The sequence below is a fragment of the Thauera sp. DNT-1 genome (assembly GCF_055393985.1).
Map to the genome: position 1 here is coordinate 447,630 of NZ_AP043752.1, position 55,094 is coordinate 502,723.

Here is a 55,094-nt window from a genome sequence, read left to right on the forward strand (position 1 = left end):
CCGGCAGCGGCATGCGGACTTTCCAGAGGTTGCCGCCCTCGATCAGCGCGAAGCATTGCCCCTTGGGTAGCGCCACCACATGCGCCGGCTCGATCAACGGCACGCTGTTGCTGCTGATGCGGTCCTGGGTGTTGGACGTGAACGCCGTGTTGCCCTGCGGATCGGAGCTGTCGGTGGCGCCGCTCATCAGTGCCGTGGCGTACACCTCGACCTTGGGAAGTTGTCGCGTCAGCAGTTCGGCGGTGGCGGTCTCGCGCACGCGCAGCATGAACAGGTTGTTGAAGTTGCCGACCACCTGGCCGGCCTTGGCACGGTTGCCGATGCGGGCCTCGATGTCGCTCAAGGTCTGCGTGTAGGCCGTCACCTGCACGCCGGCACCGCCGCCCTTGTTGACCATCGGAATGAACTCGTCGCCCATGAGTTCATTGAATTCGTCGGCGTGGACGTTGATCGGAATCTTGGCGCCCACCGCGGCGCCGGGTAGCCCGTCGTCGATGCCGAACTTGTAGATGTGGCCGGCGACCGAGACCAGATCGCTGAACATCGAGTTGCCCACCGCCGCCGCGACTTCGGCGTCGGACAGCGCATCCAGCCCCACGTAGACCACCGCGCGTTTGCGGATGACCTGCATCCAGTCGAAGATCGGCCGCGGGTCGGACAGGTCGGAATAGTTCGGTGCGAGCAGTTGCGCGATCTTGCCGGTGGTGAGCTTCTCCAGCAGCGGCAGCAGCGAAGCGACGATCTTGTCGAAGTACGTCCGGTCGTAGCGCACGGCGCTGCGCAGGCCGTCGAGCACCGGGTCATAGATGCGCACCTGCGACAGGTACTGTTCGAGGGCTACCACGCGCTTCTCGCGCCCGATCATGTTGCGCGGGATGTTCTTGTCGTTCAGCTTCGCTTCGAGCTGGACGATGACCTCCCAGGCCTTCGGCTCGTTTTTGGCGAAGTAGTGCTGGGCGTACTCGATGAACAGCGCGTCGATGTTGATGACGTGGCGCTGGATCAGCAGGTAGTCCGGCCGCTGCCCCAGCTCGACCAGGGCGCGCGCGATGATGTTGACGAAGCGCCAGGCGAATTCGCGGAACGCGGCGCTGTTGCCTTCGCCCGAGAGCTGTCCGGCGATGCGCGTGGCCACCTCGGAGATCCGCCCGAACCGGCCCACCGCGTTGTAGCGCGCCGAGATGTCCGGCCAGCCCAGATGGAAGACGTAGAACTCGCCTTCGCGCCCGGCGCGCTTGGCCTCGACGTACATGCGCTTCAACAGGTCCGCATCGCCCTTGGGGTCGAAGACGATCACCACCTCGTGCTCGCCGCGGACCTTGCGGCGGATGTCCTGGGTGATGAACAGCTCGGCCAGCCGCGTCTTGCCCACGCGCGTGGTGCCCAGCACCAGGGTGTGGCCGACACGCTCGCCCAGCGGCAGAGTGACGTCGACCTCGTGCGGCTCGATGCCATGCAGGCGCGGCAGTCCGCCGACCGGCGGCAGCGGCCGCGCCGGGTTGAGCGGGCTGTCCCAGGCCAGCGCGCGCGCCAGCGTCGAGACGGGAAACGGCGCGAACTCAAGCCGCTCCTCCAGCCGCCGGGCGGCCCGGTAGATCGCCGTCGGCTCGACGTAACGGCGGAACTCCGGCCGGTAGGTCTGCATCAGCCGGTGCGTGTGCCGCTGCTCCCAGCGAAAGCCCCGGCCGACGAACAGCCGTTGCTGACTCACCGGCACGTCGCGGCTGGTCATCACGTAACGCGGCAGGCGGCGGATGTTGCGGCGATAGCGCAGGATCGCCCAGGCATCGCGCAGGCGAATCGCGCCGAAGGTCAGGAAAGCCAGCGCCGAGCCCAGGCCGAGCAGCGGGTTCAGCGCGAGCGACCACGGTGCCACCAGGCACAGAATCGCGGCGCCGGTGCAGACCGCCACGGTGTAAAGCTCCACCGCTGGCCGCAGCAGAACCTCGACCGCGTGCGGTTGGGCCATTTGCGCACCTACTGCTCGACGCCGGTGGACGTGATGAGCACCGGGTAGTGGCGCAGGCCCAGGCGCTGGGCCAGGTCGTCGCCGGAGGCCGGCGAGAGGGTCAGACCGGGAGCCAGCCTGCGCAGCGCCGTCAGCGCGGCCATCGACTCCACGTTGACCACCAGGCCCACGGCCTGCAGCTCGCGCAGCGCGGCCTGCCGCTGCCGCAGCCAGGCGCGCGAACGCTCGTCGTCGCCGATCAGGAACAGCGCCGTCAGGCCCGGCGCCCGGATGACGCGGCGCTGCACCTCGCCCGGCGACAGTTGCGCCGAGCGCACCGGCAGCATGGCGGCTTCGGCGTCGGCCGTGTTGCCCGCGCGAGGGGCTGGCATTGGGGCCGGCGGCGCGGCCTGATCCGGCTGGGGATTCAGCGACCGGTAGTACGGCAGCGCGGAGTCGCCGCCACGGTCTTCGACGACGATCAACGGCGCGGAGGCGATCTGGGCGAAGACGGTGGTCGTGGACAGCAGCCCGATGGCGGCGATGAGGACGATGTGGTTCATGGCGTGGTGGCCTGGAGGGTTGGAACGGGAACGTCGGGGTCGAGCACGCGGGTCAGGTGCCGATGCACACTGCGCCGGTAGCGCGCCGCGGGTGCCCCGCCGGCGGGCCGGTGGTAGCGGCCGATGGCAAGCAGCCAGTCCTCACCCGGCGTGTGCTGTTCGCGCAGGATTTCCGCAGCGATGGCGAGGTTGCGGTACGGGTCCAGCAGCTCGCAGGGCTGCGTGTAGCGATGCGTGTGGTAGCCGAGATTGACCTGGCCGAGGCCGGCGTCGATGCGATTGGCCGGCGTGTGGGCGAGCGCACGGTGCAGCCCGGCGCAGGCGTCGGCGCGGGTGGCGTAGCGCTGTGGCGCGCCGGCGACGTTGAGCGTCCACGGCCAGGGGATCAGGCGCCCGCGCAGCCGGGTGCCGCTCTCCTGCAAGGCCACTGCGTACAGCACGGCCGCCGGCACTTCTGCGCGATGCGCCGCCAGTTGATAGGCCGGCGGTGGCACCTCACGCGCCAAGGCACCCAACGACCAGCCCCCGGTCGCGAGCAGCAACACGGCGCTGACGAAGCGGAGAGCGACGCCGGATAGCCGGAGCTCCCGGCCGAAGAGCCCTATTGCCGCAGCCATTCGCCGTTCGCCTCACGCACCACGGCCGGCAGATCACCGGGCAGGCCGAGCGACAGCCAGCGCCCCGCGTCATGGTTGAGCGTGATCGTGCGGGCGCGCACCCTGGCCGGATCGATGCCCGCCTGGGTGGCCCACTGCCGGATACGCGCATCGTCCTGACGGCTGCCGACCATGTAGAGATCGAAGGCCGTGCCGGCTGCCTGCAACTGCTGTACGCGCTGCGCGCACGGTGCGCAGTCGGCCTTGACGAAGACCGCCAGGCGCCCGGAGCCGGTGTTCCCGGCCCCCTGCTCCTTTGCTCCGGGCAAGCCCACGCGCGGTTGGCCGGGAAACAGGCGCTGCCACGCCTCGTCGTAGGCCCGCTGGTAGGCCAGCGTCTTGCCGACGCGCCGGGCCTCGGCCTGCACCTGCAGCTCCGCGTAGCGCCTGCGTTCCTCCTCGCTGCGGGCCTCGATGCCCAGCGCCGTGAGCGGATCGAGCTGTGGCGAATAGACGCCGAGCGGCCCCTGCATCAGTTGCCGGTAACGCGTCCATTCCTCCGAGCGAAGCCCCCACTCCCTCGCCTGCCTCTCGTCGAGCGCGGTATCAGCGCCCGGCTGCACGAGGGTGGGCGCCATGCGGGAGTTCGTCACCGGGGCCGGCTGGGCGGATGCGCCGAAAGTGACGGGCAGGACGACGGCGACGAGCAACGACCGCAGGATCATGGCCAGCAGCTACGGCACCGCAACGCGCTGCGTCTGGCCGCTCACCTGGAACACGCCGGCCTGCGCCTCGATGGACTGCAGTTGCCAGCCGCCCTCGACATCGCCCTCGCGCAGCAGCCGGGCGCCCGCGAGCGAGGCCGCGGCGGTGGAGGTGATCGATAGAAGGCGCTCGCCTCCCCGCAGTTCCACGCCGAGCACCCGGAACGGCGGCTCCGGCACCTTGGGCCTCATCACAACCGGAGCGCGCGGACGAGCGGCGGGTGCCACCTGCCGGATCTTTTCCAGGCGGGCTTCGATTCGATTCACGCGCCCCTGCAGCGTCTGCAGGTCGACGGCCAGGGCCCTCGCCTCCTCCGCTTTTTCGAGGCGCGTCATCCGTTCGTCCAGTGCCTGCCGCGCGGTGGCGAATTCGGTATGGCTGATCGGCACCGGCCGGCGCTTGTCCGCCTCGGCCTGTTGTTCGAGATCGGCGACGCGCAGTCCCAGCGCATTGGCCTGCGCATCCTGTGCGCTGCCCTGGATCTGCTCGGCGAGCCGCGACAGGCCGATGCTGTTGATGAGTGCCGCGGCACTGATGAGCAGCAGCCAGAAGGCGGCGGCGGTCCTGAACCAGCGCGTGCGTGGGGTGCGCTCGTATGGCGCTTCGGGAAAGGTCATGGCTGCAGCTCCTCGGGCCGGTCGGCGTCCGGCACGAGCGTGGCAATGCCGGGCGGGTTGGCGGAAAGGAGGGAGGGAGCACCGTGTCGGCTGAAGCAGACCTGGCGGCTCAAGTCATCGACGGACAGCTCCCAGGCGGGGCCGGCAAGGGTCATCAAGGCATCGCGTAGTGTCATCGGGCCCAGGTGCAGGTGTGCGGCGGGCAGCGGCAGCGCGTAGAGCGTGGCGACCTCGGCCGCATCGCAGAGCCGGTAGCCGGAGCGCAGGAGCACATGGCGCATGGCATCGCCCACGCTGGCATCGAGCATGGGCGGAATGGAGGCCTCCACCGCCTGCTGCAAGAGATCACGCTGCGCGGGTTCCGGCACCAGCTCGACCAGCGTGTAACGGCCGTAGCGCGCCACCGGAACGAAGCCCGGCGCCGGCGCCGAGGCGATGGGCGTGGGTGCTGCAGCCGGCGCGGGCAAGGCGGTGGTCGTGGCGCAGCCGGCGGCCAAGACTAAGCTCGCTATCGCACCGTAGATGGCAAGATGGCTACGGAAACGAGCGGACAGGCGCATGGTTCGGCTCCCCGGAACGTGGAGCCGTCACCATCGCCGCCATGACGAGCACTGGCAGCAAACAAAGGGCACTGGACGCCAACCGATTAGTGGTGGTGGGTGAAGGAAGCGCTGCGCTGGACCATGGGTGCTTGCCGCCACTCAATGTGAATGTCGGTGGTGGATGTCCGGGAAGTGCGGGTGTTTGTGGGCCAGCACGTCGTGCCGATGCCAGTGCTCATGCTGCTCGTCGCTCGTCCACGGGATCACGTGCTCGTGCTGGTGGTGCGCGTCATGAATATGGCGGTGACGGTGCTCCATCGGCTCGTGCACATGCTCGTGCTCGTGGCGCTCGGTGAGATGCAGCCAAACGCCCCAACCCATCAGGGCCGCAGCGATCCAGAACGCCATCGAGGCCGACTCGCCGAGCACCGCAAGGGAAACGACCGCGCCGATGAAGGGGGCGGTCGAGAAGTAGGCACCCGTGCGGGCCGCGCCCAGGCCGCGCAGCGCCAGTACGAAGAGCACCAGGCTGATCCCGTAGCCGAGCAGGCCGACGGCCATGGTCCCAACCAGGATCGTGCCACCCGGCAGGCTCGCGCCGAGCATAAAGGCCAGCCCGACGTTGACGGTCCCCGCCACCGCGCCCTTCGCGCCCGCGATGAACAGCGGATCCGAGGCCGACACCTGCCGCGTCAGGTTGTTGTCGATCGCCCAGCACAGGCAGCCAGCGACGATCGCAAGCGGCCCAAGCCAGTCGCTCGTCCCCGCATGACCGCCCGACCAGGAGAGCACCGCCCCGCCCGCCACGATGGCGAGCATGCCGAGCACGATGCGTCGGTCTGCGTTCTCCTTGAAGACGACCCAGGCGATCAAGGCAGTCAGCACCGCCTCGAGGTTGAGCAGCAATGAAGCCGTCGAGCCGCTGGTACGTGTCAGGCCGAACATCAATGCGAGGGGCCCAAGCACCCCGCCGAAGAAGATTGCGCCAAGCAGCCAGAGCCATTCGCCCCTGACGAGACCCGAAGGTCGCCATGCCCGGTCGCGGATCAGCCGCACCATCGCCAGCCCAACGCCACTCCCGACGTACAGCAGCCCCGCCAGCAACCAGGGCGACATCTCGCCAACGAGCAGTTTGGCAAACGGGGTGCTCGCACCGAACAAGGCGGCCGCGAGCAGCGCGTGCAGGACGTAGATGTTGTTCATGACCCCGCCTGAGCGGTGGCGACGCCTCCGCGAGATGCGATCTCAAACCAGAGCATGGCTCTGTCCGTCCAGAACTGGCCGCCGCGTGCGGCGGACTGAAGCGCAGTACGGGCGGGGCTAGCGCCACCTCGCCAGACCAGGCAGCCCCTCAAGAACAGGTCACGCTGAACGCGGTCGCTCCCGTCGCCCCCTCCACCGTGCCAGCAGCCGGTTACGGGCGTGATGTGCCAACCTCCTCCGCCACCAGGCGTGCCAGTTGTTCGGGACCAAAGCTCGGCAGACTGCGTCCATTGACGAAGAAGGTGGGTGTCTTGCTCACCTGCAGCGCAGTCAGGTCCTCGACGTCCTGCGCGAGCACCGCCTGGATCTCGGGCGTCTCCATGTCCTGGCGAGCACGACCCATATCCAGGCCGGCGCGCGCGGCTGCTTCGAAGGCGAGATCGAGATTGGGCGCCGCATGGTCGGCCCACTCCGGCTGCGCGGCCAGCAGCGCTTCGAGCACCGGGGAGTAGAGCCCCTGCTTGCGCGCAGCCTCCATCAGTTTCACCACCTGATCCGAGCCGTGGTGGAACGGGGCATAGCGCAGCGCAAGCCGAACCTTGCCCGGATGCTGGGCCATGATCTGCTTGACGATCGGATAGAAGGCGCGGCAGGTCTCGCACGCCGGGTCGAAGAACTCGACGATGGTGACCGGCGCGTTCTGCGGCCCGATGATCGGGGCGTGCATCCGCACGAGGCGGTTTCGTTCCACATCGACGCGAGCATCCTGACCGGCCTGTGTGCGGTCGCGATAGGCGTCCATGCCGAAGTAGAACGCCAGGCCGAGGACCAGGAGCACGGCGAGGGCTAGCAGTTTTCTTTTGTTCATGCACGGGTCCTTTGGAGATAGATCGTCAGAGCGGCGGCGATGGCAAGGAACGCCGCCAGCGACAGCCAGGGAATCTGGATGTCGCCGAGGATGACCAGCGCCTGCTGGCTGCACGACGGGCCGGTGCCGCAGGGCACCCACCACTGCGGCACCCAGCCGGCGATCAGCGCGCTGTGATAGGCCGCGAGGGCGAGGCCAGCGAGCGCGAACGGCATCGCATACACGGCGCCGCGCCGATCGTCGGCGAACACGGCCATGCCGAGGATGAGGGCGAGCGGAAACATGGCAATGCGTTGGTACCAGCACAGTACGCAGGGCATCATGCCCATCACTTCGCCGATGAAGAGCGCGCCCAAGGTGGATATCAGGGCCACGGCCCAGGCGGCCATCAGCCACCACCATTGTGTTCGTTTTTCGTGCATCGAGTCGGTCTTCAGCGCCTGCAGTCTAGATGGCGGGAAGCGCGACGGTCCGGGATGAACTGCCAGTCAGAATCGGACCGTCGGGCGAATTCGTGGGAAGCCGTGAATCAGGAACTGCGTGCTGGAATCGGTGCAGTGCAATCCTTGATGTTGACGTAGACCTTGTCTCCCACCCGCAGCTTCGATTCGGTAGGTAGCTTCGCGGTCCGCGCGTACGGATGGCCATTTCGTAGGAATGCGATCGTTACGTAGCTGACGTCATTTTCCTTCTCGGATACTTGGTCTCGGCAGTCATAGAACGCGGGTCGCTGCAGGTCCTTTGCGGGACCGATTTCGACGACCGTTCCCTCGCGCCAACCGTCGCTCTGTGCGTATTTGCCCTCGTGCACGATCGATGTCGCACACCCCGTCAAAACACCCATTGCCATAAGGACCAAGCCTACTGCTATCGATCTTTTCATTTGATCTGCTTCGTTCAATTGAGAAGGCCACCTGCTGCGTAATTGCCACAGGCGGTCGTATCGCGTCATTTCAAGTTGAAGCGCGCGGTGGTCGAGGGTTTGCCCGAAAGGGCGACAACCGCAATCAGCTTGGTTCCCGCGCCAACACGGAAACTGCCCCTGGCTTCGAGCCGATCCCCCGCTGGTTTGAGCTCAACCTCCTGCTTTTCTGCACCGGAGAGTAGCGTGAGCTTTGCGCTGCCATTGGTCACATCGACCGGGTTGCCGTGATCGCGAACATGCAACTGGATCACCTCTGGCTTGGCGACGAGCTCGAGGTCGAGATCCTTGACCTCGACTACTACCCCTCCATGCAACGATTCATGTGCATGCGTATCGTCATGTTTTTCCGCTGCAAAGGTGGGGCCCACTGCCACAAGGGCAGCAATGGCGACAAATGGTACGAACTTCATGGTTTCTCCTTTCAGGTTTGTGCAGGGGGAGGTGAGCAGCGTCAGAATGCCTCGGCGTTCCGATCGTCGAGCAGACGTTCAGCGTCACGGCGACCGAAGAGCCAGAACATTGCCGGGGTCAGGAAGGTATCCAACAGAGTCGAACTGATAAGGCCCGAGAAGATCACCACGGCAACCGGATGCAGAATCTCGGTACCCGGGCGCTCAGCCTCGAACAGCAGCGGTGCAAGCGCAAACGCAGTGACCAGCGCGGTCATCAGCACCGGCGACAGACGCTCGATCGAGCCGCGCAAGATCATCGAGTGGTCGAAACCCTCGCCCTCGATTCGCATCAGGTTAAGGTAATGGCTGACCTTGAGGATGCCGTTGCGCACCGAAATACCCGCGAGCGTGATGAAGCCGACGAGTGCCGCGACCGACAACGGCTGACCTGAGATCCACAGACCAATCACTGCCCCGACCAGCGCGAGCGGGATGTTCGCCATGATGAGGGCCGAGAGTCGAACCGACTTGTATCGGCTGTAGAGCACGACGAACATCAGCACAAGCGAGACGATCGACAGCAACCCGACGAGCCGGGAAGCCTCTTCCTGGGCCTGGAACTGCCCGCCGAGGGTAATGAAGTAACCCTCGGGCAACTTCAGGTCGGCCACGACGGCGCGGATGTCCTCGACGACCTCCGAGAGCGGACGTTGCTGCGCGTTGGCCGAGAGCACGATGCGGCGCTTGCCGTCATCTCGGCTCACCTGGTTCGGGCCGTCTCCATCCTCGATTGACGCGAGCTTCGACAAGGGCACATGTCCGGTCGGCGTTTCGATCAGTATCTGTGCCAGCCCGTCGACCGATCGCGCCGTTTCGGGCAGACGCACGACCAATGCGAACCGCCGGCCACCCTCGACGATCTGGGTGACCTTCTCGCCCTCGACGAGGTTCTGCAGCGCGGCCAGAATCTGCGGCGCTGGTACGCCGTAACGGGCTGCCGCTGCATAGTCGATCCGCACCTTGATCTGCGGGGCGAGCACTTGCTTCTCGATCTCCAGGTCGGCGAGCCCCGGGATGGCTGCAAGCCGCGTTCGCAAAACGTCAGCCTGTCCGCGCAGGCTATCGAGATCCTCGCCGAAAATCTTGATTGCGATCTGAGAGCGCACGCCCGACAGCATGTGGTCGATGCGATGCGAGATCGGTTGCCCGATCGCGATTGCCGCCGGCAGATTGACCAACCGCGACCGAATATCGGCGGTGATCTCACCCATCGAGCGGGTCAACTCACCGGCAGGCCTTAGTCCCACATCGAGCTCGCTGACGTGGACGCCTTCCGCATGCTCGTCAAGCTCGGCCCGTCCGCTTCGACGTCCGACGTGTGTCACTTCGGGAACCTGTTTCACGAGCACTTCCGCTTGTTGCGCGAGCGCTGTCGACTCTGCCAGGGTGACGCCCGGGTTGAGTCGCATGCCGATCAGCAAGGTCCCTTCGTTGAACGGCGGCAGAAAAGTCGTCGGGAAAAACGGTACCGCAGCGGCAGCGATCACCACTGCAACCCCACCCGCTGCGAGGGCCGCCTTGGGATGCTCGAGCACCCCCTGCAACGTCCCGCGATAGCGCGCCTTGAGCCAGGCGAGCAGGCGCGTGTCACCGTGATCGAGAGATTTCATCCGGGGAAGCAGGTAGAAGGACAGCACCGGCGTCACGGTGACCGAGACGATCAACGATGCGAGCGTGGAGACGATGAACGCCACGCCGAGCGGCACAAATAGCCGCCCCTCCATGCCGGGCAGCGCAAAGAGTGGCAGGAACACCAGCACGATGATGATCGTCGCGTAAAGGATCGCCGAGCGCACCTCCATCGTCGCGCGGGCCACGAGTTCGATCGGATGCAGCCGATGATCATGATGCTTCGAACGATCCTCCTTCAAGCGTCGCAGCACATTCTCGACGCCCACAACCGCATCATCGACCAGCCCGCCAATCGCAATCGCAAGACCGCCTAGCGTCATCGTGTTGATCGACTGCCCGAAATACTTGAAGACAAGGGCCGTCATGAAGATGGATACGGGGATCGCGGTGAGCGCGATGATCGTTGGACGCAGGGTGCCCAGAAAGAAGAAGAGGATCGCCGCAACGAATACCGATGCGCCAATCAGCTTGCCCTGTAGCGTGGTGATCGACGCTTCGATGAAGGTCGCCTGACGGAACGTCACCTCCGGCGCTTCCATCCCCGCCGGAAGCGATTTCTTCATCTCTTCGAGCGCAGTTTCGATCGAGCGCGTCAGGTGAATGGTGTCTGCCGTAGGCTGTTTCTGGATGCCAAGGATCACGGCCGGTTTGCCCTCGAAGCCGGCGTCCCCCCGTTTGGGTGCCGCCGCGAAGGTAACGGATGCAATCTGACGCAGCAGGATCGGCTGGCCATCACGTGCCGTGATCGCGAGGTTCTTAAGATCGTCCAGGCTCGAGGTCCGCCCGAGGTGGCGGATGAGGTATTCGCGACCGTTCAGTTCGAGAAAGCCCCCCGAAGTGTTCGACGAGAACCCTCTGATCGCACCTTCCAACTGCTCCAGCGAAACGCCGAGCTCGGCCATTCGGCGGGTGTCAGGCTGGACCTGGAACTGCCGCACTTCCCCGCCGATCGGGATGACTTGCGCGATGCCGGGAATTGCCATGAGGCGAGGGCGCAGGATCCAGTCGGCGTACTCGCGGACCTGCATCGGCGTGATCTTCGCAATGTCGATCGGAATCGCGATCTGCATGATCTCGCCCATGATCGAACTGATCGGCCCCATGCGCGGGATCACGTCTTCAGGCAATCCTTCCTCCATGGCCGAGAGACGTTCCGACACCATCTGCCGTGCGCGGAAGATCTCTGTGCTCCAGTCGAAGGTCACGTAGATGAAAGACAGCCCCGAACTCGAGGTCGAGCGCACGGACTCCACGCCGGGCAAACCATTCATGGTCGTCTCAAGCGGGAAGGTGATGAGTTGCTCGACCTCCTCTGCTGCCATGCCACCGGCCTCGGTCATGATCGTGACCGTTGGCTTGTTGAGATCCGGGAATACGTCCACGGGTGTTCGCGAAAGCGTGAACGCACCGTAGGCCATCAGGACCAGGCTGGCGATGATCACCAGCAGCCGGTTCCCGAGGCTGTTGTCGAGTAGCCACTTGAACATCTGATGTGCTCCCCGTCAGCGGATCTGGTTGATCAGCGTGGCGGCACGCGTGGCGACCCGCTCACCGGCTTCGAGGCCAGACGTCACCGCGACATTCACGCCGTCCAGTGGCGCGATGGTGACGGTTCGCGACTCGAAACGCTCGGGCGCCGTCTTGACCCAGACGATGGTCTGGTTTGCCGGATTTTTCAGCACCGATGCTGCGGGAACGCTTACACCCTGCTGCGTGCTGCGCGTCTGCACGTAAACCTCGACAGGTTGTCCCACGGCAAGCCGGGTCAGCGCATCACCGTCGGCCGTAAAGGCAAGGGGTAAGGCCTGCTCGCGCAGGCTGCGGGCGGCACCGATGAAAGTGAGCGGAATCCGCTGTTCGCCAACGGCGAGGGTTGCCGAGGCAACATCTGCCGCGACCTCGGGATCGTAGGCGAGCGCCTCGATGCGCAGCCGCTTCGGGTCGACGATCTCGAACACGAGCTCGCGCGCATCGACGACCTGGCCTGACACGGCGTTGCTAGAGGCAATCACACCGCTGACAGGTGCAGTAAGGACATCGCGCGCATTCAGGCCACCACCGATCGCTCTCGATCGGGCAGCCAGACTGGCAACTTCGCTTTCAGCAGACTCGATCTCCTTGCGCGGGACGGTGTCGGCGAGCTCCTTCAGGCGCGCAAGGCGCTTCTCCGCAAGCGCCCTCGCCGCCTGCAGTTCGGCGAGTTGCGCGAGCTGGTTAGACCGTTCGATCTGATCGATCGAAGGAATGACGTGAGCCAGTACGTCACCCTTCTTCACGGTCTGTCCGACGCTCGGCAAGCCATGCGGGCCCGCCTCCAGGCGCCCAGCCATCATGGCCTGCACCTTCCCGCCTGCGTTCGGGTCCATGACCACCTTGCCAGCCAGCGCGGTGGTACGCGGCAATTCACCGGTTTCCGTGATCAACGTGCGAACGCCGATCTGGCGTTGAGCCGGCTTGGGCAGGAAGACGCTGCCATCGGCTTGCCGTTGTGGCCCATTGCCTCCCGCAACAGCCGGACCTTGATCGCCATGATCATGGCCTTCGCCGGCAAAGGCGTTCCACGAGGCACTGGCCGATACCAGCGCCAGAGCAGCAATCAGGACGCTAAGCTTCATGCGGCACCTCCAGTCGATCGATTGCGGGAGCTTCCCCTGCGAAGCGCTGCCCAGCCGATGAGGCCCAGCACGAGCACCCCTGCGCCGGCCCAGGTTGCGTACGGTTTCATGCCGGTTTCGGTTGTTTCCTCGTGCGTCACGGCCGCAAGCTCCTCGTGCACATCAAGTTCTGTGGCGAGCAGATCGGCGTCCTCGCCGGCCACGACGGTCGCTGTGACGGACACGACGCCAGGCTTGAGCGAGTCCTGCAGCGTGGCTTCGAACTCGCCGTCGGCATGGGGCTCGAGTGCAATCGCAGTGTCATCGAGGGCCAGATCCACCTTAGCGTCCTTGACCGGACTGTTATCGGCGAAACGGTCGAGATAGACGGTGAGGTTCTTGCCATTGACCACGCCGACCATTTCGAAGAGTTCAGAGACGGCAGTGAATCGCGGCAGTGCCGGACCGGCCGTGGGTGCGGGCGACTCACCGTGGTCGTGTCCGTCACCGGCCAGGATCTGCGGGGCAAACCCGGCAAGCACTGCAGCAAGGCTCCATGCCGCCAAGTTGTGAGCGTTTCTCATGTGGGGGTTCCTATCGTTTATTCGGGAAGCAGACCCAGCGCTTGGCGCTGAGCCGAGATGGCGGCTGCCAGGTCGATGTGAGCACGGGCAAGCTGGCGTTCGGCCTCGGCCGCCTCGAACTCGATGCGCAGGCGGGTCGGCAAATCGGCCTCGCCGAGGCGAAACGCCTTCTGGAAGAAGCCGCGTGACGCCTGAGCAAGTTCGGCGCGCCGCTCGGTGGCAGTGAGTTGCTGCCTTGCCGACTCGACGCGTACGCGAGCCACATCCGTTTCAGCCAGCAAACGCTCACGCTCGATCTGAAGCTGCGCCTCGGCCTCGATCGCTTCCGCACTGGCGCTGGCGACGCGCGAACGACTGCGTGAATCGGAGCCGAACGGAATGCGCAAACCCACTGTGACCGTCTGCTCCCAGGGCTCACTCGAGGCGCCTCGCTCACGCGTGGTCGCGAGAGTCAGTTCAGGATTCGCGCGGCCCTGAACACTGGCAAGCGTCATCGCGCGCCGCGCAACGCTGACCTTGTCTCGTAGCTCAGCCATCGCCGGATGAGCCGTTTCGAGCGTGTCGATCGGGATCGCGGCGGAGGATATGGGCTCGGGCGTGGGAAGCCCACTGGCGATCCGCTCCGGCGCGACGCCAGTGAGCGCGCGCAACTCCTGTCCGGTCTCTGCGAGCGCGCTTTCAGCGGCGGCGACGACCGTCTCCGCCGTGGCTAGCGCACCGTCGGCCTGATGCTGGTCTGCGCGCGCAAGATCGCCAGCCTTCACACGCCGACTCACGTCATCGACTAGTTCGCGGGCATTCGCGAGACCTTCCCTGGCCAGCGTGAGGTCGATGTAGGCTCGCCGCCAATCCCAGTAGGCCGTGCGTACCGCTGCGGCAGTGCGCAACTGCGCGGCGCGGGCGCGGCTCGTGGTTGCATTCAGTTCGGCCGCAGCGAGCGCTGCGGTAGTGGAACGTTCGCCCGGCAGCCAGATCGGCATCGCCACACCGATCTCGTATTCGCGGCTTCCGCGATTGCGGTCGAATTGATCCGTCTTGCCTGCCACCTCGAGGGCGGGCGGCTCGACGAGCCAACTGTCGGCACTGTCGCGGCGGGCCTGCGCCGCCTCCTGCTGGGTCGTGAGCGACCGGGCTTCAGGCTGACGCGCCCAGGCTGCCTCGAAAGCCTGCCTCAGCGACAGCGTGTCACTCGAAACCGGCACCGTGGGCTGCTGCGCCCAGGCGCCGCTGACCGCGAGACCGAGAAAAATGCCAGCCAGCCACTTGATACGAAATATCTGAAACATCCAATTCTCCGTTGATGGAAAGACACGGGGAATCGGCAGAGGGGGATCAATTCGATCGCAACAGACGCGCGAACCGGCCGCTCAAAGCGGCAGGAACTCGGGAAAGGGGAGTAAGGCGACCGCCCTGCCGATCAGGCTGGGCGGTCCCATTTTGGACGGTCGGGCTCTGCGGCGTGTTCCGCAAGCTGCCACGCTGAAAGCGTATCGATTGGCTGGGAGTTCAAACCACCGGGGCAAATCGCGCCCGACGCGCTCGCTAGCGTTGCGGAGCCAATCCCGTGGCAGGACGCGCAATCCACGTGCGCCCCCTTGGCCGGACTGCCTTTCTCGTCAACGCTGTCGCCCGCAGTGTGGCGGTGTTCGTGGTGTCCGAAATGGTTCGCAGCGGCACCTGATTCATGTGCGCAGTAGACGCCCAGCGCCGCCCATCCCAGTTGGACGGGCAGCAGGACGAGCAGGAAGATTGCAAACCAACGACGCATGGACTGAATTCTAGCGATAAGGGCGGTTCATGGTCGAGAACGAGTCTTGCGAACTGCAACGCAGCGGGCACCTTGCTGAGACGCCCAGTGCGACGCATCGGAACCATCCGGCGGATCGCACTGGCCGAGCACATCATGAACCACGGTACAGATCATTCATGTACCTGCGCTCCTGAGGCGTCATATTGGTGAGCTCCTTGATGACCTCTTCACGGGTTTTGCCGGGTCCGCTCACACGCGACGGCACCGGGAGGCCCCGCTGGAGATAAAAATAGCTCCCATCGGCCTTCGCCTGCTCAAGTTCGCGCAATACCTCGGCCCGGGTCTTCGTGCTCGTAGAGTGATCGGGGTGGAATGTGAAGCCCTGCTCTCCGGGAGCAGGATGCCACAGCGAATTCGCCTGTACGACTGCAGGTACGCTGAGCATGGCAGCGAGGAGCGAAAGGGTGGCTGTGGTGCGGATCTTCGACATGGTGAGACTCCTTCGTTCAACGTGAGATGAAGCGCACGGCTGCGGCGGCCCGGGGGGCTCCTGCACCGAACACGGCGCTGACTTTAGCCGCCCAACCTCGTCAGATCGCGAACTGCCGGATTACGATTTCGTAATGTCATGGCGCCAAGGTCTCCGCGATAATCCGTGCATGAAAATTCTGGTCGTTGAAGACGAGCCCAAGCTCGCCGAATACCTTCGCAGGGCGCTCACGGAAAGCAGTTACATCGTGGATGTCGCCCACAGCGGGACCGAGGGCCGCCGCCTCGCAAACGACGGGCATTACGATCTCGTCCTCCTCGACGTCATGCTGCCGGGCCTGGATGGCTATGCCGTGTTGCGCGAGCTGCGCCGGGACAAACATGTACCGGTCTTGATGTTGACCGCGCGAGACAAGGTCGAGGACCGGGTCAGAGGACTGCAGGCGGGCGCCGACGACTACCTTGTGAAGCCGTTTGCCCTCTCCGAACTGCTTGCACGCGTGCAGGCTTTGTTGCGGCGCGGTACCTTGACGCCGACTAGCCAGCAAACCATGGTGCTTCGCATGGCGGATCTCGAAATCGATCTGGTGCGGCGCAAGGCTTCGCGAGCGGGGCAGCGGCTCGACCTGACGGCCAAGGAGTTCGCGTTGCTCACCTTGCTGCTGCGCCGACATGGGCAGGTTCTCTCTCGCGCCGCGCTGGCGGAGCAGGTATGGGACATGAATTTCGATAGCAACACGAACGTAGTCGAAGTCGCTGTCCGGCGATTGCGCGGCAAGATCGACGACGCCTTCCAGAAGAAACTGCTGCACACCGTGCGCGGCATGGGGTACGTCCTTGAGGACAGGGAGACCTGAGGATGCCCAATCCCCGTTCCCTGGGGCGCTGGTTATCGTCGTGGCTCGCCGTGCTGACCTTCCTGGGGCTCGGCGTAGTCTGTTCGATCGTCTATGTGACGAGTCATCGGAATTTCGCCAGCAAACAGGCGGAGGAGCTTCGGCACAAGCAGAACGTGGTTCGCCATCTCGTCAGCGAGATCGCGACGCAGGACGACTTGCCAGGCCTGCGTCACAAGTTGGACGACTTTTTCGTTGGCCATTCCGATCTCGAGTTGCGCTTGATACAGGGTGACGACACCCTCGTGTACGCGACGTCGGCGCGATCACGCGCTCAGGCCGACCTTCGGCGTCTTGAGTTCGACATCCCTTTGCCTTGGTCGCGTACAGCCGTGCTCCGTGCCGAATTGGCGCTCGACAGCAGCGCCGACCGGCGCTTGTTGATGCACTTGGCGTGGACACTGCTTCTTAGTGCCCTGTCCGGGGCCGTCCTTGTCTCGGCTGTCGGTACCTGGCTGATACGGCGAGCACTCTTGCCGGTACACGATCTCGCACGGCAAGCGGCGAGCCTCAGTCCTGAGAGCGTCGGAAAACCCCTGGACGGGTCCGCACAGGCGCAGGAGCTTCAGCCCTTGGTTGCACAATTCAACGCGCTCCTCATTCGATTGGACGACGCCTATCAACAGTTGGAGGGATTCAATGCCGATGTCGCTCATGAGTTGCGCACCCCCCTTGCTACCTTGATCGGCGAGACCGAGCTCGCGCTGAACCGAGAACGCAGTCTCTCCGATCTGCGCGATGTGCTTGGATCGAACCTCGAGGATCTTCATCGTCTGGCAGGCATGGTTAATGACATGTTGTTCTTGTCGCGGGCCGATCGCGGTGAACACCCGCGTCGGCGTCCTGTCTCCAGCCTTGCGGAGTTGGTGACCGAGGTCGTCGAGTTTCACGAGGCTTCATTGCAGGAAGCCGGAGTGAGTGCGCATGTATCCGGTGACGGCTCCGGCGCCTTCGATGCGGGATTGATTCGTCGCGCACTCTCAAACCTGTTGGCCAACGCGACACGGTTCGCTGAGCGCGGGACGGTGCTCGAGGTCGTCATCAAGCCGGATGGAAATGATCGCATTTGCCTGTCCGTGCACAACAAGGGCCCGGTGATTCCCCCGGAGCATTTGCCTCGCCTCTTTGACCGGTTCTATCGAGTTGATCGGGCGCGCGAGCACGGCGACCACCATCATGGGCTCGGATTGGCGATCGTGGCGGCAATTGCGCGAATGCACGGGGGAGCCCCGTTTGCCCGCTCGGCCGCCGGCAGTACGTGCGTCGGCTTTACCGTCGTCGGATCGCCCGCGCACGCCCACGCGGATTGAAGCCGGGCTGATGATCACTCCGTAACGAATCCCGTCAGGAGGGTGCTCGTTGAGCGCGTGCGAAGTCTCCCGGCTAATTGGAACGCTCGTCGTGGCACACACAGGCATCGCCCAGCGTCGGCGCTTCGAGTTCATGGAGGATGCCGCATTGCGCTGCACGATCCGGGGCATCGCACTGGCTGCGCAGCACAACGAGTTGGTGCTCGAGCGTGCGCAGGCTGTCGAGGCGTGCGCGGACCCGGGCGAGTTGAGTGTCGATGAGCGTGTTCACCTCTGCGCACTCGGCAGACGGATCGTCCACAAAGCGCAGCAGCCGCGTGATGTCGGCCAGGGCAATGTCCAGCGCCCGGCAGTGACGAATGAAGGCCAGGCGCTCGAGATGCATGCCTGCGTAGGCCCGATAGCCGTTGTGGCTGCGGGCAGGCGCGGGCAGCAACCCGATCCGCTCGTAGTAGCGGATGGTCTCGACCTCGACATGAGCAGCCTTGGCCAATTCACCGATCTTCATCGCCTGCTTCTCCTCATTGCGACCTGTCACCAGCTTAGTCGCTTGACCCTGTAGCGGCTACAGGGTGTGTCATGCACGCCAGTCCCTTTCCCACCAACAGGAGAGCGCCATGTCCGGCTGTTGTTCCCATTCCGCCTGCGATGCCAGCGCAGCGAGCCCACGTTTTCGCCAAGCCTTGTGGATCGCGTTAATCATCAATGGGGCGATGTTCCTGGTCGAGTTCGTCGCCGGCCTCGCTGCCGGCTCGGTCGCCCTATGGGCCGACGCCCTCGATTTCGCCGGCGACGCCGCCAACTACGCGCTGTCGCTGACCGTGCTGTCGTGGGGGTTGATGTGGCGGGCGCGCGCGGCCCTGCTCAAGGGTGTGGCGATGGCGCTGTTCGGCACCGTCGTGATGGCGCGCGCCCTGTGGGCCTTCCAGCAAGGGATTACGCCGGAGCCGCTGACCATGGGTGCAGTCGGGGTACTCGCACTGGTCGCCAATGCGGGGGTGGCGCTGATGCTCTATCGCTTCCGAGGGGGTGACGCGAACATGCGTTCGGTGTGGCTATGCAGCCGCAACGATGCAATCGGCAATCTCGCGGTCATCCTCGCGGCGGCAGGCGTCTTCGGTACCGGCAGCGCCTTGCCGGACCTCATGGTCGCGCTGATGATGTCGGGGCTCGCGCTGTGGTCGGGACTGCTCATCATCGTCCACGCCCGACGCGACATGGCCGACGCAGAACAGGCTCATCCTTAAGACCAAGGGCACCACTTGCAAACATACGCACGCTTGTTAGAGTGTGCGTATGAAGACCAACGTTACCAAGTCCTCCCTGTACGAACACGTCGCCCGCATCGGCAAGGCGCTATCGAGTCCGAAGCGGCTCGAGCTGATCGAACTGCTCGCCCAGGGCGAGAAGACGGTGGAGACGCTCGCGCAGCAGGCGCGCATCGACATGCGTCTGGCCAGCGCCCATCTCAAGGCGCTGCGCGAGGCACGCCTGGTCGAGAACCGCCGCGAGGGCAAGTTCATCCATTACCGGCTCAGCGGGCAGGACGTCGCCGAGCTGTGGCTCAGCGTCCGCGACGTGGCCGAGGCGCATTTGCTGGAGCTGCGCCTTGCGCTCGAACAGATGAGCGCTGCCCCCGACCTGCTTAGCCCGGAGAGTCTCGAGTCCCTGCTCGCCAAGGCGCGCAGCGGCGACATCGTCGTCATCGACGTCCGCCCAGAGGCCGAATACGTGGCCGGGCACCTGCCTTTCGCGCGCTCGATGCCGCTGGGCGAGCTAGAGAAGCGCCTCGCCGAACTGCCGGCCGGCAAGGAGGTGGTCGCCTATTGTCGCGGACCCTTCTGCGTCATGTCCGATGAGGCGGTCGCCCTACTGCGCGAGCGCGGCTTCAGCGCACACAAGATCACCGACGGCGTCACCGAATGGCGGGCAGGCGGCTTACCGGTCGAACGTTGACTCACCCAACCGCAAGCAGAAGCGGCAACAAAAGCGAGGAGACATCGCATGAAGAAAATCACATTCACCCTGCTGGGCGTCCTGTTCGGCGTGTCCGCAGTCGCGGCGGATATGTCGATGGCCGTGCCCGGCGCACAGACCGCCGCCGGACAAAGGGTGCTGACCTTCATCGCCAAGGATCCGCCCGGGCAGCGCTGCAACGGAAACCTGCAGGTGGCGGCCGAGATCGCCAACACCTACCGCGTGCCCATTCAGTTGCTGCCCTCGAGCCTGGCAGAAGGCTTGCCCGCGCCGGCCGTGTTCTACGGTAACCAGTTGATCGTCGCCGACGGCAAGGAGCACAACGGGGCGGCCAGCTACCAGATCGTCGCCGACATGCTCGATCTCGAAGGCGTGGCCAAGCAGGAAAAATCAGGCCTGCTGCTCCAGGACACTGTGCGACGCGACTTCGACGCCTTGAAGGCCACGATCAAGTCGGGCGGCAAGTAATCCCTGTCACGAACCAGGACCGGATCATGAACACCCTCTTCATTCTCAACGACGGCCCCTACGGCACCGAGCGCAGCTACAACGGTCTGCGTCTGGCCCGTGCGCTGGGCAAGCTCCAAGGCGAGACGGTACGCGTCTTCTTGATGGGGGATGCGGTGGCCTGCGCCAAGGCCGGGCAGAAGGTGCCCGAGGGCTACTACAACGCCGGCGACATGGTGCGCATGGTCGGGGGCGAGGTGGTCCTGTGCGGTACCTGCATGGATGCGCGCGGCTACACCGACGAGGACGTCGTGCCCAACGCGCGCCGCAGCACCCTGAAGGAACTGGCCGAATGGACCGCTACCGCCGACAAGGTGCTGGTGTTCTGATGGAGCGCTCACGCGCTGGGCGTCGCGGGCTACGAGAACGTGCGCCTCGTGCAAGGCGGCTTCCTGCAGTGCAATACCAAGGACAACTTCGGTACCGCGGGCGAGTCCGCGGGCCCGCTCAACCATTGGGACTCTCATGAAGGGGCGCGAAAGCGGCATGCCCGACGAGGCCTACTGGGCCTCGTTCTTTGACCCTCACGCCATGCTGGATCGACTGCTGGTGCCGTACGACAGCACCCACGGCGTGCTCGAGTTCGGCTGCGGCTACGGCACCTTCACCTTGCCGGCAGCAAGCCGCACGCGCGGACAGGTAACGGCGCTAGACATCGAACCGAGCATGGTCAGCCTCGTCGCGCAGCGGGCAAGGACGCAGGCTTGGCGAATGTCCAGACCGAGGTTCGTGACTTCGTCGACCATGGCACGGGGGTGCCCGATAGCTCGCAGGGGCATGTCATGGTCTTCAATCTGCTGCATATCGAAGACCCACTGGCACTGCTGCACGAAGCGCATCGAGCCCTTCAGCCTGGCGGTTTCCTCTCGGTGATCCACTGGCGCAGCGACATCGATACGCCGCGCGGGCCACCGCTGGCTATCCGGCCCAAGCCGGAACAATGTGCAGGCTGGCTCGCCGAGGCCGGATTCAATTCGGTTCTTCAAGAAAACCTCGGCTCTTCGGCGCCGTATCACTTCGGGATCCTGGCAAGGCGGGGAGCTCGCTGACCTTCCCTGCAGGCTTGTTGAGCCCGAGCAGCAGTTGATCAAGCCTATCCTGCCTCGCACGCGGGACAGGTGCAGCGATGGATTGGCACGGGTAGGACGGGCACCCATCTACGATGGTGTCGATCGGCCCCCTATGGGCACATACCTGACACGGAAGGTGTGCGAGCAGCTGGGCGCACAACGGAAATCGGCCCCGAAGGGCCGCGGAAGAACGAACTGAAGGACCGGCGACCCGAAGGCCGCCGGCGTGGGGTGGTGGATCAGGCCCCAACGAGTTGCCGGGCCAGGGCCACCTCGACGGAATCCCCGTCTTGATTCAGGATATCGAGCCCTGATTCGGGCACGTCTCCCGACGTGCTTTGCGAGACCATGATCTTCCTCGCCATCAACCCGAGGCAGGTCATCTGCGAGGAGTTGGCATAGCCGAGGTAGATCACGCGCACCGGCTGCTTCTGGCCGATGCGCCAGGAGCGCCGGGCGGCCTGCTGCAACGAATACACGTTGTAGCCCGACTGCATGAACACGATGGTCGGGAACTCCAGCAGGTCCAGACCGGTTTTCACCAGCTCGGGATTGGTGATGAGCACGTCGATGTCACGGTCCAACTGCTCGGCGATCCAGTCCTCGCGGCGGGCCGCATCCACGCTTGCGCGCAGCACCGCCACCTTGAAGCCTTCCTGCTCCAGCACCACCTTCAGGCGCGACGTGGTATCTCGCGTGCCGGTGTAGACCGAATAGACCAGGGTCCTGCGACCTTCCGCCTTCTCCTGCCTGCAGATCTCGATCAGCCCGCGTTCCTTGGGCATCACTTCCAGCTCGTTGAACTGAGCGGGCACGAACGCCAAGGTGTTGCGCGTGCGCGGATGCACTACCGTCTCCGACCTGAAGCAGCAATCCGGCCAGGCCAGCAGGACATTGAGGACCACACCGAGCAGCGCCGTGTCGCGCCTTGCCAGGGCCTGTTTCAGCTCCTGGGTCAGCCGACCTGCCAGATCGCGGTAGGCCACGGCTTGTGCCGTGTCCATCGTGACTTCGCGGAACTCCTCGTCATAGGGCGGCAGCACGTTGCCACCGATGTCCTTCAACTTGAGGAAGACCGTGAACGGCAGGACGCAACGCAGCACACCCTTCGGACCGAAACCCGGCGCCTTGACCGTGCGCACCGATACCTTGGTGCCCTTGGCCGTCTTGTGCGCCGTGCCGGTACTCTCGGAATAGATGTCCTTGAGCACGCCGTGATCGCGCATGAACGCCATCGCGGCCGACGTCATGCTCCCGCTCTTCGTCGGCCGGTAGCCGTCTTCGATCATCCGCCCCGGCAGGGCTCGAAACAGCAGGTGGAACAGGTCGTCGCCGTAACCGCCCATCAGTGTGCCGGTGAGCAACAGCGTCTTGCGCGCCTTGGCCGCCAACACCCCCATGGCCTGCCCCTGGGCGGAGCCGCCGTTCTTGTACTCGTGCGCCTCGTCAGCGATGAGCAGGTCGAACGTACCTTGGGGAAGCTGCCTTTTGATGAACTCGGACGGCTGGTAGCCGCCCTCGCCGAAGCCGAATTCCATGTTGGCCATCGCGCGTTCCATGCGGTGCGCCTGACGATCCGAGAATACCAACTCGCCGCGGTCGTCCATCAGGTTGATGAACTCGTGGATGTTGTCCCCGAGCATCGACGCGAGGAACGCATCGCCGAACTTCTGCATCAGCTTCTGCGCGGTGATTTCGCCGATGGTGGGAATACGCTTCAGTGCCTTGAGCACGGTCGAGGACTGGTCACTGGCGGACAGGCCTCTCGGGCGGATCAACGTCCACAGCGGTGCGGCGCAATGGCTGCACTTGCGACGGGTCTCTTCGGCTGTTAACGGCGGTCGATTCCCGCACAAATCCGGCGTCCACCGCCGGCACGGCACAGCATGACCTTGATCTGGTGAGCGGATAGCGGCTGTTTGCTTGATGGGGTCAGGGGCGTTGGAAGGCGCCCGTAGGGCGACTGGAAACGCCCCTGACCCCGGCGCGCCGATGGCGGGCGGGGTGTTCGTGCAATCGGGAGGGAGGGCGTTTGGCACCCGAGTGGCCGATGCGCGCACAATCGGGCTCGGCCTGTGGCAACGCAGGCGCGACACCGGCTCAAACCGCCAAGTCATCCCCAGTGTCGCGCCCCACACCCGCGCAAGGCTGCGCGGTCGTTGCGCCCGTAGTCTTTCACGAAGTGGGCGCTGGCGTCGAGTCTCCCACGGGCCTCAAGGCCCATGGAGTCGACCGGACGACGCTATCTCTGTGCCGCGTGCCGCGCGGCAGTGCTGATCTGTAGCCACTGTGATCGGGGGCAGCGCTATTGCGCCGCCGGCTGCGCCCAGCGTGCCCGCGCGGCCTCGCTGCGGGCAGCCGGCACGCGCTACCAGGCGAGCTTTGCGGGGCGCCTGGCGCACGCGCAACGCCAGCGCCGCTACCGCGCGCGACGCCAGGAAGTGACGCATCAGGGTTCCCCGCCGCCGGCCCCGCCTGTTGAAGTAAGGACCGCGCCGACCGTGCCCGAGTCCGTACCGTCCGCGAGCGGGCAGTGCCACCTGTGCCACCGCGCACTGTCCCCGTTCGTGCGTCAGGACTTCCTGCACTCCCCGGTTCGGCGCCCCTGTCCGCGATCCGAACGGAGTCCGCCCCGCCATGGCCCTGTCCCCTGAACACGAAGCGCAGATCCTGCGCTACTACCACGCCGAGCGCTGGCGCATCGGCACCATCGCCGTGCAGCTCGGGCTGCACCGCGACACCGTCGCGCGCGTGCTCGCCCAGGCCGGCCTGCCCCGGCACGGCCCCGTGCAGCGCGCCTCGGCGATCGACCCCTATCTGCCCTTCCTCCACGAGACGCTCGCCCAGTTTCCGCGCCTCACCGCCGCGCGGCTCTACGACATGGTGCGCGCACGCGGTTACCCCGGGCGCCCCGATCACTTCCGCCACCTCATCGCCCGCCACCGCCCGCGCCCGAGCGCCGAGGCCTACCTGCGGCTACGCACCCTGCCCGGCGAGCAGGCCCAGGTCGACTGGGGGCACTTCGGGCACCTGACGATCGGGCGCGCACGCCGTCCGCTGATGGCCTTCGTCATGGTGCTGTCGTGGTCGCGCCAGATCTATCTGCGCTTCTTCCTCGATGCGCGCATGGAGAACTTCCTGCGCGGCCATGTCGGCGCCTTCGAGTGCTGGGGCGCGGTGCCGCGCATCGCCCTCTACGACAATCTGAAGAGCGCGGTGCTCGAGCGTTGCGGCAACGCGATCCGCTTCCACCCGACCCTGCTCGCGCTCGCCGGCCACTACCGCTTCGAGCCGCGCCCGGTGGCGGTGGCGCGCGGCAACGAGAAGGGGCGCGTCGAGCGCGCGATCCGCTACGTGCGCGAGGCCTTCTTCGCCGGATGCGCCTTCGCCGATCTGGACGACCTGAACGCGCAGGCCCAGGCCTGGTGCGAGGGCGCCGCCGGTGCGCGGCGCTGCCCCGAGGACGCCTCGATGACCGTGGCCGAGGCCTTCGCGGCCGAGCGCGAGCGCCTGCTCGCGCGGCCCGAGACACCGTTTCCGACCGACGAGCTGCGCGCGGTGTCGGCGGGCAAGACCCCGTACGTGCGCTTCGACCTGAACGACTACTCGATCCCCCACACCCATGTGCGGCGCCCCCTCACCGTGTGCGCCGACCCGCTGCGGGTGCGCATCCTCGACGGCGAGGACGTCATCGCCACCCACGCGCGCAGCTACGACCGCCGCCAGCAGATCGAGTGTGCCGCGCACCTCGAGGCGCTCGTCGCGCACAAGCACGCGGCCCGCGCCCACCGCGCCACCGACCGCCTGACGGCGGCCGTGCCGGCCTGCCAGGCGCTGCTCGCCCAGGCCGCCGAGCGCGGTGAGCCGCTCGGGCGCACCACGCGCGCGCTCACCGACCTGCTCGATCGCTACGGGGCGGGCGAACTGGCCGTCGCCGTCGACGAAGCACTCGCGCGCGGCGTGCCGCATCCCAACGCGGTACGCCTGGCGCTCGAGCGCCGGCGCGAGGCGCCCCCGCCGCTGGGCGTGCCGCTACCCGCGCATCTGAAGACGCGCGATGTCACCGTGCGCGCCCACCCCTTGGCCGGCTACGACCGCCTGCTGGAGGACAACCATGACGACGCCTGAACCGCTGCTCGCGCGCGCCCGCGCGCTGCAACTGCATGGTGTGGTGAGCCACTGGGCCGAATGCGCCCAGGCACCGTGGATCGCCCCGCTCATCGAGTGGGAGGAGACCGAGCGCGCCCGACGCTCACTCGAGCGCCGGGCGCGCTGCGCGCACATCGGCCGCTTCAAGCCGCTGGCCGACTTCGACTGGCGCTGGCCCGAGCAGTGCGACCAGGCCGCCATCGCCGAGCTGATGACGCTCGGCTTCCTCGAGACCGCCACCAACGCCTTGCTGGTCGGCCCCTCCGGGCTCGGCAAGACCACCATCGCGCAGAACATCGCCCACCAGGCGGTGCTGCGCGGGCACACCGTGCTCTTCACCACCGCCGGCCAGCTCCTGGGCGAGCTCGCCGCGCTCGACTCCGACTCGGCGCTGCGCCGCCGCCTGCGCCACTACGCCAGCCCCACGCTCCTGGTGATCGACGAGGTCGGCTACCTCTCCTACTCGAACCGCCACGCCGATCTGCTCTTCGAGCTCATCAGCCGTCGCCACGAGAAAAAGAGCACCCTCATCACCACCAACAAGTCCTTCGCCGAATGGTCCGAGGTGTTCCCCAACGCCGCCTGCGTGGTCGCGCTCATCGACCGCCTGGTCCATCACGCCGAGATCATCGCCCTCAAGGGCCCGTCCTGGCGCCACAAGGAAGCCCAGGAGCGCGCCGCCACCAACGCCCGCAAACGCAAATCCGCACGGAGTCCCGCATGAAGACCGACCACCCGCCGTCCGGGCTGCTGCGCGGCCTGGACCTGCTCATCGACGCCGACTGGACGCCCGAGCAGGCCCGGGCCGTGATCGAGCTGCTCGACGATCTGCGCGAGCGCATCTGGGCGCACTACGAGCTCGCCCTGTTCGAGCACTACCGCCAGGACCGCCTCACGCAGGCCGAGCTGCCGTTCGACGATCCGTCGTTCTGATCGAGCCGCGCCCCCCAGCACAACGAGGGCCGACGCGCGCGGCCCTCGTGCCGTTTACGGCGCCGCCGGCGCCCACTCGACGACGCCGTTTAACGACGCCAGATTTGTGCGGAATCAGGGAGCCGGCAACACTTCGGCTTCGAGTTCGACCGGGTTGATCGGCTCGCCGTCGAGGTCAGTGATGATGTGGCCGCAATCCGGGCACGCGCCCACGTCTCCATAGGGCGTCCGCCGCCGGGTGAAGACGGGCTTCCAGTGGAAGCCCATCCGCATCCGCACACGGCCCAGGACAAAGAACTCCTGGCCCTGCGCCGGCACGCCCAACTGCTCGCGCAGCTTCAGCAGCTTAACCAGCGTGTCCGGGCCATTGAGCACCCAGACCTTGGCGCCGGCCACCGTCTCCTGAATTTCGCGTCGCCACTTGTAGACCAGGTGGGGTGGCGAGAGCACCAGGGTCCGGCGGTAGCCTTCGGCGTTGAGCACGGCAGCCGTGGCAATGCCGACGGTCGTCTTGCCGCAGCCCATCTCACCGTTGACGATAGCGGCACGTTCGCCGCGGTCGGCCAGCAGCTCCGTGACGGCATGGACCACATCGGCTTGCGCCTTGAACAGCTTGCGCTTGAGACCCGCGAGGACGATCTGGCGATGCGCCCGCGGCTGGCCGGTGTAGACCGGGGGATTGGCGCGGTTCAGCGAATCGAGCAATTCGTCGCCGAACTCCGATACGAAGTCCTGCAGGCTCAGCGTGAGGGGTGAAGCGGCCGCTTCGAGCAGGTCGCCCTGCGCAGCGGTTTCGGGAACGGCTTCAGGATCGAGGGACATGGTGATGCTCCAAGGTGAAGGGGCATGCACCTCGCCCACGGGGCGATGACATGCCCCAGGGTGGGAAGAAGGAAACGGCGCAAGACCGTCGAGGTTGATCAGTACTCGCTGGGCAGCAGCAGCGTGGTGACGCTGCGATCCCACTCGGTGATGATCCAGAGCTTCAGGCCGGGCGTGACCTGGTAGGACGAGAAGAGACGATCCTCACCGGACTTCAATGCGGCGTCGTTCAGTTGGCGGTCGTCATCGCACAGGTCGCCCCAGTCGCCATGAAGATGGCGACGCAGGTACGGCGCGGGATTGAACCGGCCCTGTCGGACCAGTTCGTCGACGCCGATGGTCATGACCACCTGCCCCGGGGAAAAGCTTACTTGCGATGCGAGGTCGAAGATTGCGAGTGCCATGGTGATTTCTCCTTGCGGAAAAGAGGGCCACGGCACCCCCTCGGGGCGACATGACCCCGGTGGGTGAAAAGCATGACGGCGAACCGTCAGGGAACAACAATCAGCGGATGGTCAGTACCTCCCCCCGTGTCGGGGAACCCGGCGTCATGTCCCAGGCGCGGATGACCGGCACGAACCTGTCGGTGAGGATGCGCGTTTCGGCCACAGAGCCGTCGTCGCGTTCGGTGTATTCCGTCTGGAGGGTTTTCTCCTTGTGGGTATCACCTTTGACGACGAGCACGCGCCCGGTCCTGGACCTTACCGCGCCGGAGATCGCGCCCGCGGCCAAGGCCAGGGCGAGATGCCAGTGGGACAAGGCCCGCGCCGGCGGGCGCAGCGACTGCTGCGCGACGCCCAGGTGCATGTCAAGCGCCGGCCAGAGCCCCTGCAGCCGGCCGACTTCATCGGCGAACTGCTCGGGCTCCATCGTCACGCGATAGAAGTGCTCCGGCTCGGCCGGGCTGGCGGGGACGGTGTACGGCAGGAACGGCCATTCGAGCGGCAGCTCCTCGGCTTCGGCGTCGCCCTGTCCGATCTGCAGCAGCAGACCGCGGGTGGCCTTGACCGAATCCGATGCCTGGTCGCGCTGACGAATCCTGCGACCGAAGATCACCACCTGCTTGAACTGCGTTTCCACCGCACGGTAGATGCGCAGGTCGGCGAAGTGGCGCGTCAGCCATCCGACCAGCTCGGCATCGAGCACGTAGGACGGCACGATGAAGATCAGCACGCCGCCGTACTGCAGCAGCGGCAGCGCGCGCTGATAGAACAGCTTTTCGAGCCGCGCACGGCCCTGGCCTTGATAGCCGATGTTGCCGTTCACGTCCTTGCTCAGGTCGCCATACGGCGGGTTCAGCCACAGCAGCCCGAAGGACTGGCGCGAGATCAGTGTGTCCATCAGATCACCGTGGATGCAGCGATCGACCAGTTGCCGTGCGTGGCGGGCACGCTCGGCGTCGTACTCGACGGCGAAGGCCTGGACCTGCTCGCGCCCGAGGGCGTGGGCGGCTTCGGCGATCGCCGCGCCTTCGCCGGCGCAGGGATCGAGGATGGACATGGAGCCGGGAGACGGCGCCAGTGCGGACAAGGCCCGCTCCAGCGTCGGCTCGTCGGTGGGGAAGTAGCCGTTACGAATGAAGTTGCGCGCCAGGCGCGGAAACATGAGTGCCATGGATTTCTCCTGGTGATGGATGAGGGAAGGCGGGCACGCGCGGCGCGCATGCCCGTGGGGATGGCTCACGCCACACGCCGAAGCGGTGCGTTCGCGGCCAGTTCGTACTGCGTGGCGCCGAGGGTGCGGTTGCGGATCAGCTCGCCCAGCGCCTTCGTCAGCGCCGGGACATCGAGGGCCAGCCGATGGCCTTCCAGCGGCCCGAGGGCCAAGGGAAGACCGGTCAGCATCCGTCGTGTCTGCAACAGCTCCAGCACGGTGTCGCGCCAGTGGTCGAGCAGTGGCAGCGGGCAGGTGTCCTGCACCAGGGTCCACAGCCGGTCGAGCCGGTGAGCGGAATCCCTGGGCAGAAGCGCCAGCGCGCTGGCGTTGGCCTTGTCTGGCTTCACGCAGCGACGATCGAACAGCCACACATTCGTCAGCGAACCGAACATCGTTCGCCGATAGGCGCGGGTGATGCGCTTTTCCAGGTTCTCGACGTTGCCGACGAAGACCGGGATGGATGCGCCCTGCTCGGTGATGACGTGGAACTGATCCAGTCCCTGTTCATCCCGGCCGAGGGTCAGGCGGGCGAGGAACTCCTGAACGGCGGTGTCGCGCGCCCAGATCGAGAGAAAGACGAGATTGCCCTGCTCGTCACCGACGCAACCGTCGGCCATGAGGTCGGGGCATTCGTCGATGCGGTACAGCGGTTTCACGGAAGAAGGTGCAGGCATGGTGATGTCCTCTTGGAAATGAAGGAGCAACCACAGCCCGCGGGGCCATGCTCGCCCCGGTTGGGTGAAGGAAGATGCGTGCCGCTAGACGGCGCGGCCCGCGTGGAAGCGGTGAACCCGCTCGCGCCACTCGGGGCTTTGCACCGGCGCCATGTCGAGATAGCGCAGCGGACACGAGTAGTAGTACGGATGCACGGACTCATCGAGTGACTTGTAGCCCCATTCGAGGCCCGCGCTTTCCAAAAGATGGCAGCCGATGTAGCAGATGGACTCACCGGCCGCGAGGCCCATGACGCCCGCCTGCCTGGCGGTGACGCGAACCACGGTCCACAGAACGTCGCCGTCCAGCGTGTGGTCGATGACTTCGCAGCAAGCGCGTTCGGACGCCTGCGGAGCGAGCAGCTCGCGGATCATCTGATCGCGCGTCTGACGAACGAAGGTCCAGCCCATGAGGGTCTCCTTGAAGAAAAGGCCGGAGCCCTCCCCGTCGGGGGAGAACCCCGGCGGGTGGCGGTATGCCGCGCAAGGCGGCGGATGGATCAGGCAGCTTTGAAGTGCCAGTCCTGGGACAACGGAGCGAACTCGTAGCCCAGCTTGTCGAGACGGTCGCGCTGCTGACGCAGCACACGACGATCCACGGTCGCATCGAGCTTCACGGTCTCGCCCAGGGGCCACAAGGCACCGAACAGCGCCGCGTCGTCTGCCTCGGCCGAGGCCGCAGCGGACACGGGAGCCGGTTCGCTGCCGAACGGCGTGGTATCGACCAGGGGATCGCGCGGACTGCGCGGCTTCGCCTTCGGCTTGGCCGGGGGCGTTGCCGGCACGGGCGCCTGCGCTTCCTCGTCGATCGGATCGACTTCCTGCGGACTCAGCCGGCGGGCTTCGTCGCGGCTCAGGGCGTCGATGTTGGACAGCGTCATCCCGCCCAGATGGGCGCGGATCTCGATGACCATGCGGCCGTTGGCGTTGTACGTGGAGGGGCGAATCTCGACGATGACGAAATCACCGTCGTACTTGCCCTCGCGGTACTGATCGAGTTCGGCGTTCTTCACGACGAACTCGCCGATCGAGGTCGCCAGGCGGCCGACGTTGAAGTCGCCGTTCCTGCCGTGGATGGTCTTGATGGCCAGTTGGCCGGGGATGGTGATCATGAAGGTCTCCTGCTGACGAAGAGAAGACAAGGCCCCGGGGATGGGGCCTTGCGGATCAGAACGACTCGGCAACGGCCAATGCGGGGGCATCGGCTGCGTCGTCGGCAGCATCGGCGACGGGCTCGGAAGACTCCGGTGCCGAGGCTTGCTGCGTAGCGGGCGCGTCGGACGTCACAGGGACTTCCGGGTCGCGCTCGTCGGTCTCGGTCGGCTTGGGTTCGGCCTTGTAGACGAGCTTGCCGTCGACCTTGATCCAACTGACGAACAGCAGGCGGGCCTTGAGGCTCACCCCCTGCTCGCCGGCACGCTTGCCCTTGGAGTAGGTGAAGGTGTCGGTCCACAGGTCGCCCAGGCGGAAGCCGATCATCACCTTCTTCTCGGCGTCGACCGCCTGAATGCAGCGGCGCACCAGGTGCTGCGCTTCCGATCCCGATACGCGCGTGTCGAAACGCACATACGAGACGTCATCGCTGGGACCGTTCAGGGCTGCGATGTCGCAGGCCAGGAACGCATCGCCTTTCTTGGGCTTCACTTCGCGGATGCGATTGAGATACCCGAGGCCGGTGATGTGCAGATCGAAGTAGGACTTTTCGTTGGAAGTGGTCATGGTGAATCTCCTGAGAACAATGAGGCGGAGACACACCCGACCCAAGGCGGGGAAGGTGTGGAACCCCCGCGTGGGTTGATGGAACAGCTTGGTGGCATCGCCATCGAGAACCGATGGCCGTTCGCGCATGGATGCCGGTGCGAACTGGGGTGATCAACGCGGTCGGAACCGCGTCGCAGCCTTGAAGATCGTGGCTGCCTGGGCATGTTGCTGACGGACGTCAGCGGAACATGGCCGGAAGCGTGGCGCCGGGACGGCGCGCAGGCGAGCGGCAATCGGCACTCGCGGCTGTCCGCATTGCCGGGAAGAAAGAGGCCCCCGGAGCGGGGGCCAGGGATGGGCGGTCAGTTACCGCCGGGCGTGGAAGGAACCGCCTGCAGCGACAGGTGTGTCGCGGTGGCGGACACGTCGAGGTCGTCCTCGCTGTGCAGGATGCGCGCAAACACGCCCTCCTGCGGATCGAAGAACTCGCCGAAGTCATCGCCGCCGAACTCGGCGCGCGCCAGCTCCCACCAGTCGTCGAAGGCATCGACATCCGGGTTGCAGCCGGCGGCATAGGCGATGGTCTTCTGGCGACCATCGGGCCGGCGCTCGCCGCGCTCGGCCAGGAAGTACACGCCCTGATCCTTGACCAGGATGACGCGGCATTGATTCGCCACCGCTTCGGCAAGCACGGGCCGCAGCTCCGTGCCTTTGAATCGAACAGTCATGGGTGTGATCTCCAGGGAGGCAGAAAGAGAGGCTTCCCGCCGCGAGGGCGGGAAGCTGCTGGGAGGTCAGTGCCGGACAGCCTTGCGACCCGACAGGCACTGCACGCGGATGCGTCTCCAGCTCCCGTCGTCGATCAGCCGTTCCAGCGTCTCGCCGAGGGTGTCGAAGAACACCTCATCGACCCGTTCGATCAACTCGCCGTCGCGGTGCAGCTCCACCGCGTAGAGGTCGAGGCCACGCTCATACAGCACGGTGACGCAACCCTGGAACTTCATCGTGGCGACGGTGAAGCCGATGGCCGGCGGCGTGCGGATGATGTCGGCGGGCAGCGGATCGACCCAGGTGAAGTCCCGTGCGCCGGCATCCACCAGCATGTGGGTTATGCGCCGATAGCCGTCGGGAGCGGGCAGCTGTTCCATCTGCTGGATCAGCTCCTGCAACTCGGGGCAGCTGGGCTCGGGGATCGGCAGCTTCGCCGGTGCGGAACCGAGCACGAACCGCTGCACCGTGTACGGCTTGCCGTCGGCAGTGAATGCGGTCTCTTCCTCGGGCGTGTCGGCGCGTAGACCATCGAAGCGGCGTCGGGCGTAGGGTTCGACCTGCACTTTGGCGCCCGTGTCGGGCACTTCGGTCACCAGCGCCCGGTCGAGCACCGCGAATTCGGCGCGTCCCGTCTTGACGACAATGGCCTCGTCGGTGGTGGCGATGACCTTGCCCTCGAAGGGCTTGGGATCGATGTGGAAGCCCAGCGTCGAAACCTTGGGCTGGCCGTCGAAGATGTTGAACTTGAAGGTACGGACGTTGGAAGGCACGTGGCCGCTAACGAGCGTCGGCATTTGTGCGCGGATGGCTTGGGTATCCATGGGAGACTCCTTGTGGCAACCAAGGGAATCCCGCCCTGCAAGGGAGGTAATCCCTTGAGGGTTGAGGAAGTGACGCGCCGAGGCGTCGTGAAAGACAACGACCGGCGCGACGGATCGCGCCGTAGCCTTGAAGGTCTTGGCTACCTGGGGATGCTGCCGACGTCAGTCAGCGGGGCATGGCGTCAGCCTGCCACGATTGTGGATCGAGATTTCCGATCAATCGGAAACGGTAGGCGTCTCATTTCTGGAGGGAATGGCTATCGCAAGCGCTATGACGAAATGCAGCAGATCCTACCGATAGACGGGATGGCGACGACACAAGGCCACCACCTGATCCCGAACCCGGCTCGCCGCCTGTCCAACGCCACCAGCCTCCAGCGCATCCAGCACGTCACACAGCCAACCGGCCAGTTCCTCGCACTCCGCCACGCCGAAGCCGCGCGTGGTCACAGCCGGCGTGCCGATGCGCACCCCCGAGGTCATGAAGGGCGAGCGCGGGTCGTTGGGCACCGAGTTCTTGTTGGCGGTGATGTACGCCGCGCTCAGCGCGGCGTCCGCATCCTTGCCGGTATAGGGCTTGGTCGAGAGGTCGATCAGCATCAGATGGTTGTCGGTGCCGCCGGACACGATTCGGTAGCCGCGGCCTTGGAGCACGGCGGCCATGGCGCGGGCATTGATCACGACCTGCTTCTGGTAGGTCTTGAACGCCGGAGACAGGGCTTCCTTGAAGGCCACCGCCTTGGCGGCGATCACGTGCATCAGGGGCCCGCCCTGGATGCCGGGGAACACGGCGGAGTCGAGCTTCTTGTAGAAGTCATCATCCTGGCCCTGGGACAGGATGATGCCGCCGCGCGGGCCGCGCAGGGTCTTGTGGGTGGTGCTGGTGACCACATGGGCATGCGGCAGCGGGTTCGGGTACTCGCCGGCCGCCACCAGGCCGGCCACGTGGGCCATGTCCACCCAGAAGATCGCGCCTACCTTGTCGGCGATGGCGCGCATGCGCGCCCAGTCCTTGTGGCGAGAATAGGCGGAAAAGCCGCCGATGAGCATCCTGGGCCGGGTCTCCAGCGCGATGCGCTCCATCTCGTCGTAGTCGATCAGTCCTGTCTCGGGATCGAGGCCGTAGGGCACGATCTTGTAATGCCGGCCGGAGAAGTTGGACGGATTGCCGTGGGTCAGGTGGCCACCCTGGGCCAGGTTCATGCCCATCACGGTGTCGCCGGGATGGGTCAGCGCCAGGAAGACCGCGGCATTGGCCTGCGCGCCGGCATGAGGCTGGACGTTGGCGTAGTCGCTATCGAACAGCGCCTTGGCCCGCTCGATGGCCAGGCGCTCGGCCACATCCACGTGCTCGCAACCGCTGTAGTAGCGCTTGCCCGGATAGCCCTCGGCATACTTGTTGGTGAACACGGTGTTCTGGATGGCCATCACCAGCGGACTGGCGTAGTTCTCGGAGGCGATCAGCTCAGCGTGGTCTTCCTGCCGTCGTTCCTCGCGCAGCACGGCTGCCGCCAACTCGGGATCAAAATCGGAGAGCGTCAGGGATGGGTCATACATGGGTGGGTCGTCCTGTGGTCTGAATTGTTCGGGTCCGGAACTCGATGCGGTCGGGGGCGTCGATGCCCAGCTTCATGCCGCTGCTTCCTGCGGCGTCGTTTCGACGGGCGCTGCAGGGCCGTCCGATGCGGTCGGCGACAGCAGGTGGGCGAGGCGCGCCACGATGTCGTCGATCTGCGCTTCGTCGCAGACCAGCGGGGGCAGCAGCCGGATGGTGTTGTCGCGGGTCACCGTGATGAGCAAGCGCTGTTCGGCCAGGGCGCGCCCAACCAGCTCTGTGCAGGTCCTGTTCAGTTCGATCCCTGCCATCAGGCCCTGGCCACGGATGGCGACCACATCGGGGTGGCTGCCCAGTGCCCGCTGCAGGCCGTCGAGCAGGCGCGTACCGAGCAGGGCGGCCCGCTCAGGCAGGTTCTCGCGCGCCATGATGTCGAGCGCCGAGCACGCGACCCGGCAAGCGAGCGGGTTGCCGCCAAATGTCGAGCCGTGCTGCCCGGGTGAGAACAGGTCGGCGGCTTGCCCCCGCGCCAGGCAGGCGCCGATCGGAAAACCGTTGCCCAGCGCCTTCGCCAGCGTGATGACATCGGGCGTGATGCCCGCATGCTGGTGGCCGAACCAGGCGCCGGTCCGGCCCATGCCGGCCTGGATTTCGTCGACCATCAGCAGCCAGTCGTGTTGGTCGCACAGGGCACGCAGTCCGCGCAGGTAATCGGCTGCGGCAACCCGGATTCCCCCTTCGCCCTGCACCGGCTCGACGAGCACCGCCACGATGTCGGGCCACTGCGCGGCAGCCTGGCGCACCGCGTCGAGATCGTTGTAGGGCACGCGCACGAAGCCCGGCATCAGCGGCTCGAAGCCGCGTTGTTTCGCGGGGTTGACGGTTGCCGAGAGCGTTGCGAGGGTGCGACCGTGAAAGCCGTTCTCCATCACAAGGATCTGGGGCCGCGCCACCTGCTTGCGATGGCCATGCAGGCGCGCCAGCTTGAGCGCCGCTTCGTTGGCTTCCGCCCCCGAGTTGCAGAAGAAGGCCTTCTGCATGCCGGTCAGTGCGCACAGGCGCTCGCCCAGCCGCTCCTGCCAGTCGATGCGAAAGACGTTGGAGGTGTGCAGCAGCAGCCCGGCCTGCTCGCTGATGGCGGCGGCGATTTCGGGGTGGGCGTGGCCCAGGCTGGTGACCGCGATGCCGGCAATGGCATCCAGGTACTCGACGCCTTGTGCATCCCACAGGCGTGCGCCGGAGCCGCGGACGAACGAAACGGGTTGACGGGCATAGGCCCGCATCAGGTGCGACGCGTGGTATTGCATGATTGCTGCCTCAGGTAGGTGTCTTGGGAAACGTGGGATGGGCTGGAGCAAGTCGAACCGAAGTGGCGCCGAAAGCGTTTCGCCGTCATGGCTGGCTGCAGGGCGGTTCCGATCCGACGCCGTCGAGCCAGCGGGAGAACGCCGCCTGCGCAGCCTGCGGTAGCCGTGTCTGCAGGGCGCATGCCTGGGTTCGCAGTGCACGCGGGTCGATTCCCGCCTGGGCCAGTTCGCAGGCATGTCCGACCAGCCAGCGTTCGATCTGGCGCGGGTCTGCCTCCAGGTGACATTGCAGCCCGAGCACATGGCGCCCGACCGAAAAGGCCTGGTTGGGGCACACATCCGTCCCTGCCAGCCGCAGCGCGCCGGGTGGAATGTCGAACTGATCGCCATGCCAGTGTAGGACCGGCACGTTGCCCAGCGCGACCAGCGGCGAGGCTTGACCTTCCTGTGTCAGCGTCAGTGGCGCAAAGCCGATCTCTTTGGCACCCATGGGGGCCACGCTGGCGCCGAGCGCGCGCGCGATGAGTTGCGCGCCCAGGCAGATCCCCAGCAGCGGGCGATGGCCGTCCAGCCGCCGACGCACCAAGGCCAACTCATCCACGATGAATGGATAGGCCTCGTCGTCAAAGGCGCCGATGGGGCCACCGAGCACCACCAACATGTCAGCAGCATCGACAGCGCGGGTGTTCAACGCATCTCGAGTCGCATCGACATACTCGATCGTGTAGCCGCGCGCTTGCAGCAGTGGTTCCAGCGTTCCCAGGTCTTCGAAATCCAGATGGCGAATGGCGATGGCGGTCTTCATGATCGGGGCTCCTTTGTTTGGGGGTTCGCTGGCCAATAGTGGCTGTCGGGCAAGGGGCGGGCGCCGAAGAGGGCCTGGCCGACACGCACCACGGTGGCACCTTCCTCGATGGCGATCTCGAAGTCGCCGGACATGCCCATGGACAGCTCATCCAGGCCAATACCTGCGGCGGCACTCTGGCGCAGTCGGTCCCGCAGCGTGCGAAGCAGGATGAAGCACTGCCGTACCCGTTCGGCCTCACTGGAGAACAGTGCGAGCGTCATCAGGCCGCGCACGCGAAGGGCAGAGAAGGCCGGCAGGGCGCGCACGAAGCCTGGGACATCCTCGGGTGCCAGGCCATACTTGCTGGCCTCGCCCGAGGTGTTGACCTGCACGAACACGTCCAGCGAGCGTCCCTCGATTTGCAGGCGGCGTTCCAGTGCCTCGGCCACGCGCAGGCTGTCCAGCGCCTGGAACTCGTCCGCGAAGCGCGCCACCATCCGCGCCTTGTTGGTCTGCAGGTGGCCGATAATCGACCAGCGCAGCCCGCCGAGATCCTGCGTGGCTTCCCATTTGCGATGGGCCTCCTGCACCTTGTTTTCGCCCAGCATCCGGCAACCGGCCGCGTAGGCCATGCGAACACTGGCCTCGGGCTTGGTCTTGCTCACCGGGAGCAGACGCACGTCCGCCGGATCGCGACCCGCGCGACGGCAGGCGGCGTCGATGCGTGCCCGCACGGCGGCCAGCTTGTGGTGGAAGTCCTCGACGGTGAGGGCCTCGGGATAACGTCCATGCGGGTCGTGGTCACACAGGGCATCGACAGAGGGGCTCATCAGCTCACCCCCTTGTTCGCAGGGGCGGGCGCCATCACCTGCCTTGGCACTCGTTGGGGCAGGCGGCCGTTGAGCACCGCATGCGCCACCAGCCCGATCACCAGGCCCCAGAACGCACCACCGATGCCCAGCAAGCTGATGTTGGCGGCTGCGGCCAGGAAGGTGATCAGCGAAGCTTCGCGCGCCTGTACGTCGGCCATGGCGCCGGCCAGGCTGCCACCGATGGTGCCCAGCAGCGCCAGGCCAGCCAGCGTGGTGATGAAGGTCGCCGGGAAGGCCATGAAGAGGGCGGCCAAGGTCACGCCGAACACCCCGACGAGGATGTAGAAGACCCCCGCGGCGATGCCGGCGATCCAGCGTCTGGAGGGGTCTTCGTGCGCTTCCCGGCCGGTGCAGATCGCGGCCGTGATGGCGGCGATGTTGAACGCATGGGAACCGAACGGTGCCATGAGCAGCGAACCGAGCCCGGTGACGGTCACGATGGGGTTCGCACTGGTCTTGAAGCCGTCGTTGCGCAGCACCAGCATGCCCGGCATGTACTGGCCGGTCAGCGTGATCAGGAATAGCGGCAGTGCCACGCTCAAGGTGGCGTTGAGCGAGAACGCCGGCATGGTGAAAACCGGCGCGGCGAGCTGCAATGCCAGCCCCGACAGATCGACGCGATCCTCGATGAGCAGGAAGGCCAGCCCCAGCACCAGGATGCCCACCACGGCATAGCGTGCGGTGAAGCGCTTGAGCACCAGATACGCCATGATCAACAAGCCCGCCAGAACGGGGTCGATGCTCATGCCACCGAAGGCGCCGACGCCGAACTGCAGCAGGATGCCGGCCAGCAATCCGGCGGCAATGCCCGGTGGGATCAGCCGGATGGCTTTCTCGAAGTACCCGGACAACCCCAATGCCACGAAGGCCGCCGCCGAGAGCAGGTAGGCACCGATCGCCTCGGCATAGGGCGTGGTCGCGAGTGCGGTGATGAGGAACGCGGCGGCCGGCGTGGACCATGCGGTAATGATCGGCTCACGTGCCGTCCAGCTCAGGACTATCCCGGTGACGCCCACGCCGATCGAGATCGACCACACCCAGGAGGCTGTCAGCTCCGGGCTGAGGCCGGCCACTTTCGCGGCCTGGAAGACGAGGATGAAGGTGCCGCCGTAGTTGACGATGACCGAGACCAGCCCGGCCACCAGGGGATGGGCGAGATCGCTCGGACAGATGGGTGAAGGCGAGGTGGATGACGACATGGCGGGCTTGGGGCTCCAGAAGGGGGGGACGATCTGCTCCGAAAGCAGCTTTTTAAGCCTAAAATGGCCCGTTGTTCCCCACCACTTTCGTTAAGCGATACCAGCCAATTGTTCAAGCACGCTCAACTCGAATCGGTCAAAGCCTGGATTGGAGACCCCGCCCACGGCGCCTTGCCGCTGCATGCCCGCATTCAGCGCGCGCTCCGGCAGTTGATCCTCGACGGCGCACTCGACGTCGGCAAACCGCTGCCGGCGTCGCGGGCATTGGCCCGGTCGCTCGGCGTCTCGCGCGATACGGTCGAGTCGGCATACAGCCAGTTGCATGCGGAAGGCTTCATCGAACGGCGTGTGGGGAGCGGCAGCTTCGTGTCCGAGCGGGCGCAGGCCTCGTCAAGGCGTGGCACCGCGCGGCGCCCCGGGCCCCAGCGCGAGTCGGTGCGTCTGAGTCGGCGTGGCGCGGCGATACTCCAGGGCGGCGGCGTGCGCGACTTTGTTGCGCCAAGGCCGTTCGCCCCCGGGGTGCCGGAGACGCGCAGCTTTCCGCTGCGAACCTGGGAGCGCCTGGAACGCCAGGTGTTGAAGGACTATGGCACCCAGGCCTTGCGACACAGCCCACCCCAAGGCGTGGAGCCGTTGCGCCGCGCCATCGCGGACTACGTCAATCTTGAGCGGGGGGCGCGCGCCACGCCCGAGCGTGTGCTGGTGCTGACCAGCTCGCAACAGGCGTTGGCCCTGTGCGCAACCGTATTGCTCGACGCGGGCGACCGGATCTTCATCGAAGACCCCGTCTACCACGGTGCCCGCAAGGCGTTCGATGCCGCCGGGCTAGCGTGTGTCCCCGTGCCGCTCGACGACCAAGGCATGCAGGTGGCGCGCCTGCACGATGCGGCGAGCCCGGCCAGGGCGGTCTTCCTGACGCCCTCGCATCAGTTCCCGACCGGCGCGACGCTGGCGCTGGATCGGCGGCTCGCGGTGATCGAATGGGCGCGGCAGAACCAGGCCTGGATCATCGAGGACGACTACGACAGCGAGTTCCACTACGCCGGCAAGCCCACGGCCTGCGTGCAGGGGCTCGACCCGTACGATCGCACGATCTACATCGGCACCTTCACCAAGTCGCTGTTCCCCGGCCTGCGCATCGGTTACGTGGTCTTGCCGCCCCAGCTCGTGGCGCCCATGACCGTGGCGCGGACCCTGCTGGACGGGCACAGCGCATCCATCCCGCAGCTGACGCTGGCACGCTTCATCGAAGGGGGGCATTTCGGCGCCTATGTGCGCGCGATGCGTGGAGTCTATGCCGACCGGCTCGACGTGCTGGCAGGGCTCGTGCGCGCGCATCTGGCCGGCTTCGTCGAACCGAGGGTGCCGGCCGGCGGAATGCAGATGCCCTGTGTCTTGACCCGCGACATCTCCGAGCGCGCGGTCATCGATGCCGCGGCTCGGGCGGGAATCGATCTCCTGGGGCTGACGGCGCTGCATGCTTCAACCAGGCACAGGGCCGGTTTCCTGATGGGGTTCGCGGCTTACACGCCGGCTGAACAGGAGACGGCGGTCGAGCGGCTCGCCAGGGTGCTTCGGGAACTGGAACGCCGGTAGCAGCATGTGGGCGGACGCATACAAATCGTCGGATGGAAAGCCCGAATCGGCAAAAGTGGGACGAGCCCCGCGAGGGGGCTCAAGTGAGGGTCATTCGTCACCGTACACCGTCAATGCCTGCAGTATCGGCGCGTCGGCATCGAACACCAGCAGGCGAACGTCAGCGAGCGCAGCCAGGTGCAACACTTCCACAAGGGACTCCGGCACGCCCTTGGCCCGGTGCTCCTGCCGCAGCTCTTCGGCGGTGATGCCCTCGACATGCTGCAGGTTCGCATCCGTCCAGGGCGTGGCGATCAGCTTCACGCCGACCGCCGGGCTGTAGGGAATGCGGAAGGCCACGAACAGAAAACCGCTCGGCGTGGCGATGTCGGCCAGGTTGGCCAGATAGCGACCGGCCTCCACGGTGATGTGCGCCGAACTGATTTCCCAGGCACGGCTGTAGAACCCAGTCTCGAAGCGCAGGCGGCGTACCACCTCGCGCGCGGCTTCCTCGGAGAAGGTATCGCCGACGTGCAGCGGCTGGCCGGCTTCTTCGGCCATGACGGCGTAGACGAGGTTTCGGGCGATGCCGTGGCTGGGGCACTGCGCGTCCAGCTCGGGCGGCACGTTCTGGCCCTCGGTGATCAGCGCGAAGTCGTCGCAGAAGACGCAGGCATGGCGCTCGACCTGGCTGTCCGGCAGGTGCGACTGCGAGACGTGCAGCGGGAGGTAGCTCAGCGGGCAGTCGTCGTCGTAGGAAATCGCTAGCAGCCGCTGCACGGACAGGCCATCGTAGCCGCGGACGAAGGGATTGTTGGGATGGGACATGGGATTCCTCCAGCAGAGGATGGCCGAGGCAATCCCCTGCCGGGGATTGAACCCCAGCGAGTGGATGAAGTGGCAGCCGGTCAGCCGGCCGCGGCGTCGGGCCGCCCTGGTGGCGGGCGGTGCAGGTCAGTGGAAGATGCTGATTCGGGACATGGCCGCTCCTGCGAAAAGAAGGAGGGACATGGCCCCGAACGGGGACGCATGTCCCTCGTGGGGTGGGATGAAAAGACGGTGGATTGCCAGGCGCGGCTCACCAGCCGTTGTAGTGCAGCGTGAGGTCGGCGATGACCTTGCGCCGCTCCAGATCGAGGCCGCCGAAGTCGGACAGCCCCTCGAAGCCGCAACGCTTGAGCATCGCGCCGCCCTCGCGGGAGTTGTAGAAGCTCACCATCGCGGACAGGAACATGCGTTGACCGCTGCTCAGCACGCCCAGGGCGTCGTTGAGCATCAGCATGTTGGGCCGCAGGTCCCACTTGGTGGTGGCACGCTGCAGACCTTCGCGTGTGCCGTCGCCGAACCACTCGTGGCCGGCGATCTGCGCGCCGCGCTTCCAGGCCTCGAAGAAGGCCTGCGGTGCAGCGTCGAAGTGCGCCTGTTCCAGCGCCATCTGATCGAGCACGTCTTCGGGTAAAGACAGATTCATGAGAGAACTCCTTGAAGGGTGGGAATCAGGGGTGAGCGCGCTGTGTCCAGGCATGGGTATCCAGGGCGCGCTGTGCTGCGAGGTGGGTCGGGAAATACTCGACGGACTCCCGCGATACCGGGCCTTCGTCGTCTTGCGTGCCGATGTAGTGGCCGGCCGCGCTGCGCAGCACCTGTAGCGGCAGACGCTTGCCGGTCCAGGCCAGCGCCAGCGCACCACTGCGTACTGCGGTTGCAGAGGAAGATGCGGAAGGTTCAGACATGCCGTGCTCCTTGGTGGGTCGGGGAGTACGCATCCCGTAGAGGATGGAGTTCCCCTCGGGTGGTTGAGAAAAGTGCATCGTCGCCAGGCCGGCGAGCGTCCGCGGTGGGCGATGCGAAGCGGACTGGATCGGTCGACGCGGCGAACCGCGTTGCAGTATTGAAGACCGAGACTGCCAGGGCATGCCGCTGACGACTGTCAGCAACGCATGGCGTGAGGATGGGCGCGAAGCATGGCTGCCGTCGCAGGGAAAACCGAATCGTGGACGGCCCGCTTTAGGGCAGGCCCGCGTCACGGGACAAGGCAGGGACCAGGGCGCCGAAGGCCACGCGGGCCTTCGGCTGGAGAGGAAGGAAAACCACCTGTGGGCTGCGTCAGCGCGGGCCGCCGTCAAAGCCGTTCGCTGCGTCAGCAATCGCACCCGGCCCGTTTCGTGGCTGGGGCCGGAAACCTTTGGCACGCATACGCGCACAAAGGGAGCCCGTTGTTCCGCCGGCGGGCACCGGCACGGAATACCCTCGGCCCAAGGGGCCTCCTCACGGCTCGCGCGGCGGCAAGGCGTCAGGAAGCCCCTCGTGGCCGAGGCAAGGCACACCGATCAAGGGAATGGCGGCGGGCGCGATTCGTGGAGCAATGACCTTCTCGCCCCGTCGCCCGATGCCGGGCAGACGGGGCGCGCACACCGTTGCAGAAGGAGACGCGCGCTTTGGAGTCCCGCGCGGTGCGGGACGTTTGCCTCGCCGCCAGTGAAGTGGCCGGCGCGGCAGGGGAAAAGCGAGGATCAGGACGCCTTGGAGGCAGCGCGCCGCTTGCGCGGTGCGCTGCGCCGGCCCGTCGGGGACTCGATCGGCAGCGTGCCCTTGCAGTCCGGGTAGCGCGAGCAGGACCAGAACGCGCCGCTCTTGCCCGTGCGCTGCTGCATCGGTGTGCCGCACTGCGGGCAGGCCGGCGCCGGCGGCAGCTTGAGCGAGAGCGTTGCGCCGCGGTACTGCTGCACGAGCTGGCCGACCCACATGGACTGCTTCTCGATGAAGGTGTCCAGCGCCATCTGGCCGGCCTCGATCATGTCGAGTGCCTGCTCCCACACCGCCGTGGTGCCGGGGTCGGCGATGGCCGAGGGCACCGCGTCGATGAGCGTGAATGCCGCGTCGGAAGCGCGGACGGCGCGGCCTTTCTTGACCAGGTAGCCGCGACCGATCAGACCGTTGATGATGTTGGCGCGTGTCGCCTCGGTGCCGATGCCGGTGGTATCTCGCAGCTTCTGTTTCAGCCGCGGGTCGGTCACGAACTTGGCGACGGTCTTCATGGCCTTGATCAGCTCGCCCTGCGTGTAGGGTTTGGGCGGCAGCGTCTTCAGCGCCTTGAGATCCACCTTTCCGACCGGGCAGGACAGGCCCGCATGCAGGGCGGGCAGCACCTGGCTGCGCTGCGCATCCTCGCCATCGGCATCGTCCGGCCCCGGCGTCGCCAGCACCTCGCGCCAGCCGGTGACGGCGATCTGCTTGCCCACGGCCGCCAGCGACTGACCGCCGCACGAGAACTGCGCCATCGTGCGGTCGAACTCATGGTGTGGGAGGAACTGCGCGAGGTAATGGGCGCGGATCAGCCGGTAGACGGCCAGCTCCTTCTCGCTCATGGCCGACAGGTTGGCGGGTTCCAGCGTCGGGATGATGCCGTGGTGAGCCGACACCTTGCCGTCGTTCCATGCACGCGAGCGCAGTTGGCGATCCAGGCGCTCGATCAGCGGCCGCAGGCTGGGGTCGGTCTTGACCAGGCTGTCGAGTACGGTCGGCACCTCAGCCAGCATGCTCTCGGGCAGGTAGCCCGAATCCGAGCGCGGATACGTTGTCGCCTTGTGCGTCTCGTACAGCGCCTGGGCAATGTCCAGCGTCTCCTGCACGTCGAGGCCCAACTGCTTGGAGCACACCTCCTGCAGCGTGCCCAGGTCGAACGGCAGCGGCGGCCCTTCGCGAACGCGCTCGGTTTCTACCGACAGCACCTGGGCGGAGCCGGCCGTGCGCAGGCGCTCGGCGGCCTGCTGCGCCACCGGCTGTTGCAGGCAGCGGCCCGCATCGTCGGTGCTGCCTTGCGGCGGCGTCCAGCTTGCGACGAAGGGCTGGCCTGCATGCGATAGCGCAACCTCGATGGCCCAGAACGGTACGCAGACGAAGCGCGCGATCTCGCGATCGCGGTCCACGACCAACTTCAGCGTCGGCGTCTGCACGCGCCCCACCGACAGCACGCCGCTATAGCCGGCCTGGCGCCCCAGCAGTGTGAACAAGCGGCTCAGGTTCATCCCGATCAGCCAGTCGGCGCGCGATCGGGCGAGTGCGGAGAAATACAGCGGCAGCGTCTCGGCGGACGGCTTGAGCGCACCCAGCGCCTTGCGGATCGACGCATCGTTGAGCGCCGACAGCCACAGGCGCTGAATCGGCCCGCGGTAGCCGCATAGGTCGATGATCTCGCGGGCGATCATCTCGCCCTCGCGGTCGGCGTCGGTCGCAATCACCAGCTCGCCCGCCTTGGCGACGAGCTGCTGCACGACTTTGAATTGCGCTGCGGTCGCCGCCTTGGGCTCGACACGCCAACGCTCAGGAAGAATGGGCAGTTGCTCGATGGCCCAGCGCTTGTATTGCTCGCCGTAGCCTTCGGGCGGAACCGCCTCCACCAGATGACCGATGCACCAGGTCACAACGACACCCGCGCCGCTGTAGCAGCCGTTGCCGCGTTGACCGGCACCCAGCACACGGGCGATGTCCTTGCCCTGGGACGGCTTCTCGCACAGGAACACGCGCATGAAGCCTCCTTGGAAATGTGCGGTTCATCGGATGGGCGTCAGCTTGGCGGGGCCAGGAGATGCCGGCAGCAAGGAAGTCGATTGATGCAGACACCGCTTTGTGATTGGCAGGCGGTTCGTTGCCGCAGCGGTGTGCATAGATCGTAGGAGCTGGCACAGCAAGAGCGTCGTTTCGGGAGGGCGGCTGGAACTCCGTGGACGACCTTGGAGCTATCCCCTGGGGATAGCTCGCTGGTGCATCGCGGGCGTATGACGGTTGCTACAGCCGCCCTCGGGGGAACGGCGATGGGCGAATTACTGTCCGCCGGCCGGCTTGGCGCTGAGCGCCACCGACTCGATGCGGTACGGCAGGATGCCCACGCGCCGCGCCTCGACCTTGAACGTCACGCGCTCGTTCTCGTCGGCGTCCTCCCATTCGTCGCGCACGGTGCGGCCCTCGACCAGCACCCGCATACCTTTCTGGTACAGCGTCTTCCAGTGCTCGGCGTCGCGGTGCCACAGCTCCACGGGCGCCCAGAAGCCGCCGCGATCTTCGTACTCGCCGTCCTTCTTCGGGATCGGGTTGTCGAAGTAGACGTTCAGGCGAAGCAGCCGGCGCGGCTCGTCGTTGCCGTTCGGAAATTCGCGGTAGTCCGGCGCAGAACCGATGTTGCCCTCGCCGACGAAGTGCGTGCTCATGGTGACTCCTTGGTGGTGGGTGGAACGGACGCGGTATGCCCGTGGACGCGCCGCAGGTAAGCCGCTTCGGCCTGCGCGGCCTTGTTGGCGCATTCCAGGGCTTGGCGAGCGATGCTGTGGGTCAGACTGATCTGCATGTTCAGCACGATGCGCTGCAGTTCGATCGCGTACAGCTCGTCGATCAGCGAGGCCGGCGTCGCGGGGTTGGCCAGCAGGGCCTCCCACAACGCCACGCCCATGGAGGAACGGTCGAGGTTGCGCCAGCGCAGGAAGGTCGTCCCTGCGCCAGTGGCCTGCTGGGCCAGTTGCACGTCGAGCAGACTGAATGGATAGGCGCGCGCCTGGGGCAGCACGCGCCGCTGCGCCAGGCCAATCACGTCGTCGCGCAGCGCTGCGCCCTGGCTGGCCCAGGTCTCCAGACTCCCCTTACCCTTAAAAGGCTGTAAAAGGCCTTTTAGGTAGCCTGCGTGTTCCAGCCGCTGGAAGTCCGCCTGTTCCAGCGCCACGAAGCGCGTGGAGTGGCTGATAGGGGGCGATGCTGTCATGCGCCAGCACCCTCATCGCCCGCCGCACCATCGGCTGCGCCACCCGTGGAAGCCTGCGCATCGGGCACGATGGCAGGCGCAGCAGGCGGCGTGCCGGGCTTGTTCGTCCGCCGCGCGATGGGTGGCGCGAAGCGCGAGCGGCGCGTGCCTTCCAGCACGTCCTGCGGCAACTCGCCGAACTTCTCCAGCGCCGCTCGCGCCGCCGCGTTCTTCGCCGCGAAGTCGTCGCGCGTCGTGCCCGAGTAGCGGTACTGCTGGGCCAGCGAGAACAGGCTGCGCAGCGCGTGCGCACCATCATTGAGCCAGCGCTCCAAGGTGCTGCGGTCGATCAGCGCCGTGTGGTGCGCCAGGATGAGTTTGCGTGCCAGGTCGTCGTAGTCGGCCAGCAGATACACCGCCATGAAGCCGAGCTGGGCGTTCACGAACAGCGGCAGCTTCACCGGCTGCACGTTCATGTTCTCGCCCAGCGACAGCGCCGATGGCACGTCGGCCAAGGCCTGATCCACCTGGTCGCGCAGGGTCTGCAGACGGGTCTTGGTGTCGGCGAGCTTGTCCTCGATCCGCAACATCCACCAGTCCGAGTACGGGTCGTCCTGCTCGGCGCCGCGCTTCATCTTGTTCATGGCGCCGATGAAGCCGTTGAGACCGATGATGCCTGGGCGCCCCTCGGTCGGCGCGCGGCCGTGCCAGATGCGCGAAGCGTGGTGCGTGTGCAGCGTCAGCGACATCGCGCTGCGCAGCGATCCGAGATTCAGTTGCAGGGGTTCTGTGCGTTCGTTGGCCATGGGAGCGACTCGCGGTGAATTGGCGAGTCGCCAGCATCGGCATCGGCCGGAAGGCTGTCAGTCAACAAACCGCAGCCCATGCGCGCCCGGTTTGTTCCGCGCGGAAGGCTGTGTGTGCCGGCTATCCCCTGGGGATAGCTCGGCGGATGTGTTCGCGGCTCGCGCGGAGGTGAGACCGCGTTGCGGGGCTATGCTTCGCGAGGTCTGTACCAGGCGGCCCGTTGCCCCTCCACCTCACGGTAGCGAAGCTCGAACAGGCGGCACTCATGCACCACCTGCCGCCAACTGCTGCAGCCGTACTTGGCTGGAAGCTGCTCGGGATGCCGGTCCGCGATCCAGCGGCCAGCGGCGGCGATGGGTGTCCAGCCCTCGACGGCCAACTGCGCGGCGGCCTCGCGCAGCGCGCGGACGATGCCGGCGGCCGGCCAGTCCACCGTGCCGTCCGGCGCGATGCCATTGACCACCAGGTCGTGGAACACATCCGACTGGACGAACTCCGCTGCCAGGCGCCGCGCCTGATCCATGTGCTCGGCCCAGCCGCGCAGCTGCTCGAAGTGTTGATCGATGCGCGTGTAGGCGGAACCGAGTTCGTCCTGTGCAACGCGGCACCCGTCCACGGTCCATAGATCGTGCTGATCGATGAAGTGGTGCACCAGAGTGTTGCGCAGCGATACCAGGTCTTTGAGGTCGGCCTGGGTGTTGGCGTAGTCCTGCGCAGACAGGCTCAGTTGCACGCGCGTGCGAAAGGAAATCACGTCGCCGGGAAGATCGTCGTCGCGTTCCTCGCCGCCATTTCCATCGGTGACGACATACGAACCAAACAGTTGTCCGACCAACGTGCCCAGGGTCTTGGTCGCGGCATCTTCAATCCGCGCTGCGCGAATGGCCTCCAGCGAATGCGCCGGGCCTGAAATCTCGTGGTGCGCCACGATGGCTTTCATCAGGCGCTCGTATTGTTGAAGGCGCAACAGGCATCTGCCCAGCAAGCGCTGAACGTCTCGCTGTAGTGGTTGCAGTGCGTTTGTGGCGGGGGAAGTCGTCATGTCCATCGTCGGCCGGGCTCGTGCGTGGCTGTCCTCGTCTGATTCACAGGCGACAGTTTCGCCGGTGGTTCGGCGGGCGGCAATCGAGCACGGCGGAAGGGTGTCTGTTCCAGCTATCCCCTGGGGATAGGCAACATCAGGGATCACGCAAGGCTTCTCGGAGCTGTGCCAGGTAGGCACGTGCCACCTCGGGGTCAGCCGCACGGGATGCCAGCGGTGACGATGGCGCAGGTGGCGGGGGTGCTGGCGGCGCCGATGCACTTTCTCCGGCCCAGGCCTTGAACTCCCCGCGGATCGCCTTCTGGATGATGCCGAACAGGTAGCCGGCCGGGTTGCGTACCGCGCTGTTGCGGCAGCGTGCCGCCCACTCGTAGAGAACGGCCTGCCGCTGCGCCTCGTCCACCTGCTGCAGCGCCACCAGCGCGCCGGCCTGCTGCTCGTCCTTCAAGCGCAGGAAACGCTCGGGCAGCCGCAGGTTCTGCAAGGCCCTCGCGCGCGGTACTGTACGTACTTCATTTATACGATCATTACGTACTGTACGGTCCTCCTTCGGAATCCGAAGAGAGCCGTCCGGCGCGGGTTTCGGCCCTGCTTCGGATTCCGAAGACGGGCGCGCGCCATTCCGAAGCAGGGCTTCCTGGCCTTCTTCGGATTCGTGGTCCGCACCCTCCTGTGGATAACCTGGCGTCGTCCAGCCATGCCGCGCCATGCGCTGCGCCAGCACTTGCAGACGGGTCGGCAGCGTGCGCCCACTGAGCAGCGGATCTTCGGCGATCTCCCGCAGCGTGTTCATGCCCACGACCTGCACCGCCTTCGCCGCGTGCGTGAGCGCCTGGCTCACCAGGCCCAGGTAGTTCGGGTCGAGCTGCATCGCCTCGAAGGGTGACAGCGGTTCGTCGTGCAGCACATAGAGGTTGCCTTGGATACGGCCGGTCTTGGGATCGCGCCGCCGCCGCACCAGGCTGAGCCAGCGCGTCAGCCGCAGCAGCGTCAAGGCGCGCGCCACGGTCTCGTGCGAGGCTTGCGCCGCACAGGGCATGGACGCCAGATAGGGGCGGAGTTGGTCGTAGGTGGGAAAGGCGGTCACGCCGTCGTCGTTGAGCTGCAGGCGGAACACCTGCCAGGCATTGCGCTCCAGCGGCGTCAGGCGTCGGTCGAGGAACAGCGCGCGCGGCACGCTCTCGTGCCGGTTGCCGCTGTAGAGAAAACCGTCCTGGCTCGGCGCCGTGCCCTGCGCCGGTTCCTTCGGCTCAAGGTGCCGCAGCGCCTCGTCGAACAACGCCGACAGCGCAACCGGGCCATCACGCCGTGGAGCGTCGCCCGTCGTCATGACCTACACCAGCCCCTGGTCGACCCAGTTCCGTATCGCCGACCAGATCACCGACATGGGCAGGGTCATGGCCTCGGCCAGGTCCATGGTCAGCGCCAGCATCGCCATGTCGTCGTTCAGTGCGATGTGCCGCTCCGTGATGCCGGCCTTCCAGCGTTCCCACAGGGCCACGTCCTGCGCCTCGTCGAGCACCGGATGTCGGCCCTTGCGCTTGGGCAGTCCGAGGATGTCGCGGCGCAGCGCCACTTCTTGATGCGTGAGGCCGTAGAACTTGCTGACCATCTCCGTGCTCGCCCCCAGGCGCAGCATGCGGTCCACCGTGGCGATCTCCCGCTCCACGTCGTGCACCTGGCTCAGCAGCCGCTTCAACACTTCCCGGTTCACCGACACCGAGCACCACGACACCGTGGCATTCACCAGCATGCTCACGAGTTCGGGGTGCTTCAGCGCATCCAGCTCCTCCTCGCCGAAGCCCATCGCCTTGCAGCGGCGCAACTGCCCGTTGCGCAGGTCATGCAGGGCCTGGGCGATCACGGCCTGGTTGAGCGGGTGCGGTGCCGACATACGGGAGCCTCCTGCGCTCAGGATTCCTGGCTCGCTACGCCGGCTTCCAGATCCAGCAGCCGGCGCGCCAGGCGCAGCAGACGGAACAGCTTCACCAGCGCAGCATCGCTCAGGCGTGTGGCCGAGCCGCCGTGGCCATGCAGCAGCGCCGCCAGCTCGTCGGCCAGCCGCGCGCGGTCCAATCCGTTCGCGGAGGGCGGAGCCGCACTCAGCACATGCAGCAGGGTCAGCACCGCCCGCGCGAACGCCGGCAGCGCCTTCGCCTGGCCCACAACCGGCGCCGCGCAGACGAAGCCGATGCCGCCGACGCTGGCCTCGATGTGGTCGGCGACCGCCGCTTCCTCGCCGATCTCGCGCGCGAACTGCGCGATGTGCACGCGCAGGCGATCCGGCACGTCCAGCCCCGGCTCGACGTACCAGACGTCCGAGATGGGATAGAGCCCGCCGACCTGCACGGGGATCGCACGCAACGCATCGGCCTCGAAGTCGGGCAGCTTGTCGCCGAGCTGGTCCGCGACCATCCGCTGGATGGATTGCAGGCGCTCGGTGGTCGGGGCCGGTGACACGATGTGCCCCTGCAAGCGCTCGTCGTGTTGCCCGTGCTGTTCCTCCGGTGCTCCGGGCGATGCAGACGGTGTCGCTGCTGGCGCCGAAGGCGTGGCCGGCGTGGTGCCTCGCGGCACAGATGAGACGGGAGGCTGCTGAGACGCGGAGACCTGCGGGGGAGGAGCAGCAGGAACGACAGACGCTGCAGGTGGAGTCGGCGCCGCCGGTTCGCTGGTCAGCGCACGCTGGCGGCTTTCGCTGTCGTTGATCTCCAGCGCCAGCGTGTCGTAGTCCGCCTCCAGCAGCTCGGCCATCTGGCCGACCAGCTCGTCCTGCACCCGCTGCGGCGAGAAGTCGTCCGGCTGTGTGTCGAACTGCGTCAGCACGTCCTGAAACAAGGTGGCGAAGTCCACGGCCACGGTGCGGCCCAGCGCACGCCGCTCCCAGGTGCGCTCGCACGCCTTGCGCAGCACCGCGAGCCGGTCCACCTGATGCCGGCCCAATCCGCCGTACAACAGCGTCGGGATCGCCGGAAGCAGATAGCGCACCGCATCGTTCATGCGGCTGATGTGTGACTGCGGCACTGGATAGCCGTCGGCCGTCAGCCGCCGCGCGAGTTCGCTCTGTGACAGCGCCTGGCCGCATTCCTGCTCGTAGAACTCGCGCGCCTTCTCGATGCCCAACGCCCGCTCGATGAAGGTCAGCCCGCCGCGCAGCTCGTTCTCGGCCAGATGCCCGGTCAGCGCCACGATTTCGCCGCGCGCCGGCCACGGGCGGAACAGGCACGCAATGCGGAAGAAGCGTTCCTCCTTGGTCTCGCTCCACAACTCGCGCAGGATCGCCAGCCGCGTGTTGCCGCCGTTGCGAATGATGTAGTGCGCCTCGCCCGGCCTGCGCGTGATCGCGGGGGGCGCGTCCAGCCCGCGTTCGCGGATGGACGCCTTGATCTCCGCATAGGCCGGGTTGCGCGTCACGCGCGGGTCGTGGTCGTAGGGCCGCAACTGGTCCAGCGTCACCACCATCGGCGTGTCGGCGATGGGGTCGCTCAAGGTCGCGGCCGAAGGGCCGCTGCGCTCGAAGCCGGTGGCCAGCAGCTTGGCAGCCATGTCCTGCGGCGTCAGCTCAGCCACGGCCGTTCTCCTGCGCCTGCCGGTCGGCGCGGCGAAGTTGCGCGCGGGCATTGCGGTCGGCACGGTGGTCGCTCGCAGTCGAACTGGTGTAGATCGACGCGCAGCCTGGTTTCGTGAATTTCAGGTGCCCGCCGGACGTGCGCACCACGCGCCAGCCTTCGCCCAGCGCGAACTCGATCAGCGCGCGCAGCCGTTCACGGCCGCGCGCCAGTTCATGTGCGCTCGCCATGGCTGGCCCCTCCCGCATCGGCCCGGCCGGTGACCAGCGCGAAGCGCTCCCGCCACGCGGGGAACAGCTCGCCGGCCAGCGTGCGCATGGTGTCCAGCGCCGCGGGCGCCGTGCGCCCAGCTGGCCGCCGGTACTCCACCCGATGCACCGGCAATCCTCGTGTCGCAGCGCGCGGATAGGCTTCGATGGCCGGCACGTCGGTGTCCAGCACCTGCACGCCGGCCTGTTCCTGGAACACCTGTCGCAGCGCCTGCTGGACCAGCCGCGCGTTCGACGACACCGGATGCACACGGTTGATGAGCAGGCGCAGCGGCGGCGGCTCGATGCCCAGGTGGCGATACGGCGCGATGTCCTCGATCAGTTGCAGTGTGCCGCGGCGCAGTTCGCGCGCGGCCAGAATCTCCGGCGTCACCGGTGACAGCGCCAGGTCGGACGCCAGCACCGCCATCTCCAGCAGCACGCTGCGCGCGCCCTGGGTGTCGATCAACAGCAGGTCATAGTGCGTGCGGAAGACGGGCAGCAAATGGCGCAGTCGCAGGCGCCCATCCGGAGCGTGCAGCAGCAGCGTGTTCAGTTCGCCGCGGTCGTCGTTGGAGAGCACCAGGTCCAGGCCCGCGATCGCGGTGCGCGACACCAGTTGCTCGATGCGCCGTTCGTTGAAGGCCAGCATCTCGTAGATGCCGCCGGGCGCGCGCGCGTCCACCGTGAAGTAGCTCGACAGCGTGGGCTGCACGTCCAGGTCCAGCAGCAGCACGCGCAGCCCGGCATCGGCGATGAAGCCGCCCAGGTTGGCCGCCGTCGTGGTCTTGCCCACGCCGCCCTTGGTCGAAATGATGGATACCACCTGCATGCGCCTCTCCTCGTCGAATGGCATGAACCGAGAAGAAGCGTCAGGCGCGTTCTTTGAGGCGATCGGAGATCCACTGTTCGATCTCCACTGAATCCCAGCCCACTGCACGCACGCCCAGGCGCAGCGCCTTGGGGAACTTGCCTTCCTTCATCAGGCTGTAGATGTGCGCGCGCTTGAAGCCGGTCTTGGCTTCGACCTCGGCGCGGCGCAGGATGCGGTGCTCGGGCGGCAAGGCCGGCGCGATGGTCTGCGAAGACATGAGAGGCACTCCTTGACGCTCGATGGCGTTGTTCAGAAAGTGCCTCGCATTCCATATGCTGCTGCTGCGAGATTCACTGCAACTGCAGAACACGCAACTGCAATTGCAGTCTGCTGTTACAGGCTCAGCGCGATGCCTCCAGGTGGCGACGCGCCTGTGCCAGCTTGCTCCACAGCGTCCGCTCGCTGATTCCGGGCCGCCCTTCATGGTGGGCCAGTAGTGCACTGATCACCGCATCCATGTTGCGGAAGGACGAGTAGGCAGAGCCCGCCGGGGACTTGCCCAACAGCAATGTCAGCAGGCCGCCAATGATGTTCAAGTAAGTCGATTCGCTGCGCAGGCCCGGTTCACTCGTATCGCCCTCACGAATGCTAATGACATGCTCCTTCGCCAACGCTTCGTGCTGTGCCTTCAGCGCCGCATGTAGTTGTGCGAGTTCGGCAAGCTGCAGCTTGGCGGCCTCGCGATCGGCCAGCAACACGTTCAGCATGGCGACGCTCACCGCAGGATGCAGTTCGCGCTCGATGCCGTCGAACAGGAATGGAGGCCGCTCACCGGGGTAGTAATGCGACATCCACGCCTTCAGGGCGACGTGGCGCACGATCAACGCAGGATCGTCGAGTGCGGGGCGCTGAGATTCCTGCGCCATGCCTGCCTTGCCGTAAGAAAGTTCATCGTGTGCCAATGCGTCGAAGATGCGCTCGGAGAAAAGGCGCAGCAAGGGCCAGCGCGGAAAATCGTTCGGCTCAGGCATGGCACGTGGCCCGAGCGTTTCCAGAATCCGCGGCTCAAAGCGCAACAGTCCCGCCCAACGGACGGCCGCCTCGATCGGGCGGTAGTAGATCCTGGCGCCAAAGGCAAGGCAACTCGATTTCTCCATGTCGCGTGCGTCCCATCGTCGGATCGAACTCTGGCAGACGCGCACCGCCCAAGTGGGCGAGGCGATTGCCCAGAAATCCGGATGAAGCGCAGGGCCGGCCGGGATCGTGGAAGGAAGCGTTGCATCGGCGCTGACGGCCGGCCAAGGGCGAACTACATCTTGCTACGCTTGAAACTCCTCAACCATGATGCGGGCGCTTTGCCTTTGGACCGGCACGCGGCTTGGTGGTCGCGCTCCCCTGGAGTCAAGCATGGGTGCCGCGCTTTACCCGAAACCTGGTCAAAGTTTTCCGTAGGAATTCCAACGGCGTAAAGTGCCAATGCGTCAACGGGATGAGCCGGTTTGCAACCAGCAAAAGCTCATGCGTTCCGCGTCAGTGAAATGACCGCGGCGGCGAGCCCGCAGGCGAGTGCCGGAGTACGGAAGGGCGCAGCAATTGCGTCGAAACTGGAATCAGTACAGCGCATGAGCCATGCCGATCGGGTCAGTCGCAAGACCAAAGATGAATCGCGCAATCCGAGAAAACTAGCCGCGCACCTTCCGATAGATCCGCGTCAGATCGCGCGTGATGTGCTTGCGTCCTGATGACATATACGTTCGGCGCGTTCGATGAACCGCTGCAACGGCTCCGTCATGCCACCCTCGGTTCGTAACAGATAGGTGGTTATCGATGCGCTCTGACCGGCCAACGGGCGGACAACAACATCCGCCGGCTGGCAAGTTGCCAAGTGCGCGGCAGTGGAAAAACCTAGCCCGTACCCTGCGGCCACCAACGTCAGCATCAGCCCGTGAGAAGCGGCATACTCAGCCACAATCGGTTGGACATCGACAGAGCGGAACAGTCGTTCGCTCTGCCGACCGCAACCTTGGCATGCCCGTGGATCACAAAGTACCAGCGGATAGCTCACCACTTCCTGCAACGGCACTTCCTTGAAGGCTACAAGCGGGTGCCGTGCGGGCAGGATCACTACCAAGGGGTCGGCCCACAGCGGCTCAGCAATGATCCCGTCCTCCACTTCATTGACCATTGCAAAGCCGGCGTCGAACAGATGTGCGTTCAGCCCCTGCACGAGTTCGGTCAGCGGTACTTCGGAGAGCCGGATGTTTACCTGCGGCGACTCTTCGTGAGCATGGTCATTGCTGCTGATGGCTTTTGCCGGCGGGATGGTCACGCAGCGTGATGGCGGAGGGGGGATCCCCCTCAGGGAACTTGAACAAACGAACCCCTCGGGGGAGTCTCTGGTTACCAAGCCAAGAGACCGTTCAAGTGTGCCATGTTGACCCGCAGCATTCGCAGTTTTTCCTGTTTCTGATTCGCCTCGACGAAGAGCTCGCTGCCCAGGCGCAGGGTGCAGGGTGCCCATGCGGCGGCGTGCTCCATCGTGCCAACTATCCCCGCAAGCCCCGTGGTTGCCCGACCCTCGCGATCCGCGAGGCGTTCTCGTCACGGCTGAGCTTTTGCTGCAGCCGTTGCCGCCGGCGCACGACCTCGATGTCGGTGCGCTTTCTGGGCCGGCGCGTGTATCTGGGCTTGGTAGTGGTGCTGTGTTCTGCCCGGCATGCCGGGCAGAACACAG

General features: G+C 66.1%; 57 protein-coding genes and 3 pseudogenes (2 of these 60 cut by a window edge). 13 read left to right on the forward strand and 47 right to left on the reverse strand.

Features of this window, described 5'->3' with window-relative positions:
* The 15 genes from traD to ACZ5PP_RS02090 form a co-directional block, all read right to left on the reverse strand.
* On the reverse strand, nt 1–1,969 hold the 5' portion of the coding sequence (gene traD / locus ACZ5PP_RS02020; protein ID WP_029133603.1) for a type IV conjugative transfer system coupling protein TraD. The gene continues 188 nt to the left of window position 1, outside the view; only the first 1,969 of its 2,157 coding nucleotides appear in the window; its start codon is at nt 1,967–1,969; its stop codon lies off the left edge, out of view.
* 8 nt (nt 1,970–1,977) lie between these two features.
* Nucleotides 1,978–2,511: an integrating conjugative element protein gene (locus ACZ5PP_RS02025; protein WP_464826660.1), complete on the reverse strand. Its 534-nt coding sequence runs from the start codon at nt 2,509–2,511 to the stop codon at nt 1,978–1,980.
* The gene (locus tag ACZ5PP_RS02030; protein WP_464826661.1) at nt 2,508–3,128 is read right to left on the reverse strand and encodes a lysozyme family protein; all 621 of its coding nucleotides are present in this window, start codon (nt 3,126–3,128) and stop codon (nt 2,508–2,510) included. Before ACZ5PP_RS02030 ends, ACZ5PP_RS02025 begins: the two co-directional genes overlap by 4 nt.
* On the reverse strand, nt 3,113–3,832 hold the full coding sequence (locus ACZ5PP_RS02035; protein WP_464826662.1) for a TIGR03759 family integrating conjugative element protein: 720 nt from the start codon (nt 3,830–3,832) through the stop codon (nt 3,113–3,115). Before ACZ5PP_RS02035 ends, ACZ5PP_RS02030 begins: the two co-directional genes overlap by 16 nt.
* Before the next feature lie 9 nt (nt 3,833–3,841).
* The gene (locus ACZ5PP_RS02040) at nt 3,842–4,489 is read right to left on the reverse strand and encodes a hypothetical protein (protein ID WP_464826663.1); all 648 of its coding nucleotides are present in this window, start codon (nt 4,487–4,489) and stop codon (nt 3,842–3,844) included.
* Nucleotides 4,486–5,049, reverse strand: coding sequence for a PFGI-1 class ICE element type IV pilus protein PilL2 (gene pilL2 / locus ACZ5PP_RS02045; protein WP_464826664.1), 564 nt, complete (start codon nt 5,047–5,049; stop codon nt 4,486–4,488). Before pilL2 ends, ACZ5PP_RS02040 begins: the two co-directional genes overlap by 4 nt.
* Before the next feature lie 141 nt (nt 5,050–5,190).
* Nucleotides 5,191–6,234, reverse strand: a complete 1,044-nt coding sequence (locus ACZ5PP_RS02050) for a DMT family transporter (RefSeq protein WP_464826665.1) — start codon at nt 6,232–6,234, stop codon at nt 5,191–5,193.
* Between the two features lie 211 nt (nt 6,235–6,445).
* A complete protein-coding gene (locus ACZ5PP_RS02055) occupies nt 6,446–7,102 on the reverse strand; it encodes a DsbA family protein (protein WP_464826666.1) in 657 nt (218 codons plus the stop codon).
* On the reverse strand, nt 7,099–7,524 hold the full coding sequence (locus tag ACZ5PP_RS02060; RefSeq protein WP_464826667.1) for a disulfide bond formation protein B: 426 nt from the start codon (nt 7,522–7,524) through the stop codon (nt 7,099–7,101). The genes ACZ5PP_RS02055 and ACZ5PP_RS02060 overlap by 4 nt, the downstream gene beginning before the upstream one ends.
* A gap of 526 nt (nt 7,525–8,050) precedes the next feature.
* A complete protein-coding gene (locus tag ACZ5PP_RS02065; RefSeq protein WP_464826668.1) occupies nt 8,051–8,437 on the reverse strand; it encodes a hypothetical protein in 387 nt (128 codons plus the stop codon).
* Between the two features lie 41 nt (nt 8,438–8,478).
* Nucleotides 8,479–11,598: an efflux RND transporter permease subunit gene (locus ACZ5PP_RS02070; protein WP_464826669.1), complete on the reverse strand. Its 3,120-nt coding sequence runs from the start codon at nt 11,596–11,598 to the stop codon at nt 8,479–8,481.
* A 15-nt stretch (nt 11,599–11,613) separates the two neighbouring features.
* Nucleotides 11,614–12,726, reverse strand: coding sequence for an efflux RND transporter periplasmic adaptor subunit (locus ACZ5PP_RS02075; RefSeq protein ID WP_464826670.1), 1,113 nt, complete (start codon nt 12,724–12,726; stop codon nt 11,614–11,616).
* Nucleotides 12,723–13,289: a hypothetical protein gene (locus ACZ5PP_RS02080; RefSeq protein ID WP_464826671.1), complete on the reverse strand. Its 567-nt coding sequence runs from the start codon at nt 13,287–13,289 to the stop codon at nt 12,723–12,725. The genes ACZ5PP_RS02075 and ACZ5PP_RS02080 overlap by 4 nt, the downstream gene beginning before the upstream one ends.
* Nucleotides 13,290–13,306: 17 nt before the next feature.
* Nucleotides 13,307–14,575, reverse strand: a complete 1,269-nt coding sequence (locus tag ACZ5PP_RS02085; RefSeq protein WP_464826672.1) for a TolC family protein — start codon at nt 14,573–14,575, stop codon at nt 13,307–13,309.
* A gap of 615 nt (nt 14,576–15,190) precedes the next feature.
* Nucleotides 15,191–15,529 (reverse strand): DUF4148 domain-containing protein, encoded by a 339-nt coding sequence (locus tag ACZ5PP_RS02090; protein ID WP_464826673.1) that lies wholly within the window; start codon nt 15,527–15,529, stop codon nt 15,191–15,193.
* 169 nt (nt 15,530–15,698) lie between these two features.
* Between ACZ5PP_RS02090 and ACZ5PP_RS02095 the strand changes: the two genes are divergently transcribed.
* Both ACZ5PP_RS02095 and ACZ5PP_RS02100 read left to right on the forward strand, forming a co-directional pair.
* Entirely contained in the window at nt 15,699–16,385 is a 687-nt protein-coding gene (locus ACZ5PP_RS02095) for a heavy metal response regulator transcription factor (protein ID WP_464826674.1), read from the forward strand.
* Between the two features lie 2 nt (nt 16,386–16,387).
* Nucleotides 16,388–17,734, forward strand: a complete 1,347-nt coding sequence (locus tag ACZ5PP_RS02100) for a heavy metal sensor histidine kinase (RefSeq protein ID WP_464826676.1) — start codon at nt 16,388–16,390, stop codon at nt 17,732–17,734.
* Nucleotides 17,735–17,807: 73 nt separating this feature from the next.
* Here ACZ5PP_RS02100 and cadR read toward each other — a convergent pair whose 3' ends face one another.
* On the reverse strand, nt 17,808–18,242 hold the full coding sequence (cadR, locus tag ACZ5PP_RS02105; protein ID WP_464826677.1) for a Cd(II)/Pb(II)-responsive transcriptional regulator: 435 nt from the start codon (nt 18,240–18,242) through the stop codon (nt 17,808–17,810).
* A 109-nt stretch (nt 18,243–18,351) separates the two neighbouring features.
* On the opposite strand from cadR, the gene ACZ5PP_RS02110 reads away from it, so the two are divergent.
* From ACZ5PP_RS02110 to ACZ5PP_RS02135, 6 genes and pseudogenes are all read left to right on the forward strand, one after another.
* Nucleotides 18,352–18,981 carry a cation efflux transmembrane domain-containing protein gene (locus ACZ5PP_RS02110; RefSeq protein ID WP_464826678.1) on the forward strand — a complete coding sequence of 210 codons (630 nt, stop codon included), beginning with the start codon at nt 18,352–18,354 and terminating at the stop codon, nt 18,979–18,981.
* A gap of 49 nt (nt 18,982–19,030) precedes the next feature.
* Nucleotides 19,031–19,690: an ArsR/SmtB family transcription factor gene (locus ACZ5PP_RS02115; RefSeq protein ID WP_464826679.1), complete on the forward strand. Its 660-nt coding sequence runs from the start codon at nt 19,031–19,033 to the stop codon at nt 19,688–19,690.
* Nucleotides 19,691–19,738: 48 nt separating this feature from the next.
* Nucleotides 19,739–20,179, forward strand: a complete 441-nt coding sequence (locus ACZ5PP_RS02120; RefSeq protein WP_464826680.1) for a hypothetical protein — start codon at nt 19,739–19,741, stop codon at nt 20,177–20,179.
* Nucleotides 20,180–20,205: 26 nt separating this feature from the next.
* Nucleotides 20,206–20,547, forward strand: a complete 342-nt coding sequence (locus ACZ5PP_RS02125) for a DsrE/DsrF/TusD sulfur relay family protein (protein ID WP_464826681.1) — start codon at nt 20,206–20,208, stop codon at nt 20,545–20,547.
* A gap of 202 nt (nt 20,548–20,749) precedes the next feature.
* A pseudogene (locus ACZ5PP_RS02130) lies at nt 20,750–20,890 on the forward strand (class I SAM-dependent methyltransferase); the annotation flags it as partial.
* A 32-nt stretch (nt 20,891–20,922) separates the two neighbouring features.
* Nucleotides 20,923–21,267 carry a class I SAM-dependent methyltransferase gene (locus ACZ5PP_RS02135; protein WP_464827079.1) on the forward strand — a complete coding sequence of 115 codons (345 nt, stop codon included), beginning with the start codon at nt 20,923–20,925 and terminating at the stop codon, nt 21,265–21,267.
* Between the two features lie 260 nt (nt 21,268–21,527).
* Here the strand turns inward: ACZ5PP_RS02135 and ACZ5PP_RS02140 are convergent.
* A pseudogene (locus ACZ5PP_RS02140) lies at nt 21,528–23,186 on the reverse strand (helicase-related protein); the annotation flags it as partial.
* Between the two features lie 739 nt (nt 23,187–23,925).
* On the opposite strand from ACZ5PP_RS02140, the gene istA reads away from it, so the two are divergent.
* Genes istA through ACZ5PP_RS02155 form a run of 3 tightly spaced genes read left to right on the forward strand, consistent with a single transcriptional unit; the run spans nt 23,926 to nt 26,370 of the window.
* Nucleotides 23,926–25,416 carry an IS21 family transposase gene (gene istA / locus ACZ5PP_RS02145; RefSeq protein WP_464826137.1) on the forward strand — a complete coding sequence of 497 codons (1,491 nt, stop codon included), beginning with the start codon at nt 23,926–23,928 and terminating at the stop codon, nt 25,414–25,416.
* Nucleotides 25,403–26,161 (forward strand): IS21-like element helper ATPase IstB, encoded by a 759-nt coding sequence (gene istB / locus ACZ5PP_RS02150; RefSeq protein WP_004359139.1) that lies wholly within the window; start codon nt 25,403–25,405, stop codon nt 26,159–26,161. The genes istA and istB overlap by 14 nt, the downstream gene beginning before the upstream one ends.
* Nucleotides 26,158–26,370 carry a hypothetical protein gene (locus tag ACZ5PP_RS02155; protein ID WP_004359146.1) on the forward strand — a complete coding sequence of 71 codons (213 nt, stop codon included), beginning with the start codon at nt 26,158–26,160 and terminating at the stop codon, nt 26,368–26,370. Before istB ends, ACZ5PP_RS02155 begins: the two co-directional genes overlap by 4 nt.
* Nucleotides 26,371–26,502: 132 nt before the next feature.
* On the opposite strand, the pseudogene ACZ5PP_RS02160 reads toward ACZ5PP_RS02155, so the two are convergent.
* The 14 genes and pseudogenes from ACZ5PP_RS02160 to ACZ5PP_RS02225 all read right to left on the reverse strand — a co-directional run.
* A pseudogene (locus ACZ5PP_RS02160) lies at nt 26,503–27,192 on the reverse strand (DEAD/DEAH box helicase family protein); the annotation flags it as partial.
* A gap of 98 nt (nt 27,193–27,290) precedes the next feature.
* Entirely contained in the window at nt 27,291–27,596 is a 306-nt protein-coding gene (locus ACZ5PP_RS02165; RefSeq protein WP_449192815.1) for a hypothetical protein, read from the reverse strand.
* Between the two features lie 100 nt (nt 27,597–27,696).
* Nucleotides 27,697–28,806: a DUF6094 domain-containing protein gene (locus ACZ5PP_RS02170; RefSeq protein WP_464826682.1), complete on the reverse strand. Its 1,110-nt coding sequence runs from the start codon at nt 28,804–28,806 to the stop codon at nt 27,697–27,699.
* 65 nt (nt 28,807–28,871) lie between these two features.
* Nucleotides 28,872–29,522 carry a hypothetical protein gene (locus tag ACZ5PP_RS02175; protein WP_213882123.1) on the reverse strand — a complete coding sequence of 217 codons (651 nt, stop codon included), beginning with the start codon at nt 29,520–29,522 and terminating at the stop codon, nt 28,872–28,874.
* A gap of 84 nt (nt 29,523–29,606) precedes the next feature.
* On the reverse strand, nt 29,607–29,972 hold the full coding sequence (locus tag ACZ5PP_RS02180; protein WP_023121158.1) for a hypothetical protein: 366 nt from the start codon (nt 29,970–29,972) through the stop codon (nt 29,607–29,609).
* An 89-nt stretch (nt 29,973–30,061) separates the two neighbouring features.
* Nucleotides 30,062–30,673 (reverse strand): DUF3275 family protein, encoded by a 612-nt coding sequence (locus ACZ5PP_RS02185; RefSeq protein WP_213882125.1) that lies wholly within the window; start codon nt 30,671–30,673, stop codon nt 30,062–30,064.
* A gap of 55 nt (nt 30,674–30,728) precedes the next feature.
* Nucleotides 30,729–31,280, reverse strand: a complete 552-nt coding sequence (locus ACZ5PP_RS02190; RefSeq protein WP_024537148.1) for an STY4534 family ICE replication protein — start codon at nt 31,278–31,280, stop codon at nt 30,729–30,731.
* Between the two features lie 344 nt (nt 31,281–31,624).
* Entirely contained in the window at nt 31,625–31,990 is a 366-nt protein-coding gene (locus ACZ5PP_RS02195) for a DUF3085 domain-containing protein (protein WP_464826683.1), read from the reverse strand.
* A gap of 66 nt (nt 31,991–32,056) precedes the next feature.
* Nucleotides 32,057–32,854 (reverse strand): GTPase, encoded by a 798-nt coding sequence (locus ACZ5PP_RS02200; protein WP_269263633.1) that lies wholly within the window; start codon nt 32,852–32,854, stop codon nt 32,057–32,059.
* A 291-nt stretch (nt 32,855–33,145) separates the two neighbouring features.
* Nucleotides 33,146–34,411 carry a serine hydroxymethyltransferase gene (glyA, locus tag ACZ5PP_RS02205; protein WP_269263634.1) on the reverse strand — a complete coding sequence of 422 codons (1,266 nt, stop codon included), beginning with the start codon at nt 34,409–34,411 and terminating at the stop codon, nt 33,146–33,148.
* 72 nt (nt 34,412–34,483) lie between these two features.
* A complete protein-coding gene (locus ACZ5PP_RS02210; protein ID WP_269263635.1) occupies nt 34,484–35,716 on the reverse strand; it encodes an aspartate aminotransferase family protein in 1,233 nt (410 codons plus the stop codon).
* Between the two features lie 85 nt (nt 35,717–35,801).
* Nucleotides 35,802–36,521, reverse strand: coding sequence for a glutamine amidotransferase (locus ACZ5PP_RS02215; protein WP_269263636.1), 720 nt, complete (start codon nt 36,519–36,521; stop codon nt 35,802–35,804).
* A complete protein-coding gene (locus tag ACZ5PP_RS02220; protein WP_269263637.1) occupies nt 36,518–37,333 on the reverse strand; it encodes a YggS family pyridoxal phosphate-dependent enzyme in 816 nt (271 codons plus the stop codon). Before ACZ5PP_RS02220 ends, ACZ5PP_RS02215 begins: the two co-directional genes overlap by 4 nt.
* Nucleotides 37,333–38,574: a benzoate/H(+) symporter BenE family transporter gene (locus ACZ5PP_RS02225; RefSeq protein WP_269263638.1), complete on the reverse strand. Its 1,242-nt coding sequence runs from the start codon at nt 38,572–38,574 to the stop codon at nt 37,333–37,335. The genes ACZ5PP_RS02220 and ACZ5PP_RS02225 overlap by 1 nt, the downstream gene beginning before the upstream one ends.
* A gap of 108 nt (nt 38,575–38,682) precedes the next feature.
* Here ACZ5PP_RS02225 and pdxR point away from each other — a divergent pair, with 108 nt between their 5' ends.
* Nucleotides 38,683–40,170 (forward strand): MocR-like pyridoxine biosynthesis transcription factor PdxR, encoded by a 1,488-nt coding sequence (gene pdxR / locus ACZ5PP_RS02230; RefSeq protein ID WP_269263639.1) that lies wholly within the window; start codon nt 38,683–38,685, stop codon nt 40,168–40,170.
* Between the two features lie 90 nt (nt 40,171–40,260).
* Here the strand turns inward: pdxR and ACZ5PP_RS02235 are convergent, their stop codons facing one another.
* From ACZ5PP_RS02235 to ACZ5PP_RS02310, 16 genes are all read right to left on the reverse strand, one after another.
* Complete coding sequence (locus tag ACZ5PP_RS02235; protein WP_464826684.1) at nt 40,261–40,977, reverse strand: DUF5983 family protein; 717 nt, start codon at nt 40,975–40,977, stop codon at nt 40,261–40,263.
* A gap of 250 nt (nt 40,978–41,227) precedes the next feature.
* On the reverse strand, nt 41,228–41,620 hold the full coding sequence (locus ACZ5PP_RS02240) for a hypothetical protein (RefSeq protein WP_004255064.1): 393 nt from the start codon (nt 41,618–41,620) through the stop codon (nt 41,228–41,230).
* Nucleotides 41,621–41,645: 25 nt separating this feature from the next.
* Nucleotides 41,646–41,882, reverse strand: a complete 237-nt coding sequence (locus ACZ5PP_RS02245) for a hypothetical protein (protein WP_010792170.1) — start codon at nt 41,880–41,882, stop codon at nt 41,646–41,648.
* A 780-nt stretch (nt 41,883–42,662) separates the two neighbouring features.
* Nucleotides 42,663–44,678, reverse strand: a complete 2,016-nt coding sequence (locus ACZ5PP_RS02250) for a DNA topoisomerase III (protein WP_464826685.1) — start codon at nt 44,676–44,678, stop codon at nt 42,663–42,665.
* A gap of 294 nt (nt 44,679–44,972) precedes the next feature.
* Nucleotides 44,973–45,356 carry a single-stranded DNA-binding protein gene (locus ACZ5PP_RS02255; protein ID WP_004362284.1) on the reverse strand — a complete coding sequence of 128 codons (384 nt, stop codon included), beginning with the start codon at nt 45,354–45,356 and terminating at the stop codon, nt 44,973–44,975.
* On the reverse strand, nt 45,353–45,901 hold the full coding sequence (locus tag ACZ5PP_RS02260) for a DUF3158 family protein (protein WP_062842668.1): 549 nt from the start codon (nt 45,899–45,901) through the stop codon (nt 45,353–45,355). The genes ACZ5PP_RS02255 and ACZ5PP_RS02260 overlap by 4 nt, the downstream gene beginning before the upstream one ends.
* A complete protein-coding gene (locus ACZ5PP_RS02265; protein WP_004362271.1) occupies nt 45,898–46,686 on the reverse strand; it encodes a PFL_4669 family integrating conjugative element protein in 789 nt (262 codons plus the stop codon). Before ACZ5PP_RS02265 ends, ACZ5PP_RS02260 begins: the two co-directional genes overlap by 4 nt.
* Nucleotides 46,687–46,874: 188 nt before the next feature.
* The gene (locus ACZ5PP_RS02270; protein ID WP_023101518.1) at nt 46,875–47,627 is read right to left on the reverse strand and encodes an OST-HTH/LOTUS domain-containing protein; all 753 of its coding nucleotides are present in this window, start codon (nt 47,625–47,627) and stop codon (nt 46,875–46,877) included.
* Between the two features lie 238 nt (nt 47,628–47,865).
* Nucleotides 47,866–49,059, reverse strand: coding sequence for an STY4528 family pathogenicity island replication protein (locus tag ACZ5PP_RS02275; RefSeq protein ID WP_464826686.1), 1,194 nt, complete (start codon nt 49,057–49,059; stop codon nt 47,866–47,868).
* 3 nt (nt 49,060–49,062) lie between these two features.
* Entirely contained in the window at nt 49,063–49,623 is a 561-nt protein-coding gene (locus ACZ5PP_RS02280; protein WP_010792177.1) for a DUF2857 domain-containing protein, read from the reverse strand.
* Nucleotides 49,624–49,640: 17 nt separating this feature from the next.
* Nucleotides 49,641–51,299, reverse strand: coding sequence for a ParB family protein (locus tag ACZ5PP_RS02285; RefSeq protein ID WP_464826687.1), 1,659 nt, complete (start codon nt 51,297–51,299; stop codon nt 49,641–49,643).
* The gene (locus ACZ5PP_RS02290; protein ID WP_013982111.1) at nt 51,292–51,528 is read right to left on the reverse strand and encodes a type II toxin-antitoxin system HicA family toxin; all 237 of its coding nucleotides are present in this window, start codon (nt 51,526–51,528) and stop codon (nt 51,292–51,294) included. Before ACZ5PP_RS02290 ends, ACZ5PP_RS02285 begins: the two co-directional genes overlap by 8 nt.
* Nucleotides 51,512–52,378 carry a ParA family protein gene (locus ACZ5PP_RS02295; protein ID WP_464826688.1) on the reverse strand — a complete coding sequence of 289 codons (867 nt, stop codon included), beginning with the start codon at nt 52,376–52,378 and terminating at the stop codon, nt 51,512–51,514. Before ACZ5PP_RS02295 ends, ACZ5PP_RS02290 begins: the two co-directional genes overlap by 17 nt.
* A gap of 40 nt (nt 52,379–52,418) precedes the next feature.
* Nucleotides 52,419–52,637: an AlpA family transcriptional regulator gene (locus ACZ5PP_RS02300; protein ID WP_043743369.1), complete on the reverse strand. Its 219-nt coding sequence runs from the start codon at nt 52,635–52,637 to the stop codon at nt 52,419–52,421.
* A 124-nt stretch (nt 52,638–52,761) separates the two neighbouring features.
* A complete protein-coding gene (locus ACZ5PP_RS02305; RefSeq protein WP_043743370.1) occupies nt 52,762–53,517 on the reverse strand; it encodes a hypothetical protein in 756 nt (251 codons plus the stop codon).
* A gap of 554 nt (nt 53,518–54,071) precedes the next feature.
* Nucleotides 54,072–54,689 carry a LysR family substrate-binding domain-containing protein gene (locus tag ACZ5PP_RS02310; RefSeq protein ID WP_464826689.1) on the reverse strand — a complete coding sequence of 206 codons (618 nt, stop codon included), beginning with the start codon at nt 54,687–54,689 and terminating at the stop codon, nt 54,072–54,074.
* 320 nt (nt 54,690–55,009) lie between these two features.
* Here ACZ5PP_RS02310 and ACZ5PP_RS02315 point away from each other — a divergent pair, with 320 nt between their 5' ends.
* On the forward strand, nt 55,010–55,094 hold the beginning of the coding sequence (locus ACZ5PP_RS02315; RefSeq protein WP_464826142.1) for a hypothetical protein. 260 nt of this gene lie beyond the right edge of the window; the window shows 85 of its 345 coding nt (coding positions 1–85); its start codon is at nt 55,010–55,012; the stop codon falls past the right edge of the window.

Coding starts and splice junctions, on each gene's coding strand:
- ACZ5PP_RS02025 (WP_464826660.1), bottom strand. CDS start 2,511: ATGAACCACATCGTCCTCATCGCCGCCATCGGGCTGCTGTCCACGACC.
- ACZ5PP_RS02030 (WP_464826661.1), bottom strand. CDS start 3,128: ATGGCTGCGGCAATAGGGCTCTTCGGCCGGGAGCTCCGGCTATCCGGC.
- ACZ5PP_RS02035 (WP_464826662.1), bottom strand. CDS start 3,832: ATGATCCTGCGGTCGTTGCTCGTCGCCGTCGTCCTGCCCGTCACTTTC.
- ACZ5PP_RS02040 (WP_464826663.1), bottom strand. CDS start 4,489: ATGACCTTTCCCGAAGCGCCATACGAGCGCACCCCACGCACGCGCTGG.
- pilL2 (WP_464826664.1), bottom strand. CDS start 5,049: ATGCGCCTGTCCGCTCGTTTCCGTAGCCATCTTGCCATCTACGGTGCG.
- ACZ5PP_RS02050 (WP_464826665.1), bottom strand. CDS start 6,234: ATGAACAACATCTACGTCCTGCACGCGCTGCTCGCGGCCGCCTTGTTC.
- ACZ5PP_RS02055 (WP_464826666.1), bottom strand. CDS start 7,102: ATGAACAAAAGAAAACTGCTAGCCCTCGCCGTGCTCCTGGTCCTCGGC.
- ACZ5PP_RS02060 (WP_464826667.1), bottom strand. CDS start 7,524: ATGCACGAAAAACGAACACAATGGTGGTGGCTGATGGCCGCCTGGGCC.
- ACZ5PP_RS02065 (WP_464826668.1), bottom strand. CDS start 8,437: ATGAAGTTCGTACCATTTGTCGCCATTGCTGCCCTTGTGGCAGTGGGC.
- ACZ5PP_RS02070 (WP_464826669.1), bottom strand. CDS start 11,598: ATGTTCAAGTGGCTACTCGACAACAGCCTCGGGAACCGGCTGCTGGTG.
- ACZ5PP_RS02075 (WP_464826670.1), bottom strand. CDS start 12,726: ATGAAGCTTAGCGTCCTGATTGCTGCTCTGGCGCTGGTATCGGCCAGT.
- ACZ5PP_RS02080 (WP_464826671.1), bottom strand. CDS start 13,289: ATGAGAAACGCTCACAACTTGGCGGCATGGAGCCTTGCTGCAGTGCTT.
- ACZ5PP_RS02085 (WP_464826672.1), bottom strand. CDS start 14,575: ATGTTTCAGATATTTCGTATCAAGTGGCTGGCTGGCATTTTTCTCGGT.
- ACZ5PP_RS02090 (WP_464826673.1), bottom strand. CDS start 15,529: ATGTCGAAGATCCGCACCACAGCCACCCTTTCGCTCCTCGCTGCCATG.
- ACZ5PP_RS02095 (WP_464826674.1), top strand. CDS start 15,699: ATGAAAATTCTGGTCGTTGAAGACGAGCCCAAGCTCGCCGAATACCTT.
- ACZ5PP_RS02100 (WP_464826676.1), top strand. CDS start 16,388: ATGCCCAATCCCCGTTCCCTGGGGCGCTGGTTATCGTCGTGGCTCGCC.
- cadR (WP_464826677.1), bottom strand. CDS start 18,242: ATGAAGATCGGTGAATTGGCCAAGGCTGCTCATGTCGAGGTCGAGACC.
- ACZ5PP_RS02110 (WP_464826678.1), top strand. CDS start 18,352: ATGTCCGGCTGTTGTTCCCATTCCGCCTGCGATGCCAGCGCAGCGAGC.
- ACZ5PP_RS02115 (WP_464826679.1), top strand. CDS start 19,031: ATGAAGACCAACGTTACCAAGTCCTCCCTGTACGAACACGTCGCCCGC.
- ACZ5PP_RS02120 (WP_464826680.1), top strand. CDS start 19,739: ATGAAGAAAATCACATTCACCCTGCTGGGCGTCCTGTTCGGCGTGTCC.
- ACZ5PP_RS02125 (WP_464826681.1), top strand. CDS start 20,206: ATGAACACCCTCTTCATTCTCAACGACGGCCCCTACGGCACCGAGCGC.
- istA (WP_464826137.1), top strand. CDS start 23,926: ATGGCCCTGTCCCCTGAACACGAAGCGCAGATCCTGCGCTACTACCAC.
- istB (WP_004359139.1), top strand. CDS start 25,403: ATGACGACGCCTGAACCGCTGCTCGCGCGCGCCCGCGCGCTGCAACTG.
- ACZ5PP_RS02155 (WP_004359146.1), top strand. CDS start 26,158: ATGAAGACCGACCACCCGCCGTCCGGGCTGCTGCGCGGCCTGGACCTG.
- ACZ5PP_RS02165 (WP_449192815.1), bottom strand. CDS start 27,596: ATGGCACTCGCAATCTTCGACCTCGCATCGCAAGTAAGCTTTTCCCCG.
- ACZ5PP_RS02170 (WP_464826682.1), bottom strand. CDS start 28,806: ATGGCACTCATGTTTCCGCGCCTGGCGCGCAACTTCATTCGTAACGGC.
- ACZ5PP_RS02175 (WP_213882123.1), bottom strand. CDS start 29,522: ATGCCTGCACCTTCTTCCGTGAAACCGCTGTACCGCATCGACGAATGC.
- ACZ5PP_RS02180 (WP_023121158.1), bottom strand. CDS start 29,972: ATGGGCTGGACCTTCGTTCGTCAGACGCGCGATCAGATGATCCGCGAG.
- ACZ5PP_RS02185 (WP_213882125.1), bottom strand. CDS start 30,673: ATGATCACCATCCCCGGCCAACTGGCCATCAAGACCATCCACGGCAGG.
- ACZ5PP_RS02190 (WP_024537148.1), bottom strand. CDS start 31,280: ATGACCACTTCCAACGAAAAGTCCTACTTCGATCTGCACATCACCGGC.
- ACZ5PP_RS02195 (WP_464826683.1), bottom strand. CDS start 31,990: ATGACTGTTCGATTCAAAGGCACGGAGCTGCGGCCCGTGCTTGCCGAA.
- ACZ5PP_RS02200 (WP_269263633.1), bottom strand. CDS start 32,854: ATGGATACCCAAGCCATCCGCGCACAAATGCCGACGCTCGTTAGCGGC.
- glyA (WP_269263634.1), bottom strand. CDS start 34,411: ATGTATGACCCATCCCTGACGCTCTCCGATTTTGATCCCGAGTTGGCG.
- ACZ5PP_RS02210 (WP_269263635.1), bottom strand. CDS start 35,716: ATGCAATACCACGCGTCGCACCTGATGCGGGCCTATGCCCGTCAACCC.
- ACZ5PP_RS02215 (WP_269263636.1), bottom strand. CDS start 36,521: ATGAAGACCGCCATCGCCATTCGCCATCTGGATTTCGAAGACCTGGGA.
- ACZ5PP_RS02220 (WP_269263637.1), bottom strand. CDS start 37,333: ATGAGCCCCTCTGTCGATGCCCTGTGTGACCACGACCCGCATGGACGT.
- ACZ5PP_RS02225 (WP_269263638.1), bottom strand. CDS start 38,574: ATGTCGTCATCCACCTCGCCTTCACCCATCTGTCCGAGCGATCTCGCC.
- ACZ5PP_RS02235 (WP_464826684.1), bottom strand. CDS start 40,977: ATGTCCCATCCCAACAATCCCTTCGTCCGCGGCTACGATGGCCTGTCC.
- ACZ5PP_RS02240 (WP_004255064.1), bottom strand. CDS start 41,620: ATGAATCTGTCTTTACCCGAAGACGTGCTCGATCAGATGGCGCTGGAA.
- ACZ5PP_RS02245 (WP_010792170.1), bottom strand. CDS start 41,882: ATGTCTGAACCTTCCGCATCTTCCTCTGCAACCGCAGTACGCAGTGGT.
- ACZ5PP_RS02250 (WP_464826685.1), bottom strand. CDS start 44,678: ATGCGCGTGTTCCTGTGCGAGAAGCCGTCCCAGGGCAAGGACATCGCC.
- ACZ5PP_RS02255 (WP_004362284.1), bottom strand. CDS start 45,356: ATGAGCACGCACTTCGTCGGCGAGGGCAACATCGGTTCTGCGCCGGAC.
- ACZ5PP_RS02260 (WP_062842668.1), bottom strand. CDS start 45,901: ATGACAGCATCGCCCCCTATCAGCCACTCCACGCGCTTCGTGGCGCTG.
- ACZ5PP_RS02265 (WP_004362271.1), bottom strand. CDS start 46,686: ATGGCCAACGAACGCACAGAACCCCTGCAACTGAATCTCGGATCGCTG.
- ACZ5PP_RS02270 (WP_023101518.1), bottom strand. CDS start 47,627: ATGAAAGCCATCGTGGCGCACCACGAGATTTCAGGCCCGGCGCATTCG.
- ACZ5PP_RS02275 (WP_464826686.1), bottom strand. CDS start 49,059: ATGACGACGGGCGACGCTCCACGGCGTGATGGCCCGGTTGCGCTGTCG.
- ACZ5PP_RS02280 (WP_010792177.1), bottom strand. CDS start 49,623: ATGTCGGCACCGCACCCGCTCAACCAGGCCGTGATCGCCCAGGCCCTG.
- ACZ5PP_RS02290 (WP_013982111.1), bottom strand. CDS start 51,528: ATGGCGAGCGCACATGAACTGGCGCGCGGCCGTGAACGGCTGCGCGCG.
- ACZ5PP_RS02295 (WP_464826688.1), bottom strand. CDS start 52,378: ATGCAGGTGGTATCCATCATTTCGACCAAGGGCGGCGTGGGCAAGACC.
- ACZ5PP_RS02300 (WP_043743369.1), bottom strand. CDS start 52,637: ATGTCTTCGCAGACCATCGCGCCGGCCTTGCCGCCCGAGCACCGCATC.
- ACZ5PP_RS02305 (WP_043743370.1), bottom strand. CDS start 53,517: ATGGAGAAATCGAGTTGCCTTGCCTTTGGCGCCAGGATCTACTACCGC.